This is a genomic window from Zunongwangia sp. HRR-M8 (genome assembly GCF_027594405.1).
Lineage (GTDB): Bacteria > Bacteroidota > Bacteroidia > Flavobacteriales > Flavobacteriaceae > Zunongwangia.
In genome coordinates this window covers 519,042-576,712 of record NZ_CP115161.1, presented here as the reverse complement: position 1 = coordinate 576,712, position 57,671 = coordinate 519,042, and the positions used below count along the sequence as shown (strand labels likewise).

Genomic DNA, 57,671 nt, shown 5'->3' with positions numbered 1-57,671 from the left:
AGCAACTTTCATTACGCAACGGTGTTCACCCCAGTATTTCATATCTGGACTGTAGCTAATGTAAATATCCCCAAATGGCGTATGGCCATTATCACTAGGGCGACTTAACATCGCATATTTACCGTTGATTTTGTTAGGGAATAAAACTCCGTTTCTGTTGAAGGGCAAAAAAGCATTTTCACACTGAAAAAATTCTTTGAAATCGAAAGTATACGCGATACCAATGGTAGGGCCATGGTAACCGTTACACCAGGTAACCCAATATCGATCTTCAATAAAAGTAACACGAGGATCATATTTATAATCTGAATCAATCATTTGAGTATTGCCCGCCTGCATTTCTATAGGCTCATGATTAATATCCCAATTGATACCATCTTTACTAAAACCGGCAAAAATATTCATTTGTACGGCTTTGTTGTCACATCTAAATACGCCGGCAAAACCATCTTCGAAAGGCACTACCGCGCTATTAAAAATACTGTTTGAGGTAGGAATAGCATAACGATCGATTATAGGGTTTTCGTTATGTCTCCAAAGTACATCGTTACAATTCTCTGGCTTATCCTGCCAAGGTATATTCTTCATCATCTTCTTTATTTTACTCGAATTTCGAGATTTCTATTATTTTTTAACCTGAAATATCATCAGGCTATTGTTTAATTCTGTATTAATTAAATATCGTCTTCGCTGGTTTCAAGATTTTTCACTTTATCTAACCATGTAAATTTCAAAATTAAGCTTGTTGCGATAAACACGGCAAAAGACATCCAAGTTTTAGGATAATCTCTTACTACCAAAAAGATTGGTAATAAAATCATACTGGATTGCCATATAATTCCGATTAGACAATTAAACATATCCAACCAAAATTCGTTGTTTTTCTCTATTTTTTCTTCGGAATAATGATCTCTAACCGGCTTCCACCAACCCCAGGGATGCACATTGGTGTAAAAAGATTTCAGCGTTGCCATATCTGTTGGTTTTGTGAGGAATGTCCCTAACAAAGAACCAAGCAATGAGAATCCTAAAATGATCGGGAACAAATAGATTACCGGAATTTCTGAAAGATCATGCAGCAAGGTACCAGCTTCTAAATTCGCTTTATTTTGATCTAAGAAAAACTGAAGTGTGGCAATAACTAAACCTGCTAACATTCCCCAGAAATATCCCCAACCATTAAATCGCCACCAAACCCATTTTAAAAAGTTTGCTGCCACATAACCGCCATAAAGTGCGCTGGTAATCCAAAGTGTAATAGCGTTTATAGAATCTGCAAAAAAGCCCATGATCACTCCAAGAATAACCACACCGAAAGATGCAATATGACTCGCTTTTACATAGTGTTTATCTGAAGCTACTGGTTTAAAATACTTTTTATAAATATCGTTTACAATATAAGCCGGCCCTGCATTTACAAAAGCTGAAAATGTGGACATAAAAGCAGCTAATAATCCGGCTAACAACAATCCTTTAATTCCTACCGGAACATGATTATTGATTACTTTTGGTAAAATTACTTCCAGATCGTTACCGGTAACAACTCCTGCTTCTGCCATTTGTGGCGCAATAAAAACAAGCCCGATTAAAACAATTCCACCAATTAAAAGATACCGTGGTATAAATAAAACCAGATTGGTAAAACCACTCATATATGCTGCATCTTTCACGTTTCGAGTTGAAAGAATTCGCTGCATATCGTAACCTGGCGTTGGCCCTGCAACACTCGAAAAGAAACCTTTAAAAAGCGTCATCCCGATAAAAGCACCAAACATTTTATACCCTTGCGTATCGATAAGTCGGTTAAATTCTTGATAATCCCCCGACCAAAATCCGGTGAGCTCATTGCCGAAAAATACATTTTTCCATTCTTCAGGAATTAACCGATTTACCTCAACATCACTAAAAGCGTAAAAAGTGTATCCAGCTACTAAAATCCCAGCAATTACCATGATTAAGTATTGCAAAACTTCAGTAGTTACCACAGAGAACATTCCGCCTTTGATGGTATAAATTGTCGTAAAAAAGATGATCAGCAATGCATAAGACTGTTCTGAAGTTAGCAAGGTCGTTTCAGCAATAGAAAGACTCATATCCCAAGGAAGAATTACCGTCATAAATTTCCCGGCACCTTCAAAAAAATACGCGATAAAACCTATAGAGGCAACTACCGCAAAAATGGCTACAATTAAATGAGAAGCTCGTCCTGCTTTATCATCACCAAATCGAGTTAAAATCCATTCTGAACCCGTCATCACTTTAGATCGCCTAATCCAAACAGCCAGGAACATCATTACGAAAACCTGATTCCAGATTGGCCACATCCACATGAACATAAAACTTTTTACTCCGTATAAAAACAGGATTCCCACCATCCAGGCCGTCCCGGATACATCGAACATTCCAGAACCATTACTTAATCCCAGGTAATACCACTTTATGGTTTTACCCCCAAGAAAGTAAGAATCTAAACCTTTACTGGCTTTTTTGGATACCCAAACACCAACGCCTAGGGTTAATAAAATATAAAGGACAATTATGATTACATCTACTATATGCATTAATTCTGCTTATTTTTTGGCTACGCCCCAATTTTTATTCGGTTCGCTTCCCATTACAAATTCTAAAGTTCCACCTGATTCAATTTGCTCGTGAGAAATAGTTGTTTGATTAAATTCTTTTCCATTCAATTTAGCCGATTGGATATAGAAATTTTCAGGAGAAAGATTTTTTGCTGTGATTACAAATTGATTTCCGCCTTTAAGATTGATCGTCGATTTATCGAAAACCGGTGTACCAATCTCGTAAGTTGCACTTGCAGGATTAAACGGATATAATCCCATAGCACTAAAAACATACCAAGCAGACATTTGCCCAGCATCTTCGTTACCACTTAAACCATCTGGATTTGTAGAATATTGAGTTTCTAGAATTTTGTGTACGTATTGCTGAGTTTTCCACGGCTTTCCGGCTTTATTAAATAAATAAGCAATATGATGACTTGGCTCATTCCCATGTGCATATTGCCCAATTAAACCTGAAATATCGTTGGAAATATGCTCTCCGGTGATCTCTGAGCTTTCATTAAAAAGTTGTTCTAATTTTTCAGTAAACGGTTCGGCACCACCATGAAGTTGAATTAAACCTTCAGCATTATGCAAAACAAACCAACTGTGTTGCCACGCATTCCCTTCTGTATAATCGGTATTTACGCGATGTTGCGAATGCTTAGGATCAAAAGGGGTATGCCATTTTCCTTCAGAAGATTTCCCTCTCATAAATCCGGTTTCAGGATCAAAGAGCTTTTTATAAGATTCGGCTCTTTTCGAGAAATACTCATAATCTTCCTGCTTATTTAAAGCTTTTGCCATTTGCGCTACACACCAGTCGTTATAAGCATATTCTAAAGTTTTAGTAACCGATTCGTTGCCCAAATTGTAAGGAACATAACCATATTTTTTAAGCTCTTTTAAACTACGCTGATCTTGCATCATGGTTGTTTTTACGGCTTCGTAAGCTCTTTCAGCATCAAATCCTTTAATTCCCTTTGTAAAAGCTTCAACAATAACAGGAACCGAGTGATAGCCTGTCATGGTATTCGTTTCGTTCCCATAAAGCGTCCAGACCGGCAACGCGCCACTTTCGTCATAGTACGCCAGCATCGAATTAATAATGTCGGAAACTTTATCGGGGTTTGTAATTGTTAACAAAGGATTTTCAGCTCTAAAAGTATCCCAAAGTGAAAGCGTAGAATAAGTTGTTCCTTCAGCAGAAGAAATACTATCATTCTGTAAGCGATATTCTCCATTTTTATCACTAAAAGTTACAGGAGATAAACTTGAATGATATAAGGCGGTATAAAAAATTTCTTTTAAAGAATCGGTTTTCGATTCTACTACAATATCAGAAAGTGCCGCATTCCAAACTTTATCGGATTCAGTTTTAATACCTTCAAAATTGAAATTCGCATCGCTGTCTAAATTTTCTTTTGCATTTTCTATACTTACCGAAGATAAAGCTACAGCTACTTGAAGATTTTTGTCTTCTTTATCAAAATAGAGTTGTGCTGAAGTTTTCTCACCTTCAACTTGTGTAGCTTTAGAAGGTTTAGCTTCAGCATACAATTCAGAATCGATAATCGGCTTAGAGAATTTAGCTACAAAAAATACTTTTTGATTTTTTGCCCAACCGGTGCTGTGACGATATCCGGTGATGGTATTTTCGTTTTCTATTTTTATTGAAGTCTCCGTTGGCTTATCCCAGTTAATAGCAAAGCCTAAATCGATAATTACAGACTGTTTTTCTCCTTCTCCAAAAGTATATTTTTGATAGCCGGTTCTTAATGTGGAGGTAAGTTCTACATTGATATCGAAATCTTCTAAAAACAGCTGATAATAACCTGGTTTTGCAGTTTCGTTTTCGTGAGAATATTTAGAAAGATAAGGAATATCATTTTGTTCTTTTACCTCTTTAGTTAAATCGATTTGTTGATTTACAGGCATAAATAAAAGATCTGCTAAATCTCCAATTCCGGTTCCCGACAAATGCAAATGGCTAAATCCTGCTACCAGCGAACCTGAATAATGATAGCCAGAACACCAATCCCAACCACTTTTACCATTATCTGGACTAACCTGCACCATCCCAAAAGGCCGACTTGCCCCCGGAAATGTATGCCCGTGCCCACCTGTACCAATAAACGGATTTACGAAACTGGACAAATCATTATTTTTTGGCGCTTCTTTAAGATCTTTACTGCCTTCTTTTTTGCAGGAAATTAACAGCAAAAATGATATGGCTACTGCACTAAATCGGCTTCTCATACACAAAGAATTTTCGGATTATTAGCTGAGTTAACTCAACTTGTAAGCTAAATATTTATATATTCATCAACTATTAAAAAGATATTAGACCAATGACATTTCTGAAAAGACAAACAACTAAATAGTTAAGAAAAATTTAAATAATTGAAACCCGAAAGATCCATAAAAAACTTATTCGAATTATCAAATTTCTCTGATTATAAGATCAAGCCCATACACCACGTGATGTTTTGGAGCATTTACTTCATTTTCAACATGTTGCGATGGGGAAGCTTTTATCAGGACTATATTTTATCTTTAAAAGGTAATCTTTTAGGATTTCCTATCCATATGTTTCTTTGCTACTTCAGCGTTTATTTTTTGATTCCGACCTTTATTTATAAAAAGCGCTACATACTTTTTACAAGCATACTTTTTCTGGCTATTTTCTGTATGGTGATTATTAAGTTTGAACTCACCTATTTCTTAATCAGTAAAAATGTTTGGCCGGAAGGCCCCGAAACAAATTCCTTAACAGCCAATTATATAATACAAATGATGTTAGGGGAATTTTATGTGATTTCTTTTTTCACTGCAATTAAGATTACCATCGATTATATTTCTACTAATCAAAAAGCGGCAAAATTAGAACAATCTAAATTAGAAACTGAATTACGATTTCTGCGCTCGCAAATCTCACCTCATTTCTTTTTTAACACCTTAAATAACATTTACGCGTTAACCCTAGAGAAATCACAAAAAGCTCCAGACGTTGTCCTTAAACTTTCTGAATTGATGCGTTACTTGCTTTACGAAACAAAAAATAAAAGACAAAGCCTGGAAAAAGAGATTTTATGCATTCAGAATTATTTGGATTTAGAACGCATTCGCTACGGAGAGAATCTTAATGTAGAGATGGAAATTTCTGGAGAAATTTTAGGAAAAGAATTATCTCCAATGCTCCTAATCCCTTTTGTTGAAAATGCATTTAAACACGGAATTAATGAAAATATCGGAAATGTTTTTATAAAAATAAAATTGAAAGTTGTGGATGATTTTCTTTTTTTTGAAGTAGCTAATTCTATTTCTCAAAAAAGAAAAAAAAAGCTTCCAAAAAAACTTAAACCTACCGGAGGAATAGGAATCAATAACGTTAAAAAACGCTTAGAACTTGGATATACGAAAGAGGAATATAAACTTGATATCGGTGAAAAAAACGGTCATTTTTCAATTAAATTAAAACTAAAACTAAAATGAATCTTTCCTGTATCATAATAGATGATGAGCCTTTAGCTATTAAGGTGATAAAAAACTATACAGAACAGATTAAGGAGCTTACCCTGCAGGCTACCTTTACCAACGCTGTAGAAAGCATGCATTATCTGCAGGAAAATGAAGTAGATTTATTATTCTTAGACGTAAACATGCCTTTATTAGACGGTTATAGTTTTTTAGAAAGTTTACCTAATAAGCCTAATGTAATAATTACCACAGCACATTCTGAATATGCCGTAAAAGGCTACGAGCTGGAAATTTTAGATTTTTTAATAAAACCTATTCCCTTTCCCAGATTTTTAAAAGCTGTAAATAAGGCAGTAAAAATCAAGAATGAAAACCAGAGTACCGCTAGAACAACCAAAGAAAATGATCATCTTTTCGTAAAAGTTGACAAAAAGCGAATGCGCAAAATTTATCTAAACGATATTTTGGTTATTGAAAGTCTTAAAGATTACATCAAAATTATTACCGCTACAGATAAATATATTGTACACCAAACCCTTAGTAGTTTTACTGAAAGTTTACCAAGAGAGCAATTTATTAGAATACATCGATCCTACACCATTTCTATCGCAAAGGTTGAAGCGATTGAAGGGAATAGTATTGAAATTGGAGGCAACCGATATACCATTGGGCGCAGCTATTTGAACGAAACCAAAGAAGCTATTTTAGATTTGGGAGATCAAATTTAAACCTGATTGTGACGCAAACTCGATTTCCTGAAGTATTTTGGACTAACCCCATATTTTTCTTTGAAAATCTTTGAAAAATAACTTCGGTTATTTAGTCCTATAGAAATTACAATTTCAGAAATATTTCTTTCAGAATTCATCAGCATTTCTTTTGCGGCTTCAAGCTTTCGATGCTGTATATATTTGTTCACCGTTAAATCATAAACATACTTAAATCCTTCCTGAAGTTTATTAACATTCGTACCCGCCTCTTTGGCTAACGCCTCAACAGTTAGATTGGTAGCCAGATCTCCTTCAATTCTTCGAGCTACGTAGTTTACTTTTTCAATATCCGATTTTCGAAGAATTTGAGGTAATTTATCTTCTGCCTCATCATCTTGATATTGATCTATTTGCACCACCAGCATTTCAAAAGCTTTACCTTCAAGATAAATAGATCGTAAAAATCCTGAAAAATCTTTAGTCTCAATTTGCTCCATCAAGTCTGCCGACTTTAAACTATAATTACCCTGATAAAAGAATTCTTTTTCAGACACCTGATCTTTAAAAATCGCTTTCAAATCAGGTTCCATACCTTCAAATTGATAATTATCCCGATGCGAAAAAACCGATCGTATAATTTCTAAACTCGACACATGTACCGCAACATCTTTTTTAAAGCTAAGCACGTGTCCCCTATATCCACTGCTTGAAACTATGATATTCTGAAAATTATCAATGATCACGCTTTCGTCTGAATTTTCGAAACAGTGCTCTACCTTACCTTCTGAGCAAAAAATAAATTTTAGGGGATGAATAGAATTTAATGTAAAATGTATATCAACATCTTCTAAGAATTTACAGTTATAGGTAATAATACCTATACCCGATTTAAAACTGGATCCTCTTATATATCCTTCGCCTATGTTTTTAGGAATTTCAATTTTCAACTCCCCTGCAGCATTTTCAACTGGCACTCCAAAGCAATTAGAAATATCTTTGATGATATCATTTACCGGCAAAGTTTTGACGTCTATTCTCATGAAATCTAATCTTTTAGCAAGCAATCTTTGTTGTTAGTAAAAATCATAGAATTTCCATAATCAGCGTCCACAAATCCAGTCCAATTTCAATAAAATCTAATTATAACTGTTTAGAAAGCATGGCAATTTAAACAGTAGATTTTAAAAGCATTGGTCAAATCTTAAATCCTATATTTTAACAAAAATAAAGAATAATTTTAAGAAATGCACATAGGATTAAATTTACATGAATTACTAAATAATTAACTAAGCTTTCTCTAAATTGTATATTTACAGAAAAAATTAACTATGTCTAAAAATTATTATGATCCAGCCGACTTAAGAAAGTTTGGTGAAATCACAGAATGGAGTGAGAAACTTGGGGAAAAATTTTTCGATTACTACGGAAAAGTTTTTGAAGAAGGAGCGCTTTCTGCACGAGAAAAATCATTAATCGCTTTAGCAGTTTCCCATGTGGTTAAATGTCCTTATTGTATCGATGCCTACACAAAAGATGGCTTACAAAGAGGAATAACTAAAGAAGAAATGATGGAAGCCGTACATGCAGGAGCAGCAATAGAGAGTGGCGCGACTCTTGTACATGGTGTACAGATGATGAATAAGTACAAAAAACTAAGCATGTAGTCTCTTTGCTGCTTGTTCTATTCATTTCAAATTAAAAACAAAAACCAATTTGTATGTCTTTAAAATCCCTAAAAGGAAGAAAAGATGATTTGTCCAGCCCGCAACGCCAACTGGAAATTTTGAGTGAAGGAATTTTTGAAGATGGAGAACTACCAACTTTTAAGGATAAAATTGCTAAAACCGGCCATTTTCCATTAAAACCCAAAAAACTCGAAATACTACAGCTTAATCTTGGCTATATGTGTAATCAAGTTTGTTCGCATTGCCATGTTGATGCCGGGCCAGATCGTAAAGAAATAATGACGAAAGAGACCATGCAGCAATGTTTGGAAGTCATTAAAAATACCGGCGCACACACCTTAGATCTTACCGGTGGAGCGCCTGAAATGAATCCTAATTTTAGATGGTTTGTAGAAGAAGCCTGCAAAGCAGGAATTAATGATATCATCGTAAGATCTAATCTTACAATTATTCTTGCAAATAAGAAATATCACGATTTACCAGAATTTTTCAGAAAACACAAAATACATGTCGTTTCTTCACTTCCATTTTATAAACGTGAGAAAACAGACAAACAGCGTGGAAATGGAGTTTTCGATAAATCCATAAAGGCGCTTCAACTTTTAAACGAAGTAGGATACGCGCAACCGGGCTGCGACCTCAAATTAGATCTGGTTTACAATCCCTCTGGAGCATTCTTACCTACCAACCAGGCGGCAATGGAAAACGACTTTAAAAAAGCATTAAAACAAGATTTTAATATCGATTTTAATAATCTGTTCGCAATCACCAACCTACCTATTAGTCGGTTTTTAGAATATTTAATCGCTTCAGAAAATTACGAAGATTACATGTATTCTCTGGTAGACGCATACAATCCTGCTGCGGTAGAAAATGTAATGTGTACCAATACAATTTCGATTAGCTGGGATGGATGGCTTTACGATTGTGATTTTAATCAAATGCTGGATCTTAAGGTAAATGCTAGCACAAAACACATTAGTGAATACAATGAAGATCTACTGAATGATCGAAATATTATTATTTCTCAACATTGTTATGGTTGTACCGCCGGCGCTGGGAGTAGCTGCCAGGGTTCTACCATTTAATTAAAGCAATAATCATATAAAATAAGCTTTTTTATGCAGTGTAAATTTTGAAAGCTTATTAAAAAAGAAGCTAATATTTGGCCATTTTTGGCATTTGTAAATTTCACAAAATATTAAAGGTCATTTTCATATAATCACAGTATATTGCTGAGAATGCGAAAACCTGAAGCCTTTATTTCAAAAGCTCTATAAATCGGCTTTATAGCAAAAAAATATGATTTTTTGAGAGAAAAAACTACTTCAAAAAACTTACTTATAATTTTTACGCGTAATCCAGAATTTGGCAAAGTAAAAACAAGACTTGCCAAAGATGTAGGCGATCAAACAGCATTAGAAATTTATCGATTTTTATTAGATCACACGGTAAAAGTTGCAGCACCAATTTCTGCGGAAAAAAGAGTATATTATTCTGAAGAAATACAAGAAGGTGACATCTGGAATCCTAACATTTTTCAGAAGAAAAAACAATATGGTAAAGATCTGGGAGAGCGAATGAAATATGCATTTGCTGAAGGATTCGAAGATGGATACGAGAAAATCGCCATTATCGGTTCAGATTTATTCGATATCAATAGCGAGGATTTAGAAAAGGCTTTTGAAGCTTTGGAAACCCAGGAGGTTATAATTGGCCCCGCACAAGATGGCGGTTATTATTTGCTTGGGATGAGACAGCTTAAGGAAGACCTTTTTGAGAATAAAACCTGGGGAACCGATACGGTGCTAAAAGAAACCATACAAAACTTAACAAACACAAATTATAAATTACTGGAAGAGCGGAATGATGTAGATTACTATTCAGATATCCAAGATCATCCCGCTTTTAGTCAATTTTTTAAAAAATGAAAATGACAGACGCAATTCAGGAATCCACAGATTATCTTAAATCTAAAGGATTTGAAGCTCCGGAAATCGGAATTATTTTAGGAACCGGACTTGGTAAATTAATCGAAGAAATTGAATATGAATATGAAGCCAGCTACAATCACATTCCTTATTTTCCAACTGCGACGGTAGAATTTCATAAAGGAAAACTGATCTACGGAAGCCTGGAAGGAAAAAAAGTAGTGGTAATGCAGGGGCGTTTTCATCTTTATGAAGGTTATACTTTACAGGATGTCACCTATCCTGTACGTGTAATGAAGCGTTTAGGAATTAGTAAACTTTTAGTTTCTAATGCAGCAGGCTCTATAAATTTAGATTATAAAAAAGGGGAATTAATGCTTATTGACGACCACCTTAATTTTCAGGGAGGATCTCCTTTAGCCTTTAAAGGTGTAGAACATTTAGGAGAACGCTTTGTAGATATGTCTCAACCTTACGACGCTAAGATGAACGCGACGATGGAGAATGTTGCAAAAGAGCATGGCATCAAATTGCACAAAGGCGTTTATGCTTCTGTTTTAGGACCTCAATTAGAAACTAGGGCAGAATATCGATTTTTAAAAATAGCAGGAGCAGATGCCGTTGGAATGAGTACTGTTCCAGAAATTATCGTAGCAAACCATCTAAATATTCCTGTTTCCGCGGTTTCTGTGATTACAGATGAAGGAGATCCTGACAATTTAGAGCCAGTAGAAATTTCAGAAATTATTGCTATGGCCGAGAAAGCCGAACCACAAATGATTACGCTTTTTAAAGAAGTGATAAAAACAATATAAGCTATGAGTAGCTATCTTGAAACCACAAAAAATGTTTATAAAGATGCAGCTCTTAAACCAGATGTTGGTCTATGCTGTACTACAAATCCTATTTGGGAATTGCCGGGTTTAAAAATCCCTAAGATCATGCAAGAGATGAACTATGGCTGTGGCAGTACCGTTCATGCTCGCGATCTTTCTAACAACCCAAAAATCCTCTACGTTGGCGTTGGCGGCGGAATGGAACTACTACAATTCGCATATTTTTCCAGACAAAAAAATGGAGTTGTGGGCATCGACGCGGTAGATGAGATGCTGGAAGCTTCAAGAAAAAACTTTAAGATTGCTGAAGGACAAAATTCGTGGTTTCAATCAGATTTTGTAGATCTTAAAAAAGGTGATGCTTTACATCTTTCGGTAGAAGATAATACTATAGATGTGGCAGCGCAAAACTGTTTATTCAATATCTTTAAAGCTGAAGATCTTAAAAAAGCTATTGAAGAAATGTATCGTGTTTTGAAACCCAACGGAAAGTTGGTAATGAGCGATCCTACTTGCGAGCAGCAAATGAACGATGAGCTTAGAAATGATGAAAGATTAAGAGCTTTATGCCTTAGCGGGAGTCTACCTATCAAGGAATACGTAAAAGCTTTAACCGATGTGGGTTTTGGTACTATAGAAATTAGAGCACGAAAACCATATCGTATTCTAGATCCTCGACACTATCCAACAGAAGAATTAATCTTTATTGAATCGATAGAAGTTGCTGCTATAAAAGATCCTATGCCAGAAGATGGCCCGTGTATTTTTACAGGCAAAGCAGCAATTTATTTTGGCGAAAAAGAGTATTTTGATGATCAAAAAGGACATGTCCTTCTTCATAATCAACCTTTAGCAGTTTGCGATAAAACAGCAAAGGCTTTAAAAGATTTAGGAAGAAATGATATCTATATTAGCGAATCTACCTTTCATTATGATGGCGGAGGATGCTGTTAACAATTACAACTTAAATATGCGCAGCATGAGAAATCTTATTATGCTTAAACGAATAACGATCACGGCCATTTTCTCTATTGGTTTAAGCGGCTGCGCTTTATTTTCAGCTGCTGGATTCTCCAGTAAGGGATTACCGCATAACAATGTAAAAGGTGAGTTAATTTCAACATCTTCTAATTCTTCAGTTAATATTGACCATTCTGGCTGGCATAATTTGCTACAGAAACATGTGAATGAAAAAGGATTAGTAGATTATGAGGGATTCAAAAAAGATCGAAAAGCATTAGATAAATATATTAAAATGCTTGCCGATAATAAACCAGATAACAGTTGGTCTATTCAGGAACAATTAGCGTATTACATCAATACTTATAACGCAAACACTGTTCGGTTAATTTTAGATAATTACCCGGTAAAAAGCATTAAGAAAATCGATGGTGCATGGACTAAAGAATTTGTTAGCATGGGCAATAAGCAAATTTCTTTGGGAGCTATAGAAAACAGTATTTTAAGACGAATGAAAGAACCAAGAATTCACTTCGCCATTAACTGTGCGTCTATTTCTTGCCCCAGACTTTTAAATGAAGCGTATACCGCAAGCGCAATCAACGAGCAATTAGAATACGCAACAAGAACTTTTATAAATTCAGATAAAAATATTATAAAAAAAGAATCTGCTCAACTTTCCAGAATCTTTGATTGGTATAGCGGTGACTTTACTGTAAAAGGTAATACTCTTGGGGAATATATTAACCAATACAGTAATGTGAAAATGAAAAATTGGAACAATATTTCTTTCAAAGAATATAACTGGAATCTGAATAAGCAGTAAAATGAAAATCAGCATCATTATTCCTGTTTTTAATGAAGAGCAGAATATTGGGCGGCTGTTAGAATATTTACTGAAACACAACAAAGGATTTATTGCTGAAATAATTGTCGTAGATGGTGGTAGTCTAGATCAAACGCTTGCTATTACCCGCCAATTCTCTTCTGTAAAAATTATTTTTTCTGAAAAAAGTCGAGCTAAGCAAATGAATGCTGGTGCACGAATAGCTAAGGCTGAAATATTATATTTTCTGCATGCCGATAGCTATCCTCCTTTCCATTTTGATAACTATATCATTAAGGCTTTAAAAAACGACAAAAAAGCGGGATGCTTTATAATGAAATTCGATAAAAATCACTGGTGGTTAAAACTTATGGCGCAATTCACAAGAATTAATCATCGTTCCTGTCGCGGTGGCGATCAATCCCTTTTTATTAAAAAAGAATTATTCTTTAAATTAGGAGGTTACAATGAAAACTATATAGTTTACGAAGACAATGAGCTGATTGGAAAACTATACGATTTAGGTGAATTTACAATTATTAACAAATGGCTTACTACCTCAGCTCGCTTATATGAAAAGTTAGGAGTTTGGCAAACACAATGGCTTTTTTGCCAGATTTGCTGGAAGAAATTTAAGGGCGCTTCACCAGAACAGCTATACAGTTGCTATCAGTCTAAAGTTAATTCTTCAACTTAAACTTTTTATAATTCATCTTTACTATATTTTCAGCCAGCTTATTTTGTGGTGTAAAGCGATCGTTCTGCTTTCCACCGGCACGATCATGATCATGATGCCACTTCCAAAGAAAACCACCGGCAAACCAATTTTCAGTCCAAAATTCATCATAAATCACTTGTAAAGCTTTTGCTTGTAGTTCTTCATTTAGGTTTTTTGGAACTTCATCATTACGCCTAACTGTTGAAGCTTTCCAAGGTTCCTTCGCTGCGAAATCGACATTACGATAGCCATATTCAGTAAATATTACCTGCTTTTTATATTCCGAAGATAATTTCTGAAGCATTTTTTTATGTGATTTCCACCCATCGATCAACTCGGCTTTTGTAGGATTTTCTTCTTCACTAACAGGAAAATAAGCATCTACGCCAATAAAATCGAGTTGATCCCAAAGCTCAAACTGGTCAACTTTATCCCAGTTTTCAGCATAAGTGATCTTTCCAGAATACACTTTGCGTACTTCAGCAATCATCTTTTGCCAAAATTCGGGTCTTTTTTCAGTAAAATTATAAAGCTCGGTTCCTATGCAGAATAGTTCAATTTGTTCCTTTTCGGCCAGTTCCGCATATAATAAAATATATTCCAAATATCTATTTTCAAACTTTATCCAATTTTCTTCCGAAGACATATTAAGATCTCCGGTAAATTCTCCGTGCCAGATCCAAATTTGAGGTTTTAGCATAATCTTTATTTCATTTTCCTGAAGTACTCGAATGTTTTGCTGAAGCCCTTCTACCCGTTCTCCCCACCATTGTCGATCGTCATTAAAATGTAGCTCTGGATTTTTTAAATCCTGAAGAAAAGCAAAAGGCATCAAGGCTACAGTATTCGCATTAACATTTTTTAGCGGAAGAATATGCGCTGTTTTTAACGAATCTCGTGAAGCAACTAAACTTAATCCGTTATATTTTTGTTCTGGATAATTAGGCTGGCAGCTTAGGCAAACCATGCAGAAAAAAAAGAAACAGTACAGAAAATTAATTTTCATAGAATATCCGGTTTGTCTATCTTATCATAATTGGAGTAGCATGAGTTTTATATAGTAAAGCTTGCATTCTTAAAATTAAGATTTTTCTTTTTTTAACTGCTTTTCTTTCTTTCGAAGTTAAGTTAATTCTTTACTTGCGACTAAATTTTAGTAGTATACAAATTTTAGAAACTTTCACTAACACCACAGCTGTAAAAACCATGGAGCATATCGTTATTATTGGTAACGGAATTTCTGGAATTACTACCGCAAGGCATATTCGCAAAAGATCGGAAAAAAAGATTACGGTAATTTCTGCGGAAAGCGATTACTTTTTTTCTCGTACTGCGTTAATGTATGTGTATATGGGCCACATGAAGTGGGACCATCTTAAACCATACGAAGACTGGTTTTGGAAGAAAAACCGAATCGATCTAAAAAACGGATGGGTAGAGCAAGTCGATTTTGATAAAAAAACGCTTCATTTTAAAAATGGCGATACACTTTCTTACGACAAACTAGTTTTAGCAACCGGTTCGATCCCTAACAAATTTGGCTGGGAAGGCGAAGATCTAGATGGTGCGCAGGGATTGGTTTCAAAACAAGATTTAGAACTACTCGAGAAAAACACCAAAAACTGTAAAAAAGCAGTCATTATCGGTGGCGGATTAATTGGCGTAGAACTCGCTGAAATGCTGCGTACCCGCAATATCGAAGTGACCATGCTAGTTCGAGAAAAAGCCTTTTGGCATTCCGTCTTACCTTTTGAGGACGCGAATATGATTTCTGAGCATATTAAATCTCATGGTGTCGAACTGCGAACAGCAACCGAACTCGATAAAATTATTCCGGACGAAAACGGGAAAGTCAGTTCTATAATTACCAAAACCGGTGAACAAATCGATTGCCAGTTCGTCGGACTTTGTGCCGGCGTACGCCCAAATATCGATTTTTTAAAAAATTCAGATTTGGCGATGAATAAAGGAATTTTGGTGAATTCCTATTTAGAAACCAATATTCCAGATGTTTACGCCATTGGCGATTGTGCCGAGCAACAGGAAGCCATTGGACAGCGAAAACCGGTTGAAGCCGTTTGGTATACCGGCCGAATGATGGGGGAAACTTTAGCGGTAACGCTTACAGGAGAAAGAACTCAATACAATCCGGGAAATTGGTTTAATTCGGCTAAATTCTTTGATATTGAATATCAAACTTATGGTTGGGTTTGGCCAAAACCAAAGGAAAATGAGCAACATTTTCACTGGCAGCATGAAGATGGAACCAAAGCCATCACCATAAATTTCGATAAAAAAACGAATCAATTTTTAGGCATAAATACCTTCGGAATTAGAATGAGACACGAAGTTTTAGACCGTTGGCTTACCGAAAATCGAGAGATAACTTACGTACTTGCTAATCTAAAACAAGCTAATTTTGATCCTGAATTTTATACTCGGCATGAGGCAGCAATATTTGAAGGCTTTAAGAAATCTTCTGGTTAACAAACCTCAAAGGTTTCATAAACCTGTGAGGTTTAAAATCGATTACAATGAAATATGAACCATTACAAAACAATAAATTCTACCATATTTACAATAGAGGAAATAATGGTGAAAACTTATTTATTGAAGATCGAAATTATCCATTCTTTCTATCATTGGTTCAAAAACACATTATACCAATTGCCGAAATCCATGCCTATTGTTTATTAAAAAATCATTTTCATTTATTAATTAAAACTCTAAATGCTGATAGTATAGTCCTTTCAAAATCCTTTTCAAATTTATTCAATGCATACGCAAAAGCTATAAACAAGGCTTACAACCGGAATGGTAGCCTTTTTCAAGATAGGTTTTCTAGAATTCAAATAAAAAAATACTGAGTATCTAAAACAGGTCATTTTGTACATTCATCTAAATCCATATCATCATGGATTTACATCGAGTTTTGAAAAATACAAACATTCTTCGTTTTATGCTATGATATCTAATGGAAAAACACTTCTAATGAGAGATGATGTTCTGGAGCTATTTGATGATAAATCAAATTTTAGATTTATGCATTACAAAAGGCAAAATGAAATTTGTGAGAAAAAAAGTGAACTGTATTTAGAATAAAAAATCAAGACCTCACAGGTTTTAAAAACCTGTGAGGTCTAAATAATATAATATGAGCAACATCGAACATAATATGTCTATCACCGGGGATGCACCAAAAAGTATTTCCACCACTCAAAAAATAGCAAGTGCTATTGGCCTTACCGGTTTATTGATTTTGGTGCTTGCCATCGCTAATTTCAATTTTCCGAATAAAAGTTTATTTCTAAGTTTATCGCTAGGACTGATTACACTCGGAACGGTAATTTTTTCTATCGATGCCTATTGGGGAAAACATGCCGGAATCAAAAACGACGGCGTTTGGTTTAAATCCTTAAGTGGTAAAGGTTTTTGGGCCTGGATACTTGGGATAGGTCTGACCCTATTTTACGTGGTTTTATACTGGTTCCCGCAGTATTTGGGATTAAATAGCGAAGGCGCAAATAGCGGAATTATCGCTTTGTTCGATCCGCTAAGTAAATTTATAAACGGCGGTCCGGCCAGCCAATGGTTTGTTTACGGTACTTTGTATACGGTTGCGATCTGGATTTTCGGATTTAAATTTATCCTGAAATATCGCCATAATCGCTACGAAATCATTCGAACTTGCTCGGTCATGTTTTTTCAGTTGGGTTTTGCATTTTTAATTCCTGAAATTCTTGCCCGACTAAACAAACCTTATTTTGCTCCCACAACGATTTGGCCACTGAATTACGATCTTTTTGCCGGATACCGATTAGAATCTTTTTTATCTGCCGGAAATTTAGGTATTGCCATGCTTATTTTTGGTATCATTTCGATCTTTGTAATCACTCCTATTCTTACCTACAAATACGGAAAACGCTGGTATTGTAGCTGGGTTTGTGGTTGCGGGGGCCTGGCAGAAACTGCCGGAGATCCCTTTAGGCAACTTTCGGATAAATCTCAAAAAGCCTGGAAAATTGAACGCTGGGTAATTCACAGTGTATTGGTTTTTGTTACCGTTATGACCATCGCCGTCGTCTATTCGTATCTTGGAGAAAATTCCGATCGATTTTGGTTAACTAAAGATGTTTTTCTTTGGGGAAGTGCCGGATTTCTTACATTATTTTTCGCTTTGATCATGATCTTTAAACGAGATCAATTACAAAAAGATGCGAAATACGGAGCCATTGGATATTTAGTGGTCATATTATCGATTATCGCAATTAATTATTTTAGCGGAAACTGGAATATCTTTTTCTTCCCGGCCTATAAGCTCCGCGAATGGTATGGTTTCTTGATTGGAGCTGCATTCTCTGGAGTAATCGGCGTTGGTTTTTATCCAATTTTTGGTAGTCGCGTGTGGTGCCGTTATGGTTGCCCGATGGCGGCAATTCTTGGGATGCAACAAAAACTATTTTCAAAATTTAGAATTACAACCAATGGCGGCCAATGTATTAGCTGCGGAAATTGTTCTACCTATTGCGAAATGGGAATCGACGTTAGAGCTTACGCACAAAAAGGACAAAATATTGTACGATCTAGTTGTGTTGGTTGCGGCATTTGTTCAGCGGTTTGCCCTCGCGGTGTTTTAAAATTAGAAAACGGAAAAACGGAAGGCAGAATCAACGAAGATGAAGTATTATTAGGGAACGATGTAGATCTATTGGATCTTCTGAATCAAAAATCTCAATAAAATACGCGGTAAACCTCACAGGTTTTTGAAACCTGTGAGGTTTCGAAATTGATCAAAAAGCCTAAAAAATTTGAAAAAAACCCCAATTATAAAAGTTATTATCCCTGCGTATAACGAAGCTGATTCGATTGCAAAAGTGATTGCTGAAATCCCCAATATCGTCGATGAAGTTATTGTGGTAAGCAATAATTCGACCGATGATACTGAGAAAAACGCTTCAGCTGCCGGAGCAACAGTACTTCAAGAGAACCGAAAAGGTTATGGCTATGCTTGTTTAAAAGGTATGGAATATATCGCCAATCAAAATTCAACCCCAGATATCATAGTTTTTCTGGATGGTGACTATAGCGATTACCCTTCAGAATTAACTAATATCGTTGCGCCTATTCAGCAGAACAATATTGATATGGTTATTGGTGCTCGGGTTAAAAAATGGCGAGAAGATGGCTCAATGACGCTTCCGCAGATTTTCGGGAATTGGCTCGCCACCACTTTAATGCGCTTATTTTTTGGCGCAAAATTTACCGATCTTGGACCTTTTAGAGCCATAAAATACGAGAAATTGCTAAAGTTAAATATGCAAGATAAGACCTACGGCTGGACGGTAGAAATGCAACTTAAAGCCATAAAACAAGATTTTTCGTATGTAGAAGTGCCGGTGCATTACAAAAACAGGATTGGTGTCTCTAAAGTTTCTGGAACGCTAAAAGGCGCTATCTTTGCAGGCGTTAAGATTTTGGGTTGGATTTTTAAATATAGCTTTAAATAGGTAAAAAAATAGATTGGATTTAGCGATTATCATATTATACACATTGGCCTTGCTGGTGATTTTCTTTTACAGTATTTCAGAATTGCAATTATTGCTGAATTACCTAAAGGCGAAGAAAAGTGTGGATACTGCTGAAAAATTCGATCTAAAAAATCCTACTGAAATCCCCAACGTGACCATCCAGTTGCCGCTTTACAACGAAATGTATGTGGTAGAACGTTTACTAAGGAATATCGGAAAAATCGATTATCCAAAGGACAAACTTGAAATCCAGGTGCTGGACGATTCTACAGACGAATCTGTTCTAAAAACCACTGAAATTATTGCTGAAATTCGGAAAAGTGGAATTGAGATTCAACATATCCAACGTGAAAACCGAAGCGGATTTAAAGCCGGTGCTTTAAAGGAAGGGTTAAAAATCGCCAAAGGAGAGTTTATTGCTATTTTTGATTCCGATTTTATGCCGAATCCAGATTGGTTACAACAAACGGTTCCTTATTTTAAGAATCCTGAAATTGGTGTGGTGCAAACGCGATGGGCGCATTTAAATCGGGATTATTCGTTGCTCACCAAAATCCAGGCTTTCGCTTTAGATTTTCATTTTATTCTGGAACAAACCGGTAGAAATTTTGGTCGGCATTTTATCAATTTTAATGGTACCGCAGGTATTTGGCGCAAAGAATGTATTTTGGATGCCGGGAATTGGAGTGGCGAAACGCTTACCGAAGATTTGGATTTAAGTTATCGCGCGCAGCTTAAAAAATGGAAATTCAAATACCTGGAAGATGTCGAAACTCCGGCTGAACTTCCGGTTGCCATTAGTGCAGCACGTTCACAGCAATTTCGTTGGAATAAAGGTGCTGCTGAAAATTTCAGAAAAAATTATCTAAGATTGGTTAAAGACCCCAGTGTTTCTTTCGGCACAAAATTTCACGGATTTTTTCATTTGCTAAATTCCAGTATGTTTTTGATCGTTCTGCTATTGGGGATTTTAAGTGTTCCGGTTTTATACATCAAAAACAACAATCCTGCGTTTAGCTGGTATTTTAATGTGCTGGCAGGATTTGGCATTAGCACGATTATTTTCTTTTGCTGCTACTATGTTCCCTACACCAAAATTTACGGAAAAGGAATCAAATCTTTCTTCTGTTTTATCGGGATGTTTATCACATTTTTTGCGGTGGCAATGGGATTTTCTGTGCATAATTCCTTAGCCGTTTTAGAAGGTCATTTTGGGAAACGGTCGGAGTTTATCCGTACGCCAAAATTTAATGTGAATACGCTGAAAGATTCGTGGAAAGGCAATAAATATTTATCGAATAAATTTTCCGTAAACATTCTTATCGAAGCGCTACTTTGCCTCTATTTCGCTTTTGCAGTGTACAGCGCTTTTGCGCTAAATGACTTCGGATTAATTGTTTTCCATCTAATGCTTTTCGGTGGCTTTGGTTTTGTGGCTTTTAAGAGCATTTTTTCGAAGGGATAATTTTAGTAATTAGAATTGAGATCGCTTCGCTGTTAGAATTCAGATCATATTTATAGTTGTTTTAAATCCTTACTCCAATTTTTAAACCGCCCCAATCTTCAGGATCACCATATTCAAATTCACGCGTCATTGAGGTTTGATAATACTCTAAATAGAAAAAACCAGATTTAATAACTAAACCGTAATAATATTGCCCAGTAAAACGCTCTATTTTGTTAGAAGGAATAGTATAAGGGCTTCTACGATTAAAAACTCCTCCTTGTAATAGAGCATTGTATCCAACAAAATTAGTTATTCCTCTAGCAAATAGATAAACCTGGAATTTACTTCTTCTATTGGATGTTCTTAAAGGTGAGTTAACGAGTCCTAAAGTTGCACTTGCACCTAGATTGAAATCTGTGAACATCGTCCCCAATCGTACCTTCGATTCACCATATAATGAAAAATAATTACTGAAATTTAAAAGCAACGTTTCGAAGCCTAGATTATAATTCAGCATTACGTCATCGACGATTTGATTATCCCATCCTCTAGGCTTCCAATTCCCGGTAGCCTCATGAATCCAAGTTTGCCCGGCTCCGCCCAAAGATGATGGCCCAATAATACCTAGCCAGAAAGAAGATTTCATCCTGGACCCCTTATCAAGATGATCACTAACGCTCATCATTTTTAAAGTTAATGCTGAAGCGTAAGGCCGATCAGTATATCTGATATCAATGTCGCTTATGACATCTGGTGTAAATGCGGAATGCTCTATAGCAAGTCCATATTTATAATTGCCACCTTTACTTTTAAAAAAAAGAAAGTTTATTGGGTTTTTTCTGAAAACTGGATGAACTAATTCGAAATTCAAACCCTGAGTGTAATCATCATCCGAGTACATAAAGAAATCATTATCATAATTGAGTCTGAAATAACGATATCCTTCAAAATCGTGAACTATGTTAGTTGAGTTAATTTCTTGTCCATAAGTAAATATTGAGAAGCTCGTAAAAAATAAATTTACTAAAGTAACAAAGCTGAAATTATAAGATTTTTTTTTCAAGATTTTGAGAAAGAGTTATACTTCGGAAAAGATAAAAATAAAATTATTTTTCTTTTATTCTCTAGAATATCATAAATAGGTTTAACATAAATCTTGATTTCTGTTCACTTGGCAGATGATTTGTCTAATATTTATGTTTACTTTCGAAAAGTATATGATTAAATGGCATCAAGCTTGTTCCAATCCCTGAAACTCTATAAAATTCCTTGGTTATTATTTTTAACGGCTGCTGCTTTTTACTGGAGTTTTGCTTACGATCTTGATCGAGCAGATTTCCCAAAATTAATCACCCTTTACGCGGGTTTATTTTTTCTGAGTTTTAAAATTATTCAGCTTTTAAAAACACGATTTTGGTTACTAGCTGGTGCAGCATTAATTTTTAGACTAATTTTTATTTTCGCTTTACCTAATCTTTCACAAGATTTTTACCGGTTTATTTGGGATGGGCGATTACTCGCTAACGGAATTAATCCGTATTTATCGACGCCTGATTATTTGATAGAATCGGCACATTTTGGTAGCATTTCCCAAGCTCAGCAACTGGTGAATGGCATGGGCACACTAAGTGCTTCCAATTACACTAATTATCCGCCTATTAATCAATTGATTTTTGCTGTTTCAGGATGGTTTTCAGATAAAAATATTCTTTTTTCAGTAGTAATTTTTAGGCTGTTTATTTTGTTGGCTGAAATCGGAATTTTGTTCTACGGAAGAAAACTTTTACAAAAACTTGATTTACCAGAATACTACATTTTCTGGTTTATACTGAATCCATTTGTGATTATTGAATGCTTCGGAAATCTACATTTTGAAAGTGTGATGGGATTTTTTATTCTACTGAGTTTTTACTTTTTATGGAAACGAAAATGGATCATTTCAGCTATAATTTTAGGGTTATCGATTTCCGTAAAATTGCTTCCGCTGATGTTCCTACCGCTCTTTCTGAAGTTTTTCAGCAGTAAAAAAAGTGATGCAGAATTTATCGAAAATCGAAATCTAGCAACTCAGTTTTCAGAAAAAATTACTGAACTAAAATCGATAAAATGGACTAAACTTCTTGGATTTTATGCTATCGTGTTGCTAACGGTCATTTTAAGCTTTCTTCCATTCTATAATTCGGTTTTTCTGAATAATTTTTTGGAAAGTGTTGGGCTTTGGTTTCAGAAATTCGAATTCAACGCCAGTATTTACTACATCGTTCGTTGGATTGGTTTTCAAATAAAAGGATATAACATTATCGCTGATGCGGGTAGGATTCTTCCTGTAATCACTTTTATAATAATCCTAGCCATTAGTCTTTTTAGAAAAAATACTAGCTTAAAATCGCTAATTTCAGGTTGTGTTTTTGCGCTTGCCATTTATTTTTTGCTCTCGACCACTGTTCATCCTTGGTATATTGTGACTCCGCTTTTGCTTTCAGTATTTACCAAATATCGATTTCCTATCGTTTGGTCTTTTATGGCAATTTTAAGCTATAGCGCTTATGGAAATACCGAATTTCAAGAGAATTTATGGCTGGTGGCCTTAGAATATTTAGTGGTGATTGGCTTTGCGATCACTGAAGTTTTCTTTCCGAAGAAATTAAGCTTTAGCCTTCTTTCTTGATTTATGCATCAAAAATAAATTTCTAATATATACTACTGCTCCAAAAAAGTGTGCTGATAATAAGACAGGGTCAGTTCTAAAACAGGCGTATGTAAAAATAATGGCAGAACCCGTTAAACTCATTACCCAGAATCCCCAAGGCAAACTACTTTTGTCGTGCCTTTCAGAATAGATCCACTGATAAACGAATCTTCCTGTATAAACCATTTGCCCTACTGTTCCCAAAATTACTAGCCAAATAGCAATATTATCGCCGGTAAACAGCCTTGACCAATCTAAATCACTAAAAAACACAAGATAAACCGTAATAAGTATTGGTGAGAGAACCACAGCGATTTTAAAGAAAATATTGGAAAGTTTCCACTGGTCTTGTAATTGTAAATTGCGGAAATAGATATAATAAATAAGCGCCTGGCCAATCATGATCGATAAATCCTTACGTAAATAGCCGTAAACGAAGAATAGAATCGCACCTAAAAGGCTAAGCTGCCAAAATAATGTTGGGGTTTGTACTTTATTTTTTTTCTCTGATAACAACCATTGATTTACTAATCTGGCTGAAAAACATAATTGAGCCAAAAAACCGATCCCATACACTATCCACATGTTCATACACCAGAGAATTAAAAAAGCTGCCCAAAATACGCCAAAATTGACTAGAGGACAGCTTCAATTTAATATAATTATTTGTTAATACTCCACCTGAAGCATTAATCGGCACATTACATATCCAATAGATAAGCAAATATAAGTGGCGCTACAATTGTTGCATCGCTTTCAATAATATGTTTAGGCGTATCAATATCTAATTTACCCCAAGTAATCTTCTCATTTGGAACAGCACCAGAGTATGACCCATAGCTAGTTGTTGAATCTGAAATCTGGCAGAAATAACTCCAAAATGGGGTATCGGTTCGCTCTAAATCTTGATACAACATTGGTACTACACAAATTGGGAAATCTCCTGCAATACCACCTCCAATTTGAAAGAAACCTATTCCGGTATTCGCATTTTCTGTATACCAATCGGCTAAGAAAGTCATATACTCGATCCCAGATTTCATAGTACTAGCTTTCAATTCTCCTTTAATTACGTAAGAAGCGAAAATATTACCCAATGTGCTATCTTCCCACCCCGGTACGATTATCGGTAAATTTTTCTCAGCAGCAGCATACATCCAAGAATCCTTCAAATCAATTTCATAATATTCTTCTAGAACTCCAGAAAGTAATAGTTTATATAAATATTCATGAGGAAGGTAACGCTCTCCTTTATCATCTGCTTCTTTCCAGATTTTATAAATATGTTCCTGAATTCTTCTAAAAGCTTCTTCTTCAGGGATACAAGTATCGGTTACCCGGTTTAAGCCACCTTCTAACAATTCCCATTCTTCTTTTGGAGTAAGATCACGATAATTAGGCACGCGCTTGTAATGTGAATGTGCTACAAGATTCATTACATCTTCTTCAAGATTCGCACCAGTACAGGAAATGATCTGTACCTTATCTTGTCGAATCATTTCAGCAAAAATCTTTCCTAATTCGGCTGTACTCATTGCACCAGCAAGAGAGACCAGCATTTTATTGCCTTTCTCTAATTGCTTTTCGTAATCTTTAGCGGCATCGACAAGCGCTGCTGCATTAAAGTGTAAATAATATTTTTCTATAAATTGCGAAATCGCTCCTTTATTCATCTTCGTCGTCTTCGTTAGAATCTTGATATTTAAATTTGTAGCTAAGCATTTTATAATAAAGTTTAGCTGCTAGAAAGTCTGAAGATTTTTCATCTTTATTTGGGCAAAGCTCAACGATATCAAAACCTACTACGTTTTTCTTTTTAAACATTAATTTTAAAAACTCTAAGGTTTCGTACCAAAATAAGCCTCCTGGTTCAGGTGTACCTGTAGATGGTAAAATTGAAGGATCGAAAGCATCTAAATCTATCGTAATAAAAACGTTTGGCGTCATTTGTCCAATAGCATCATCCATCCAATCTTCATATAAATCATGTCCAAAATAAACTTGATTCTCGTCCATATGATCGGTTTCTGAAATATCCATCGAACGAATACCAACCTGTACCAGGTTTGTATTTTTACTAGCTTCATGCATTGCGCAGGCATGATTGCATTTAGAACCTTCATATTCTGCTCTCAAATCGGCATGAGCATCAAGTTGCACTACTGTTAAATCTGCAAAGCTTTCATTAAATGCTTTAATACTGCCAATAGAAATACTATGCTCTCCTCCAAAAAGGGTCACAAATTTGTCCTGAGCGATATAGTTTTTAGTAGTTTTATAAACCGCTTCTACCATCTTTTCAGGTGATGCATCTTCAGTTACTGGTGGCGCTAAATAGATACCTTTTTTGTAAACTTCAGATCTTGTTTCAATATCATAAAGTTCCATGTTTTCTGAAGCTTCTAAAAAAGCATCTGGTCCTTTATCTGCGCCTTTTTGCCAGGTACTTGTTCCATCATAAGGAACAGGAATTAATACCACTTTTGCCTCGTCTATACGAGCGTATTTATCTGGTATTCCGGCATAATTCTTTTTACTCATTTTAATCTAATTGGTTTAATAAGAAATAGTTGAAATCATTAAAGATAAATATTTTAATGATTATAATTACTGGTATCCTAAAATATCCAGCATATCTTCTGCTTTTTGCTGTTCTTTAAAAATCTTGGTAGTGATTTTACCATTTTCATCCTTGTCTATAAGCAAATGCTTTGGTTGCGGAATTAAACAATGTTGTAACCCTCCAAATCCACCAATGGTTTGTTGATAAGCACCGGTATTAAAAAAACCAATATATAATGGCTTTTCCTTTTTAAACTTGGGAAGATAAATAGCATTGGTATGTTGCTCACTATTGTAATAATCATCACTATCACATGTTAATCCCCCCAATAATACTCGCTCGTACTCGTCGTTCCAGCGATTAATGGCTAGCATCACAAACTTTTTACTAATTGCCCAAGTATCTGGTAGAGTTGTAATGAAAGACGAATTGATCATATTCCACTTTTCACGATCGTTTTGTTGCTTTTGGTATAAAATCTCATAAATAGCGCCACCACTTTCACCTACTGTAAAACTTCCAAATTCGGTAAAAATATTTGGAACCTCAACACCGGCTTCTTCGCAAGACTGTTTGATTTGGTTGATAATCTCTTCAACCATATATTGATAGTCATATTCAAAATGAAGTGAATTTTTTATAGGAAAACCTCCACCAATATTTAAACTATCTAAAGTTGGACACACACGTTTAAGGTTAATATACACCTTAAGACATTTATTGAGCTCGTTCCAATAGTAAGCGGTATCACGAATACCGGTATTGATAAAAAAGTGAAGCATTTTTAGATTCACTTTATCATTATCCTTTATGGATTGATTGTAGAATGGCACAATATTCTTGTAACCTATCCCTAATCTTGAAGTGTAAAATTCAAATTTTGGTTCTTCTTCTGATGCAATTCTAATCCCAACTTCAAAATCATCATTAATCCTATCTTCCAGCAAACTTAGTTCTTCGTAATTATCAATAATCGGGATACAGTTTTTGTGCCCATTATTAATTAGCCTACCTATATTATTGACATATTGGTCGCGTTTAAAGCCATTACAAATTACATAAGCATCATCTTTAAGTTTTCCAGAAGCCTTCAATTTTTCAATAATATTAATATCGAAAGCAGAAGATGTCTCGATATGAATATCATTCTTTAGCGCCTCATTCATCACATATTCAAAATGCGAACTTTTGGTACAATAGCAATAATTGTAAGAGCCTTTGTAATCAAGATTCTGCATTGCGGTATTAAACCAGCCTTTTGCTCGATTAATATTTTCTGAAATTTTTGGCAGATAAGTAAATTTTAATGGTGCTCCGTACTGTTTTACCAGCTCCATTAAATCTATATCATGAAATTGAAGTTCACTACCTTCTAATTTAAATTCTTCTTGAGGAAAATAGTAAGTTTGATCGATTAAATCCCTGTATTTGGTATTCAATTTATATAAGTAAATGGTTAAAAAATAAAAATTAGGTATTATTTCATCAGTCTGAAAATTCAGATTGATAAAATATTGTTAAGAATATTATCAATATAAAAATTACGACGTCTAGAGATTATTCTAAACTCAAGTGCCACCTGAACTGGCGGGAATCTGAAAAGAAAAATGTTTTTCAATTTAAAAACACTAAAAGAATATTTCTAATAATTAATGATCTAATTATAATTGCGATTGCTAAGGATAGCAATTTATCCCAGTTATAATTTCTGGGATAAATGTAAATAAAAAAATGATTGAATATTTAAAAAATGATTTACAAATTACCAAGATTAATAACCTCTTGCTTGGTAAGTGTTCTAAAGCGACCTCTTGGCAAATCTTTCTTGGTTAAACCACCAAAAACAACACGATCTAAATTAACAATCTCGTATCCTAAACTTTTAAATATTTTCTGAACGATATGGGATCTTGTGCTTGTTAGCTCTAAACCTACTTCAGATTTCGGTCGATCTTTCACATAACTCACATCGGTTACATTTACTTTTTTCCCTTCAATAAAAACGCCTTCTCTAATTTTCTCTAAATCTTCTTGTGATAGCGCCCTATTAATTTTTATGTGATAAATCTGGCGTATCCCATTTTTAGGATTAGCTAGTTTCTTAGCTAAAGCACCATCGTTTGTAAATACCAACAAACCGGTAGTTTGGGTATCTAATTTACCAACTGGATCGAGTTTAGATTTAGAAGCTTTTGCCATTATATCCATTACCGTTAATCCTCCTTTATGGATACTTCCGGTAACGAAAACTCCCTTAGATTTATTTAGCACAAAGTATTCAGGCTTATCTGGAGATATGCTACGGCCATCGAATTTAACTTCATCAGTAAGCTGCACTTTGTAACCCATTTCGGTTACTATTTCTCCATTTACAGAAACATTTCCTGAAGATATGTAAATATCGGCATCTCTTCTAGAGCAAATACCTGCGTTAGCGATATACTTATTTAAACGCATTCCATCTTCCCTTTTTTCTAAAGCAGTTACTTTTTTAGATTTTATAGGCGCGTTACCGCGAGCATAAGATTTGTTGCGACTACCGCCACCTTGTCTTCCACTATGCTTTTTTCCTGAAGAATTATCATTCCTGCTCATATCGCTAATTTTTTGCAAAGATACTGGTTACCTTCGATGTTAAAAAATGATTATTGAAAGATTTTGAATTTTCTTTAATCCAACTACTTCAAATAAAGAAAGTTGAAAGCCTTTTTTACATATTTCAGTATAAAAAAGCTTCGGCTTCCTTAAAAAACTCGGTTTAAAAGGGTATCTGGATCGATAAGTAAAATACTGAAAACCCCCAAAACAATTATAAACTTGAGAATATTATGAAGCAATAAATACTGCCACCTCGCTTTACTGAAATATAGAATAAGCATAAACAGGATAAGCAATAAAAAGCTTACCCAAAAATAAATATCCATATACCCCAAATCAAACTTTTGCGTAAGTAATAATGTTGGGATGATAGAAAATAAGAATAAAATCCCTAAAAATAATTTGCTCCACTTCTCCCCGTATACTACAGGTATCGTATTATAATTTAGGGCCAGATCCCCCTTAATATTTTCTAAATCTTTAACCAGTTCTCGCATAGCGATCATTAAAAATAGGAATGCGGCATGGATAAAAATTACAGCTTCGGTATTACCGTAATACACAAACACAGCAAAGAAAGGTATAATAGCCATTACAGATGCTACAAGATTCCCAACAAATAAAATCTTTTTGAGACGGTGTGAATAAAACCAAATTGCGAAAATATACAGCGAAAAAAAGACCACCGTTTTAAACGAAACATAGCTGGCGAAAAATACAGAAAACATATTCAGAATAAAATATACTGAAAGCTTTGTTCGTTGTCCCACAATCCTATCGAGCATCGTTTTTTTGGGACGATTTATTAAATCTTTCTCGCTATCGTAAAAATTATTTATAATATATCCTGAAGCAATTACCGTGGCGGTACTTAGAATAATGAAAAATAAGTTATCGTCGAAAAAAACATCTCTTAAAGGAAGTTCTGGAGCTAGAATAAATGCTGAAGCTAAATACTGCGCTATAACGATCATAAGAATATTATAACCGCGAACCACAGAAAAAAGGCTAAGCATTTTAAGCAAAAAGCGCTTATTCATCAGCGAAGCCATACGCTATTGATTTTAGTAAGTTTAGAAGTTATATACAACTTCCAGATTGTAATCTTTAAGTGCTTTTTTGGCTTTTTCCAAATCTTCTGTAAATCCTAAGATATAGCCACCACCACCAGAGCCGCAAAGCTTAAGGTAATAATCGTTGGTTTCTATACCATGTTTCCACAGCTTATGAAATTGCGCAGGAATCATAGGTTTAAAGTTATCTAAAACCACATGAGAAAGATGTTTTACATTTTTAAATAGCGATTTTACATCTCCCTTTAAAAAATCATCAACACAAGCATCTGTATGTTTTACAAACTGATTTTTAAGCATTTTCCTGAAAGGTTCTTGCTTCATATTCTCCATAAATATGCTTACCATCGGGGCTGTTTCTCCCGTAGAACCGCTATCCAAAAGAAATACAGCACCTGTACCGTTTTCGGTTTGCGAAGGAATTCCGGCAGGTTCGATATTGTCTTTAGAATTAATTAGAATCGGAATGCTTAAGTAGCTATTTAAAGGATCTAATCCTGAAGATTCACCATGAAAAAAAGATTCCATTTTACCGAAAATCTTTTTCAGTTTAAGTAATTTATCGCGAGTTAGATTTTCTAAAACGGTAATTTTATCTGTAGCATACTTGTCGTAAATCGCCGCTACTAATGCACCGCTACTACCAACGCCATAGCCTTGTGGGATGCTCGAATCAAAATACATTCCTTTCTCAATATCAGCTTCTAAAGCATTAATATCAAAATGTACAAGCTCTGGATTTTCGATTTGCAGCGTATTTAGATATTTTGCAAAACGAGCTAAGTGTTCATTAGATTCTTTAGATTTTGCTGTAGGCTCTTCAGAAACCTTTAAAGCGCCATTATAAAAATTGTAAGGAATAGATAAGCCCTTAGAATCTTTGATGATTCCATACTCTCCAAACAATAAAATTTTAGAATAAAATAAAGGTCCCTTCATATAATTAGCCTTTTAGCTACTACAACCAGATTATGATTTACAGCAACTTATATAAAATTACAACATTTTTGCTCCTTCTCCAACCTCATCGCAAATATAGTGTCCATTTTCACAATAGACAACTAACTCGTTCTTAACAAATTCCAAAATTTCTTCTTTATTTGCTGAAGGATATAACATATGTACGTTTGCACCGGCATCTAAAGTAAAACAAACCGGGATTCCGCTTTGTTCTCGCTTCTCCCAAATTTTATGAATAAGTGCCAAAGTATTTGGTTTCATCAATAAAAAATAAGGATCGCTACTCATCATCATGCTATGAAGGCTAAGCGCTTCGCTTTCTACAATTTTTATAAAAGTTTCGAGATCTGCATCTGCAAAAGCAGGGATTAGTTCTGATAAATGATCGTTTGCCTGCTTAAATCTTGCCTCTGCAAAGGGATGCCCATGCATCAAATCGTGGCCTACCGTACTGCTCACCTGTTTAATTCCTTTGTCTACCAATAAGATAGTATCTTGATAATCCTTAAAAACGGCATTAGTTTTAAGAGGATATTCGATCCCGTAATAGTCACTACTCAGTAAAACATCTTTGTGCTCGCCCCAAACGACCATATTGCCTTTTATACTTCTACCAGCACTACCACTACCCAATCTTGCTAAAAACGAAGCCTTTTTATTAAAGAAATCATCGCTCATTTCAGGAAAAAGTGATTTTTCCAAACTCATCACACAAAGTGCTAAAGCACTCATTCCACTTGCTGAAGATGCTATACCGCTACTATGCGGAAATGAATTCTCTGAAATAATTTCAAATCTAAAATGCTTCAAATAAGCACAATAAGGCAAAATTCGTTTAAAAAAAGAAGCAATTTTAGGCTTAAAGCTTTCTTTCTTAACGCCTTCAAAAATCACTTCAAAAGTAATTTCTTCAGAATTTTGATGCGCTTCAGTAACTTTAACATAGTTTAATTTAGTTGTAGTTTTACAGTTTTTGAGCGTAAAACTTAAAGAAGGATTCGCCGGAATTTGATTTTCCTTTTTACCCCAATATTTAACTAAAGCTATATTACTTGGTGCTTCCCAGCTCACCGAACCATTTTCTATGGTTGGATTAACATCTGCTGCGATAAATTCCTTATCAGGCATTTTTAGAGATTTTCGACAAATATATACTTTTAAATTTTTCTTACTGATTCACCCATAATTCATTTTTTTTGTTATTTTTAAAAGACAAAACCTAATCATAACTAATGAATGCTAAGCTGCTTATACGCAGTGTTACAGCAACTGCCGTTTGTCTAGTATTTGGCTTTTTAGGCATTATTGCACTACAAGACGGATTAGACAGCTGGTATGCTGCGCTGCAGAAACCATGGTTTACAGCACCGGAATCTTTCTTTGGCCCGGTGTGGACAATCATGTATATACTTATTGGCGTTTCGGCAGGTTTAGTATGGAGTAAAGGTTTCTATCACAAATGGGTAAAAACAGCACTTTATCATTTTGGCTTTATCCTACTACTCAACACTTTTTGGTTTTTATTTTTCTTTGGATTGCACGAACCATTAATGGCTCTACTTGCGATTATCTCCGTATTTATAGTTGTTCTTATTACTATAAAATGGTTTAAAATTGTAAACGCATGGTCTGCCTACTTATTAATCCCTTATGCTGTTTGGGTACTTTATTTGCTGGCTTTTACTTTTGAATTTTGGCGTATTAACTAACTTTCAGCAATAGATTTTGCAGCGATATATCCACCCGTCCAGGCATTCTGAAAATTGAAGCCACCCGTAATAGCATCGATATTTAGTACTTCTCCTGCAAAATATAAGTCTTGATATTTTTTACTTCGGAAGGTTTTAAAATCGATTTCTTTTAAATCTACACCCCCAGCAGTTACAAACTCTTCTTTAAAAGTACTTTTACCGTTTACCTGAAATTCAGCATTCGTTAATTGTATCGCTAATGCTTCTAATTGCTTTTTTGAAACATTGGCCCAAACCTCTTCTTCTACAATTTCTGAAGCCTTGCATATTTTTATCCAAAGTCGCTTTGGAAGTTCAAATTGTGGATATTTAGAAACTTTTTGTTTTCCGGAGTTATTCTTGATTTTCATCAAATCTTCCATTATAGAATCTGAATTAAAACCCGGCACCCAGTTTACCACTATAGGAAATTTATAATCATATTTGTTTAATTCTCGCGCTCCCCAGGCAGAAAGTTTTAAAATCCCGGGGCCACTTAATCCCCAATGAGTTATTAAAAGCGGACCTTCACTTTCCAGTCCCGAATTCGGAATTTTCACTTCAGCAAAATTAGCGATACCGGCAAGACCTTCTATTCTAGGATCTTTGATATTAAACGTAAATAAAGACGGTACCGCATTTATTAAATGATGCCCTAAACGTTGAAGGATATTCCACATTTTAGGATTACTCCCTGTTGCTATGACTAACTTCTCGCAAGTAAAATTCGTCTTAGTGGTTTTCACATTCCAGGCATTATCTACTTTATCAATAGCATTTACCGAATATCCTGTAAGAATATCTATATTTAAACGCTTGGTTTCGCTAAGAAAGCAGTCTATAATAGTTTCAGAAGTATTACTCACAGGGAACATTCTGCCATCTTCTTCAGTTTTCAATTCTACGTTGCGATCGGCAAACCAGCCAATGGTATCACCCGTCATAAAACTATGAAAAGGGCCAAGTAATTCTTTTTGTCCTCTGGGATAGTTTTGTGACAATTCTTTCGGCATAAATTCAGCATGCGTCACATTACATCTTCCACCACCTGAAATTTTAACTTTAGATAAGACCGTTTTTCCTCGCTCTAGAATGGCAATTTTTAATTCGGGATTAAACTCTGCAATATTAATTGCTGTAAAAAAACCGGCAGCTCCACCACCTACTATCAAAACATCGTAATGCGTCATCTAATTTTGTTAGAAATAATTATGGCAAATCTTATCATTATATTCGATCTGGAAAGTCGGAAATAATCCCATCTACTCCAAGATCTTTCATCTTCTTGATTTTTTCGGTTTTATTTACCGTCCAAACATTCACTTTAATTTTGTTACGGTGGCAATCCCCTATAAAATCTCTGGTTACTAATTTATAATAAGGATGAATGGCAGCTGCTTTTAAGTGTCGTGCCTGTAAAAATGCAATACTCATATCGTCTTCTGTTAACACAGCTAAAGGGATTGTAGTATTTTGACTACGAAGACTCATCAATTCATTAAAATTAAAGCTTGAAATCAAAATTCTTGATTCTGGCCGCTTTTCCAGCAAGTCTAATACCGGTAATGCTGTTCCTTCTCCTTTCAATTCTATATTCAAAATTACTTTATCCTGAATAACATCGAGCACTTCTTTTAATGTAGGAATTTGATAACCTTCTGAAGTTCTACAAGATTTAAGCTCCTTAAGTGATTTTTCACCAACAAATCCTGTACAAGTAGTTGTACTATCTAGTTCTTCATCATGAATTACAACAAGCTCTCCCGTTTTACATAGATGCACATCGATTTCGATCATGTCTACCTTTAGGCTAATAGCTTTTTTTATACTCTCTAATGTGTTTTCGGCCACGTGACCTTTGGCACCTCTATGCCCAATTTTTAAAGGAGTTGTCATTTATAAGTGTGTTAGTTAGTGTATTTCAAATTTTTTATAGTCCAAAAAATTATATTCATTAGTCCTTTAGAAAGGCTTAGGACAACTTAACATTTTTTTTCTGCCTGGCATGCTTAAATTTACTTGATTTCGAATTACTAAAATGCAAATTTTATGGATCAACCAAAAACCTTTCCACAACAAGATCAAAAACAACCTGGAGATGAGTATCAAATGCACCCCCAGCCAATGATCATTAGAGCGTCTTATAAAGGTAGTGAAAAGCTGAAGGGAAAAAATGCTTTAATTACCGGTGGAGACAGTGGTATAGGTCGAAGTGTAGCCTTACATTTTGCTAAAGAAGGCGCTAATGTTGCCATTATATATCTAAGCGAAGATGAAGATGCTTTAGAGACTAAAAAATTAATAGAGGGCGAAGGACAGCGATGCGTTTTAATTGAAGGAGATATTAAAGATTCTGAATTTTGTAAAAAATCGATAAAACTTACGATTGATGAATTAGGAAGTCTAGACATCCTAATTAATAATGCCGCTGTACAGTTTCCAAAAGACGATATACAAAATATAAGTATAGATCAGATTAAGGAAACTTTTGAAACCAATATTTATCCCTATTTTTATATTATCAAGGAAGCGCTAAACTATTTAAAAGAAAACGCCGCAATTGTTAATACAACCTCGGTTACATCTTATAGAGGAAGCTCCCATTTACTGGATTATGCCAGTAGCAAAGGCGCAATTACGAGCTTTACCAGAAGTTTATCTACAATGCTCGTATCAAAAGGGATACGTGTAAACGCCGTAGCACCAGGCCCAATTTGGACGCCTTTAATCCCTGCTACTTTTGACGATGTAAAAGAATTTGGACAAAAAGTACCCATGGGAAGAGCCGGGCAGCCGGGAGAGGTTGCACCCGCTTATGTATTTCTAGCAAGCGAAGACAGCAGTTATATTACAGGACAAACCATTCACGTGAATGGCGGAGAATTAATTGGAGGATAATAATTTAAAAATACAATATGGAGAAATGGTTTGAAGCATCAGCAACAAGTTTAATTGCTATCACATTAAGTGCAATAGGCATTTATATTTTAGTAATTATTTATACAAGAATTGCAGGAAAACGTAGTTTTTCTAAAATGTCGAGTTTCGATTTTGCCATGACGATCGCCAGTGGTAGTATTTTAGCTTCAACCATTTTACTAAAAAACGTAAGCTTAATTCAGGGTGCGGTAGGTCTTTTGGCGGTCTATATTTTACAAATTGGCACAGCATATTTAAGAAGATATCCGGCTTTTCAGAAAATTACCGATAATGATCCTATCATGTTAATGAAGGAAGGGGAGATTTACTATGATAATCTGAAGAAAGCCCGAGTAACCGAATCTGATTTGCGCGGAAAATTAAGAGAAGCTAATGTTATCCGACTTTCTGAAGTGAGAGCGGTAATCTTCGAAACGACAGGCGATGTTTCTGTTTTACATTGTGATCCTGAAACTAAATTGGAAGAATGGCTTATTAAGGATGTTAAGCAAAAAACTTAAATTTAGCTGCTAATATCCTTTTAATGTATCCACCGAAAAAATATCAAAAAGAGCATCCAGAATTTATTTTCGATTTTATTAAAAACAATCTTTTTGCGACAATGGTGAGCAATGCGCAAAACCTAATAGCAACTCATATTCCGGTTTTAACAGAAGGAACTGCAGAGGATTTTAGATTGTATGCCCATATCGCAAATCATAATGAGCAATTAAAGTCTCTGAAGAATGATACTGAAGTTTTATTTATTTTTCAAGGTGCAAATGCATACGTAAGCTCTTCATGGTACGCGGAAAAAGATATTAGCACATGGGATTATTCGGCTGTTCATATTAACGCTAAGATCAAAATACAAACTTCTGAAGAGTTAGAAAACTCATTAGAAAAGCTGGTCAATACTTTCGAAAATCGGCAAAAAACGCCCTTATTTTACAAAGATATTCCTAAACAAATGCTTCAGGATCATTTGCCATTAATCACAGGTTTTTGGGCAGCGCCTTTTAAAATTCAGGGAATCGCAAAGTTACATCAAAGCTATTCTGAAGAAGATATTATTTCTTCCGTAGAACATTTAGAAAAAGGAACGCTTAGCGATAAGCAACTTGCCAAAGATCTCAAAAAAGAGAACGGATTGTCATGATTGTATTTTAGAAAGGCAACAAAGCAGACGCTTACAATTCAGAATAATTTCAATTAATCGTTTTTCTTTCGATATCTCATATTCAGCATTTCTATAGACAAAGAAAAGAAGACCGAAAAATAGATATAACCTTTTGGAACATGATAATGAACTGCTTCAATAATAAGCATCACTCCAATCAAGATTAGAAAACTTAACGCTAAAATTTGTATTGTAGGGTGTTTATTTACAAAATCACTTACCGCTTTGGCAAAAATCATCATTACCAAAATAGAAATTATCACTGCAATTATCATAAGAATAATTTCAGTCGTCAAGCCGATGGCGGTTAAAATAGAGTCGAAAGAGAAAATGATATCTAACATCACAATTTGAGCTATAGCCAAACCAAAAGATTTAGCGCTAACATTTTTCTCTGCTTCTTGCTGTCCTTCTACTTTGTGGTGTATTTCTAAAGTACTTTTCACTAAAAGAAAAATCCCTCCTGCTAACAAGATAATATCTCTCCAACTAAGCTCAAAATTGCCAAAAGTAAGTACGGGTTTAGTTAAACCAATAATCCAGGTAATACCTAACAAAAGTAATACTCGTGTAATCATAGCCAACGCTAACCCTCCAATTCTGGCTTTCTTTTGCTGATGCTGCGGCAATTTACCCGCGACTAAAGAAATAAAAATAATATTATCGATCCCAAGAACAATCTCCATAAATGTTAAGGTAAGCAAAGCAACCCAGCTATCTGCCTGAAGAAAAATTTCCATAAAAACGCTATTAATTTGAGGGAGGAAAATTAGAGATTAAAAATCAAATTATAGATAATAAAAAATTAAAAAACAGGGGTTTATATCGCTAAATATTTATCTCTTAAATCCTTCAATAAAAAAGCCTGAAGTTGAAACTTCAGGCTTTAAATTTTGTTGTTATTAATGGTTGGGCATTAAGCCCTATTTTGATCATTAAACGATTAGCGATCTCCCGCGGTTGTTGCCAAGTAGCCAATACCCTGCAAAACATCTTCTTTTTCCTCTAGATCTTTAATCATTAAGGTTTTATTACTGATATCATATTTTTGATCGAAAATCAAAAAAGCTTTTTCTAATATCAATCCCACATAAAATTTAGAGGCTTTATTTAAAATACCAGAGTTTACACTTATTCCATTTTTATCGATGTAAATTAATCTTTTGGAAAACGGCATCCAATTGGAATTAACGTTAATATTAAGATCTGAATCTTTTAAACGATTTAAGAATTCTGAAACCACCTTTTCATTGTAATGAAGGTTTAAAAATTCTTTTAGATCTTTTTGAAAATATTGACTTTCTATTACCTGATTAGCACGCGATACTATATTGTATACCTTAAGGTGTGCACCGTTATAAATTAGTTTCATCGCAAGTTGAGTTAGTTTAGCGATTCAAAATTAAACAGTTAAGATGAATTGTATTGGTATTTAATATTAAAATTTCATCAAAAAATTGATAATTATAGATTTCCCACCTAAGTGTCTTATAATAAGAACAATCCAAAAAAAAGGCGATATTTTTTTTGCAAATATCAAAATCGAAATCACCTTTATATTTAGGATTTAGAATGAAAATCTGATCAATAAGACTAAAGCGTTTTCCAATTTTTCATCTAATTGAAATAGATTATTTAATAACAATCCATTTTAAGCTGACCTTTCTTTTGATAATAACTAAGTGGTTTTTTGTTGTGATTTTCGCAAATTTCAGTGAGGATTTTCACAACTTCCTTTTGCATTAAAATAGAACCGCAAATCATAATTACAGTGCCATCATCAAGACTTTTTGCTATTTTTTCAGCATCTCTAGCAATCAAATGCTGCACATAAATTTTATCTTTAGAGCTTCTTGAATAAGCTGGTAAAAATTCAGCTAAGCGTCCATCTTTCAAGAAAGAATCTATTCTATTCTTATATACATTTAAGCTTTCAGAATTACGAGCTCCCCAATACAAAGTTACCGCTTGCTTCTTAGCATTTTCCTGCATCATCCCTATAAAGGGTGCAATACCGGTTCCTGTGGCGATCATTATAGCGTTGCGCGAAGCCTTAAAATGAAAGTCTGGATTTTTAATTTTCACCGCATCAATAGTGCTTCCAACTTCAACATCATTTAAAAAATTAGAGCACAAGCCAAATTCATGTTTTTTGATACTTAAAAGAATATCTCTATTTTGATCTTTTCCTATAGAATACAATCTTTCGTGATCATTCTTAGTGGGATAAATTGCCAATAAATCACCCGATTTTATCTTTTGGTTTTTTACCGGAGCTAAGCCTACAACAAAAGTATCATCTGGACTTTCGCTAGCTTTGGTTTTATAAAGAACTTTATATTTTTTTGTTTTCTTTCGTTGCTTGGTAACATCATTATCTCTAGGGACACTTATCGATATTCCAACTTTATTACTCCATTGATCTACCCATTGATCAAAAGCCTCCCAAGATTTATTATTTATAGTATAGGGTTGCAGAAACTGAATGCTTCCTTCATCTTCAAACAATTGTTGATCGACATCAAAAGCGTATTTGCAATAACTAGGATAGGCAAGAGACCCAAAACCTACTACAGAGTAGGAAAAAGTATTTTTCTGTTGAATAGTATTGAATTTTCGAAGAAATTTTTTAGCATTCGCAGGCGGTTCTCCATCACCATAAGTAGAGGTGAAAATGACCAATTGCTCCATTTTTTTAAAGATGGCATATTGATCCATCTGGGCTATAAAAACTTTCTTTCCGTTCTTGATTAATTCCTGCTGAAAAAGCTTAGCGAAAGACATTGTACTTCCGGTTTCTGATCCTACAAGAATGATAATTTCGGCTTCATCTTTCTTAAATTTATTCTTTAGCAGCGACTTTCTTCTTTTAAGTGTGATTGCGAAACCAGAATAGATAAAAAAGAGTATACTGATGCAGGAAAGCGCTAAAATTATCGCCCAAATTACATTTCCTCGCCCGGTATGCAAATTATAACTATAGCCTGAAATTAGATTAACCAATGGATAAGATAGTTCACTAACAACCTCACCTGTATATTGATTAACTAATATTTCTTTATTTTGAAGACTAATTTTAAAAGGGTCTGAAGCATCTTCGCTAAACGGAAATTCAATAGATCTTATATCGTCTAAATAAATATGCTCTAAAGCAGGAAAATTAGATAAAGTACGCTGAGGATTTTCAACTAACTTTTCTTCATTTATAGTATGCGAAAGCCGAACTTCAGGAATAATATTAAAACGCAATAAAGAAAGGAAAACTCCGGTTACGGTAATGATAATAATAGGGATAAGCGACAACCTGCCTAAATAAATATGATAATAAGAGTAGAAATTTTCTCGTACAATTTTATCGAAAATCGCTTTAAAACCTTGCTGTCTTTTAATCACCAGTATTAAACCAGTGATACTGATTAAAAACAACAAGAATGAAGTAATCCCCACAAATATTCTACCTGCACTTTTAAGAAATAAACTACGATGCAGGCTAGTTGCAAATTTGAATAAAGAAGATTGGCCCTTAAGTTCACCGATTTTCTCTCCGGTTTTTGGATTGATATAAAAATCTCCACTATCGCCCTCCATACTAAACACAGAAGCGATAGCAAATCCCTGCTCATCGACCTCTAAACTCAGTACCTCATCATAATTAGATTGAAGCGTTCTTATCACTTCAGAAATTTGTAATTCTGAAGTGTCTACCGGTTGATAATCTAGCGCAGCATGATCGATCGGCTCGAATGCTAATATTATACCTGTTACCGAAGCAATTAGGATAAAAACAAAAGAAGATACAGCCAAACTTAAGTGGCTGTATCTCCAAATCGATAATATCATAGGACTACTATTTGCTTGCCATTATCCGCACATAACGAATATAGCCTTTGCCTTCAAATTTACCTTTTAGATTTTCTGAAGTTAGTGGAAGCTCTAGATCTTTCACATAATACTTTTGATCTTCTACGGCAGTTTCAAAACGTATTTTGTAACCGCTGTCTATTTTATCAGATTCGATTTGAAAAGCGCCCATTCCACGCCCACCGGCACCTACAGTTGCTCCAGAAATGGCGTCAATATTCTCATCCTTTTGTTTTTGATCTTCCCACCAGTCGGTTAAATCTGGATACCATTCTTCGTCGTCGCCTTGCACCAATAAGGTTTTCTCGTATTCTCCAGAAGGGTTAATTAATGAGACAACAACATAAGCTCCTTCTCCATTATAATTTGTTAACTGAATAAGGCATTTAAAAGATGTAGATTCTGAACTTACAAACGAGAACAAACCTAAGCATAAGACTAAAAGACCTAGTTTTAATGTATTAAATTTCATCGTACTGTTTTATGATTTTAAAAATTCTAAATCGGCATTTGATTCCTGAAGTATTTCATTTTCGCTAGCCAAATCGTATACGCTCTCACCAAAATCTGTGGTTACTTCCTTATTGGCTCCATGATTTAAAAGAAGCTTCATAATTTTAGTATTATCTGCTCTTAAAGCTGCAATTTGTAGTGGAGTATTTCCTTCAGCATCTGTAGTATTTACATCTATTTCTTCCTCCAATGCTTTTTCAATTAATGCCAGATCATTTTTCTTCACTGCCAGGGTAAGAAAATTTTCCTCGTTAGCCTGAGTTTTTGAAAAATCTACACCTTCTTTTTTCAGCAAAGTCATTTTTTCTTCAAAAGCCTTAGCATTACGTGGATGGTAGGCATCAACTAAATAATAAACCAAAGTGTTACCAGAATTATCCTTAAATTCAGTTTTAGCGCCTTCATCAATCAAATATTCAACAACTTCAGGAGAATTTCCAGAAACCGCCAGACTTAAAGCTGTTTCGCCTTTTTTATTTGCAGCGTTGATATCGTCTGTTTTTTCAGCAAAAAACTTAATTATTTCAAGATTATTTCTTCTCGCAGCGTTAAGAAGCGGCGTATTTGCTTCATCATCTTTCGCTGTTGGATTTACACCGTTTTCAACAAAAAAGTTGATCACTTTCATATCTTTGCTTCTTGCAGCTAAAACATGCAGTGGTGTAGAACCATCATCCTTAGTAACATTTGGTGCTACTCCTACTTCTTTTAAATATTCGAAAACAGATAAGTCGTTTGTAGATCTTCTAGATCCCATAGCTGCAAAGAACATTGCATTTCCGCCAACTTTATTTTCTTCTTTATAACTTACCCCTTTTTCGATAAGCTTATTCATCATTTCGATATTCCCAGATCTTGCTGCGTAGTTAAAAACGCCATTACCTTCGTCATCGGTATCTTTAATAGACAAGCCTTTAGATTCAAAATAATCTACCATCTCGTAATCGGTGAGACTTGGCATCATTAAAAGCAACGCATTGGCGCCAGAGTGTGTTTTTTCTACTTTAGGGTTTGATCCTTTTGAAATTAAGTAATCGTAAAGCTCTTTATCCTTAACACCTGCATTTGCCGCAAAATTAAGAACCGAGTACCCATGATCATCTACTAAATCCATTCTAGCACCTCTTTCTCCAAATAATTTTACGAGTGGTAAATTACCTGCAGAGGCTGCCCAAAAAATATAGGTTCTACCATCGTGGGTTAATTTGTTTACATCGTTACCTTCTTGATCTAGCAAATATTCTATAACTTCTTTTGATGGGTTACTGAAAATCGCCATAACGACAGGATCAAAATTACTACCGTTTCGTTCAGTTGGATCGTTCCCTTTTTGCACCTCACTTTTTACCTCGCTTACACTTGGATTATTAGTCCAATAATCTCTGGAAAGAAAAACATTATCTTCCTGAGCCGTTAATGGCAAAGCCAGTACTAAAGCTGTTCCTGCCAAAATGTGCTTAATTTTTATCATACTAGTTTTTTTCTGAATTTTCTAATTATTGATCTTTGCATTAGGCCGAAACCTGCTAAAGGAATCGAACCATTTTAGGACGCAATATACTATTTTTTGCGATTTTATTTAAACTTAGTCTAAATATCGATTGGGTTTTTTAAAGATTTTTAAGAGTGCCTAGGAATAGGTTTTATGCTGAATAAATGAAAGTGAAATTTGAATTGAAGAATATAACTAAACTCAATTTGCTAAAATTTGTTGAAAGAATACGAGTCGTAGTTTTTTTTAATGCTGAATTTAACTGAAATAATAGCCTAAGGATTCTAGAAAAGGAAACCGAAGTAAATGAAGATTATGAGAATTGTGTGCTATCTACACAAAAGCAATTCCATAAAAAAAGCCTCTCATTTCTGAGAGGCTTTTAACCTGTGCGGGCGGAGAGACTCGAACTCTCACACCTCGCGGCACTAGATCCTAAGTCTAGCGTGTCTACCAATTCCACCACGCCCGCAGGTTCAATAAAGTGCTCATCCTTTCGGTAAGCGGATGCAAATATAAACAAATCTTTTAATTCACAAACAAGCTTCCAAAAAAAAATTCTGAAATTCTTACCTTTGATAAAACTCAAAATCCAAACTCATGGACAACGTAAAATCTTATGTTGAACAGCATAAAGACAGATTTGTCTCCGAACTTATTGATTTACTTAAGATTCCGTCGATAAGTGCCGATTCAAAATATAAAAACGACATGATCACCACTGCAGAAGCAGTGAAAACCGAATTAGAAAAAGCAGGTTGCGATTTGGTCGAAATTTGTGAAACTCCAGGCCATCCTGTAGTGTATGGAGAAAAAATTATCGATAAAAACCTACCTACGGTACTGGTTTATGGGCATTATGATGTGCAGCCACCAGATCCTTTAGACCTTTGGAATTCCCCACCTTTCGAGCCTGTTATAAAAGAAACTGAACTTCATCCAGACGGCGCTATTTTTGCCCGTGGTGCCTGCGACGATAAAGGCCAGATGTATATGCATGTAAAAGCATTGGAATATATGACCAAAACCAATCAGCTTCCATGCAATGTAAAATTTATGATTGAAGGGGAAGAAGAAGTAGGCAGCGAACATTTAGGATGGTTTATCGAAAATAATCTGGAAAAGCTTAAAAATGATGTGATCTTAATTTCAGATACCGGTATGATTGCCAAAGATGTACCGAGTATCACCACGGGATTAAGAGGATTATCATATATGGAAGTAGAAGTTACCGGCCCTAATCGCGACCTTCATTCTGGATTGTACGGTGGCGCGGTTGGAAACCCAATCAATATTCTAACTAAAATGATTGCATCGTTAACCGATGAAAATAACCATATTAGCATCCCAGGATTTTATGATAAGGTTGAAGAACTTTCTGCGGAAGAAAGAGCAAAAATGGCTGAAGCACCTTACAACGAAGAAGAATATAAAAAGAAAATTGACGTAGGTGACGTGTATGGTGAAGCCGGGTATTCTACTATAGAACGAGGCTCTATTCGCCCTACTTTAGATGTAAACGGAATTTGGGGCGGTTACATTGGCGAAGGCGCGAAAACAGTTTTACCTTCAAAAGCATTCGCAAAGATCTCGATGCGACTTGTACCTAACCAAGATTGGAAAGAAATCTCCGCACTTTTCAAAAAACATTTTGAAAGCCTAGCTCCAAAAGCAGTTAAAGTAAAAGTAAATACACACCATGGAGGTTATGCTTATGTAACACCAATAGATAACGACGCTTATAAAGCGGCTAGCAAAGCTTACGAAACAAGCTTCGGGAAGACACCCATTCCTCAGCGCAGCGGTGGTAGTATCCCTATTGTTTCTTTGTTCGAAAAAGCATTAAAAAGCAAAATTATTCTGATGGGCTTTGGTTTGGATACAGATGCAATCCATTCACCAAACGAGCATTTTGGCATTTGGAATTATCTAAAAGGCATTGAAACCATTCCGCATTTCTATAAAAACTTTGCTGACTCGCAGAAGTAAATTTGCAGGAACAGTTTTATAGCATAGCGATCTGCTAGAAAGCTTTCAGCGCGCTAATATTTACAAACCTCGCAAGTTTTTAAAAACTTGCGAGGTTTGTTTTTTAAATAGAATTAAGTAAATAGATTTCTCTAATACGCTACTGCCTACCGACTAGGCAAACTCGAAATTACAACTACATAGATTTCATATCGTACCTGCCACGGCCTAAATCTCGTCCAAAATTCTGCATTCAAGATTCAAAATTAATTACTTATCTCTTTCTTAGAAAATCTTCTGTCTAAATCTGAAAGCGGAGCGATCTATAATTAGATCTTTTCGATCAAATCTCCGCGAACTGGTGAGTAATTTTCGATATATTTTCGTTTCACTTTTAAACGCTTAAAATGAGTTTTCAAGCCTTTTGCCTGATTGATTTTAAGTTCATCCTGAACATGCATATGCAAATGCGGCTCAGTAGAATTCCCCGAATTTCCGCATAAGCCTAAAAACTGTCCTTCTTCAACCCTATCACCTTCTTTTACTTTAATCGAATGCTTTTTTAAATGCGCCAACCATAAAAACTCCCCAGCTTTCAGCTTGATCACGATGGTATTTCCGGTCACAAAATCTGGATTCATCTTACCGGGAATATTATCGTAAATCCCATCGACAACCATAACTACTTCTCCGGCTGCCGGTGCTAAAATTTCTTTTCCAAAGGCATAATATTGTTCATTAAAGCTTCCGTCACCATCATGCGTTTTAAGATCATCATTAATCACTAAAAAATCAAAAGCGCCGGTTTGTGCAGGATGCTCCACATGATAGTTATCTTCTTTTGTATCACCACCCCAAACTACGTACCATTCGCCTTCAAAAGGGAGATCCAGCATCGTATCGGCTTCAGCGAGGTTTGTTTCTTTTCCGTAGGGCGTAAATTTCAACCCCGTAATCTCTTTATTTTCTGAAAGTGCCAGGCTAAACATAAAAGCTGCGCCCCCAAATTCCGTAGCATAAATAGTGTACGGCGGATTAAACGTTAAAAACTCTGAATCGATAATATTTCCTACGGAACTCTTTAAATTCTTAAAAAACGCTTCGGTTTTCTCTAAACTTAGTGCATTTTGCATTTCGGCGGAATAACTATCGAATATCGAATCATATTCTCCGGAATTATATGCTATAATTATCGATTCTTTTACCTCATCGTAATCATCTCTGGTTTGCCCGAAAAAAAACTGAAAATTCAGCATAAAAAGTACTATGAATACCGACTTATTCATTTTTTACGTTTTGTATATAGTTGTTTACCAAATCTTCCATCAGCGTTAAAGTCACCGTTCCCTGCGATAAAATTACGTTATGAAATTCACGAATATCGAAAGCTGTACCTAGCTCTTTTTCTGCCTTTTTACGTAATTCTTTAATTTTTATCTCTCCTATTTTATAAGAAAGTGCCTGTCCCGGCCAAGAAATATAACGATCGATTTCGGTATTGATCTCGTGTAAAGAAAGGGCTGTATTTTTGGTTAAAAATGCTACTGCTTTTTCACGACTCCAGCCTTTAGCATGCATCCCGGTATCCACAACCAATCTGCAAGCTCTCCACTGCTCGTAAGTTAGTTGACCAAATTTTTCATATGGTGTAGTATAAATCCCCATTTCTTCCCCTAAACTTTCAGCGTATAAACCCCAGCCTTCTCCATAAGCAGAAAGATAAAATCTGCGTCGAAAAGGTGGAATACTATCTCCTAACTCTGCATTTAAAGAAATTTGCAAGTGATGTCCCGGTACCGCTTCGTGAAGTGCTAAAGCCGGCAGTGCATATTTTGGCCTGCTTTCTAATTTATAAGTATTGATCCAAAAATATCCCGGCTCGGTTGGCGAAGAAGATCCTTTATATCTCCCGGCTGTATATTTTGGCGCGATAGCGCTTGGTACTGGAGCTACTCCATAAGGCTTTCTGGGTAAAACCTTAAAAAATCGCGGTAACTGTGCGTCGATTCTTTTAGCAATATCTCGACCTTCTCTTAATAACTCTTCTCCGGTTTTGGCGTAAAACTGATCGTCTGTACGTAGAAAATCAATAAATTCATCAAAGCTTCCATCAAACGCTACTTCTTCAATGATCGCTTTCATTTCAGCATTAATACGCGCAACTTCTTTTAAACCAATTTCATGAACTTATTCAGCTGTAATATCTAGCGTGGTATAATAATGAATTCGATTTTGATAATATTCCAGACCATTTGGGATTTCAGAAACACCTATACTTTTTCGGGTTTTGGGGAAATACTCGGTTTCAAAAAACTTTTTTATTCTTTTAAACTGCGGAATTACATTTTCTTCCACAGCTATTTTAGCCACTTTTAATACTGAATCTTTTTGTTTTTGTGTTAAGGTTATTGGCAAATCCTGAAACGGACTGTAATAAAAGCTTTCGCTATAATCGCTTACGATCTGATCGTTATACGTTGACTCGTAACCCTCGAAAATAACTAAAGGCTGCGTGATCCCTAATTTTAGTCCTTTTCTGAGTAGATTCAGGTTTTGATCAACATATTGCGGAATCGCATTGAGCTTATTCAAATACTGTTTTACTTGCTCGTAATTATTTAATCGAGCAACATGATAAGGCAAACTTACATGAAACCCGGCATCAGAAAGAAGCGGATTCAAATAAGCCTTATATTGATATTGATCTACACGTTCCTGTAGTTTAAATTCCAACAATTCGGCCGTAATCTTTTCGGTTTGGGAGAGGTTTGATCTATCGATTTTGGATAACTTATCGAGAAGATTTTGGGCAAAATCGGCTTCAGATTTATAAATTTCTTCAGTATGTAAACCCAAGGGATATTCTTGGTAATCGTAAGCTCGATGTTCACTTTCATTCTTAAGAATACTATCTAATTTAGCTGAGGAATTTTGAGCTAAAGAAATACTGGCTAAAAATATATAAAATGAGCAAAGAAGGAATTTTAATTTCATTAATCTCGGGCTTTTACAGAGCCTAAGATAATGAATATATGGAAATACGATTTTCGAAGTTAGAAGTTAGAAGTTAGAAGTTAGAATAAAAAAACGATAGCATCTAAAACCGGGAATCAGAACAAAATTTTGAAATTGAAAAAGATTTATACATTCCGCTTTGCTCTAATCGAAGTGACATTCAGAAATTGTTATGATTAATAACAAAACTTGATTCTTGCACCTTTAGTCATTTTCTATTCTATGACAGCCAAGTGATTTAACCAATTACTGCCAACTGAGACTGCATTCTGCAACCAAAAACTACGGACTAAAACCTAATTCCCTCTAACTCTATCAAAAAGGCTTTTCATCATTTTTGAGGCGTCACCATAATTTTTTTCAACTTCTGTAGCGGTAAGAATTCCGTTTTTCACTTCTAGTTTATAACTAAAGACAAATCGTGAATCATTTCCTGTAGGATCTATAGTTCCAAACCTAAGATCATTAAAGTATAAATCGCCTTCTTTTTCAGTAATCGTATACCAGCCTTTTGAAATTTTTACAAGCTTCTTAAAATTAGGATACTCTTTTATCTCGCCTAAAAGATGATAATTCTTTGGGTAGCGTCTAAACTCTATTGGCTGATCGTCCAAAATAGAATAATTTCCCACCAAATAGGATTTATCGGTCGCTATGTTAGCTGTCCACATAATCGTGTTAAACGGACTTGGTTTTGTTTCGATTTCAGCGTAAGAGATTTTTTGTTCTTTTAAGGCCTCTTTAAATTCGTAAAACGTATAGATTTTTAATGGGATGGTAATAAGGAATAGATATAAACAACTAAGCTGTAATCCCATGGAATTTAATTTTCTTCGGCTTATAGAACCTTTTGGTCGAAAAGCAGCAAGCACCGTAAAAAACAAAAAGGGAAGCGTATAAGCTGGATCGATTACAAAGATCGTTTTAAATGCCAGTCGATAATCTGCTGGCCAAAAAAGTTGTGTCCCCCAGGTAGTAAACATATCCAGCAGCGGATGTGTAAACAATCCCCAGAACATCAATTTAGACCAATCTTTCCAATCGGCATCAGCTTTTTTTTCAATTTTAGAAATAATCCAACCAAAAATTGGTGCAAAAACCAAAGCAAAAAATATCGAATGTGTAAATCCACGATGTAATTCGTTGGCGGTAATCGTATCGGTAAAACTACGGGCAATCACATCGAGATCTGGAATGGTACCTGCAATCGCTCCGTAAAGCATTGCTTTGTTTCCAACTTTTCTACCTAAAACCACTTCTCCTACAGAGGCGCCTAAAACTATTTGGGTTAAAGAATCCATTAAATTAATTTTTCACCAATAATGCCTATTAAAAACCCCAGGCTTGCTCCCAAAGAAGCGATGTAATTATTATCAAGTTTACTTTCTGGTATAATTTCCTGTATTAATAAGTATAGAATACCTCCGCTGGCAAAGGTCATTAAGTGTGCTGTTAAATTAGGGAAATCACTTAATACAAAATGGCCTAAAAGCGCACCTAAAATTCCGCAGAAACTCAAAAAGAAAAAGATTACCAAGCTTTTAGATATACTATAACCGCTTTGTACCATATCGCGAAATGCATTAAAAGCTTCAGGTAGATTTTGTAGTCCTATAAAAACCGCTAGTAATGTCGCCATACCAGGATTGATAGCAAATACGGCACCCAAAGCAATAGCTTCAGGAACAAAATCCATCATCATTGCTAAAAGCGTTGCTGTTTGCCCTCCCTTTTTAGCTAAATACCTATCGATAAATAAAAATGTTATCGTTCCAAGCACAAAAGAAAAAGCCATGCCGGCAAGACTTAAGCGTTCCATCCCGGTTGGGATTAATACCAAAGCAATAGCCGATAGGATGATCCCCGCACCAAAGGACATTAAAAAATGAACAATTTCATATTTTACCGGAGATTCTTTAACATGATGATTAAAGATATTTGCCAAGAGAGCCCCAATAAAAACGGTAATTCCTGAAAATCCTGAGTAAAGAATTAAGTTAGTTAACATTTTAAAAATCTGTTAATTATCTACAATTTCCATTTTTCGCAATAAAAATGATGCGTTCATATTTTGGCAAATCCCATCTTTAAAGCGATAATCAAAATGAAGCTCATCATTAGTAATTTCAGCATCAAAATAATGGTTTTTCACCTGCGATAATTCTTCAGTAATTTCACAAAGACTTAAATCGTGCGTTGCGATAATTCCGGTAGAATGAGAATTTACCAATTTTCGAACAAACTTTTTAGAACCGCTCGCTTTATCGATACTGTTTGTCCCCTTTAAAATTTCATCCAAAATTATAAAATATCGATCATCTTTAATTCGATTTACGATATATTTAAGTCGTTTTAATTCAGAAAAAAAGTACGATTCGTCATCACTCAAAGAATCGCTGGTGCGCATACTGGTAATTAATTTGATAGGCGTATAAGAGCAATCTTCAGCACATACCGGCAAACCAATATTGCTCATCACAATTTGCAGGGAAACCGTTCTTAAAAACGTACTTTTCCCGGCCATATTTGCTCCAGTAACAATAAAAAATTCTTTACTGTCGATATAAAAATCATTGGCTACGCGCTTTTCAGGATGCAATAGCGGATGCGCTAATTGAGTTGCTTCGATTCCTTTTTCTACGGAATTGATCTTCGGAAATGTATAATCTGGATGATTAAAACTGAAGTTTCCTAACGAATTATAAGCATCGGTCACTTCAATTACATCAAACCAATTTTCAACCTGAAGTCCATAGTTTTCGATCCAGTTTTCCAACTTTAAAGACTGGCGCAAATCCCAAAGTAAAAATCCGTTACCAATAACGCCAAATATCATATTATTACGTTGATCCAGGGCATCGATGGCTTTAGAAAATTCCTTAAAAATTTCAGAAGCTTTTTTATTTTCGGTTCTAATCGCTTTCTTTTTGGCTGTCATTATTGCTGAAGAAAACTCCTCGTTTTCTAACATCCCCAACAATTGGTGATATTGGTGAAAAGTATCCTGAATTTTAGAAACGCTCCCCGAAAGCAAATTGATCCGTTTTAAGAAAACGCCAGTGATCAAGATCCCAACAATAAGCCATATTAACAGCTGAAATTCAGTAACAAAACCAAGAATATATCCTGCGATTATAGCTACAGATAACAATGAGAATAGCGGAGAAAGCCATTTTATAAACTTTGGTACAAAGCGTTTGTAGTTTCTAAACCAATTAACTATCGTGGTTGACGATTCGGTTGTTTTTACAAGACTTGCGGTAGCACTAAATTCTTGTCGCCATTTGGCTTTTGCAGCTAATTCTTTAACTGTTTCTTGTTTCTTGGTAATACCTTCAATATCATTAGCCAGCAAAATATCCACCAACTTTTTAGTGCCTTGGTACAGTGCCGTTCTGTTTAAATACTGAAAGAAGGAACCCCTTCCGAAGAGATCGATATCCTGGGCGTAATCGTGATTTTGAACTTCAAATTCGCTACCATCTGGCAACTCCTGAAATCGCCTAGACTGCATGACATCAATTTCAGTTTGATTTAACTTAATTAATGATTTCTGTTTATCACTTTTATATTTAAGATTGCTATGCCGTGAAACTAAAAATAAGAATATGGCGATACCTCCAATAATTGCAGCTATCATAATTTTGGTTTCTCCCCAGTAAAAATAAATAAGAAAACCAATAATTATAAAAACGGCCAATCTTAATAAACTAGAAGCCAGTAATTGCTTTGAAAGCTTATCAGCTATTTTTTGATGAATTTCAATCTGTTTTTTATAAAAATCGATGTGTTTTGCCATTATAATTCGTCGAATTCTTGTTTTTGATTTTTATTTAGTCCATCAACGATAAGTTGATAAGAATGGTCTGTAAGTTCAAAAATTAATTTTGCAGGAATTTGCCCATCGAGAATCATCGTATTCCAATGTTGTTTATTCATGTGATATCCCGGAATAATTTTGCCATCAAACTCTTCCCGAAGCTCTAAGCTTTTATCTGGATTACATTTTAAATTTATGCGAAGCGGCACTGCATCTAGGGAAACCAATGCAAACATCTTTCCCATCACTTTAAAAACCAAAGTTTCTGGTCCAAATGGCATATGCTCGGTCACTGCTTTTTTGTTTAAGCAATAATCTCTAAAAGTATCGATATCCATAAAATTGTTTTTAGGATTCTTTATTTTCAATTTTCTTAATCTCGGCTTCATCCATTACTAATGCAGAATAATCTAAGGTCCAGCCAATTGTTTGTACGATATTTTCCATTAACAGGATGGTATCCAAAGCTTCTTTTTTAGCTTGTTCCAACAATCCACTCTCTGGAATTTTATCTACAATATGCTTTTTTGCATCGCGATTAATATCGGTAAGATCTGAAGTTGTAAAAGGATTTGCCCAGCCTTCGCGCTTGTCGTAATATTTAAAATCGGTTTCTACGGTTAGCAGTTCTGGCTGCGGAAAATTGGTAAGCACAATTTTTTTTGATTCATTATCACTTTCCATTTTTATTTTGCTAAGATCAAAACCAACGTGCGCTTTTGCACTTATTAAAACAATAGCTTTCTTTTTACCAAAAATCAAGCTTATGTATTTCTCTTTTAGATTTTCGTAATGATAGATTTCAGAAAAATCACCTTCGACCGTTATAAACTTACAAACGCTCCTAATTTTTTCCATTAAAACAACCGACTGCTCCTTGGTTTTAATTTTAGAACGATCTTTATTAAATGTTCTAAAAATAAAATACGCTACAATGGCTCCAGCTGCCAGCCCGATAAAAAGTAACTCCATATTATTTACCGATTTCTCCTAAATGGGTGAATTTAAAACCTTGCTCATATTTGAGTCCGTACCCCAAAATACGATCAAAAGCCGAATGAGAAAACAAAATTACACCTATTAATTGTAAAACCTCTAACTGTAAATGAAACCCTACTAGCCAAAACAAAATTGCCAGCCCTTTATGATGAAATAAATTGTATAAAAAAGCTCCTGTTTTATTATTAAAAGCATATCCAATCATACCTATATCTGGCATAAAAAATAAGCCTACAAACCACCACCAAGAAAAATGTAAGAAATAAAAAGCAAAAATACCTAAAGCCATCATGGCCAATTCCTCAAGCTTTAAAATAGCATTCATAAAATTTTATATTAACCTAAAAATTAACGATTTAGATATTGATTTTTAATTTAATTTTCGGCAAAATCTAACAATTAAAATCATGAAAAAAATCATCATTCTTACCTTGTTCATTACTTCATTAAACTTATCTCATGCACAAAAAATTGAATACGAAAAAGTTTTTGGAGGTTATAAATTTACTCAAAACGAAAATACGTTAAGTTTAAGAGATCTTACTGCAATTACTGAAGATATTCCAGAAGCTCAGGATTTAATAAAAAAGGCTAAAACAACAACGGTTTTCACCTCTATCCTTTCCTTTGCGGGCGGTGGACTAATTGGCTGGCCATTGGGAGAAGCCATTGGTGGTGGCGATCCTAATTGGGCTTTGGCGGGTATTGGTGCAGGGCTGGTTGCAGTATCTATTCCATTATCTTCTAGTGCCAGTAAAAAAGCAAAACAAGCGGTAGATCTGTACAACAACTCTTTAGAAAGGCAAACAAATAATTTTACACCAGAATTAAATATTTTAGCTTCTGGCAGTGGCCTGGGGCTATCTTTGCGATTCTAATTTTACTGAATTTTATACAATACCGGTTTAGAAGGCGAAGCATCATTCTCGAAAGATGCAATTTGCAGATTCAGAAAATATGCTCCGTCTTCAATCTGGTTTGGAATATAAACAAGCTCCGTGATAGTCGCATCAAATCGCGTATTTTTGGGATAATCCCAAAAAGCTTTATGCGCTAATAGTTTGCCTTCATCCTTTTCTTTATCTACTGATGGTAAATCTATAAGCAAGTGCTTTACATTTAATTTACGGATGTATAGCATCGCAGCTTCAGATAAATAAGGCCAATTAGTATGCGAATATTTTTTTGTTCGCTTTTCGGCATAATTAGGTATCGTTCTAATCACAAGAGCTGCCGGGCAGGAATCGCCCAATTGCTTTTTTAAAATTTCTTCGGAAATTACCTGATCTTCTCCCTTATTTTCCGGAGTCACAGAAATCAATTTTGCTTTGAAGAAGAAGTTTTTTAGCGTTTGATTTATACTGAAAAAATCTTTGCTGATATGTCCAACACATTCGGTATGCGTGCCATGCCCATGCGGATTAAACTGAATATTATTAAAATTCACTGAAGCGCCTTCTGAGACTTTCCCTACAAAATCACCATCTCTAAATGGTGTGATCTTAGGAGCATCTAAATACCAGGCTATTGGGTTTTTATCATCGCCACGCAAACTCAGCGAAATATCGATTGGTTTCGAAAAATCGATGGTAAAACTTTCTCCCTCATTCTGAATTTGTGCAAGCATAATGTGTGATCTAACCTAAGAATTTTGTTTATGAGAATTTGTGCATTCTCACGTAAAATTAGCGATTAATTTTCGAAGTATGTAGGAGTAAGTTCACCGCAGAAGTTATTTCATTTTCAATGTTCCCTTTCAGCCTTAAACTAAAAGATGATCATCGTAAATTTAAAATTCAGCATTCAAAATATAGCATATAACTAATGCTTCTGTCTAAATTCTAATATCTAAAAGCGAAGTGGTTTAACATCGAACTACTAATCAATATAAAACAAATCTGCTGCGATTCCATCACTTAAAAAAGTTCCTTTTTCTGTTATTCGCATCACGTAATCTTCGGTTCTTAGAAGTTCTTTCTGAAATAAAATAGCCGACTGTTCCTTTAAATATTCCAGATATTTTTTACCGAATTTTGATTCAATTTCTTTAAGATCTACACCAAAATGAGTTCGTAAACGCGTCATAATATATTCATTATAACGATCTGTGGTACTTAACTCTTCAATTTCGCGAGGTAATTCAGATTTTTCGATCGCTTTGATATAAAGCGTGTTGTTCGCAACATTCCATTTTCTACAACTCCCGTCATACGAATGCGCTGAAGGCCCAATTCCTAAATAGGGTTTTCCTAACCAATATGCGGTGTTGTTTTGCGAAAAATAACCGGGTTTCCCATAATTTGAAAACTCGTAATGCTCAAATCCGGCATTTTTGAGGGTCGTTCTTAGAATCTCAAAATGCTGAGCAGCAGCGGCATCATCTACGGGTTTTACTTTTCCTTTTTCGATGAATTTTTGCAACGCCGTATTTGGCTCGACCGTTAAAGCATAACTTGAAATATGGGGAATTCCTAAATCCAGTAGAATATGAATGTTTTCTTTCCACCGTTCATCGCTCATTCCCGGTACTCCGTAAATTAAATCAACCGAAATATTATCGAATTTCGATCTGGCTAGTTTTATAGATTTTAAAGCTTCTTCAGCATTATGCGCACGATTCATTAGTTTTAAATCTCCTTCAAAAAAAGATTGCACGCCAATACTTAGTCGGTTAATTTTTGAAGCCGCCAGTTCCCCTATTTTCTCTTCTGAAAGGTCGTCGGGATTCGCTTCCAGTGTTATTTCAGGGTTTTTAGCAATATTGAATTCAGTATAAATTGTATCAAAAATCGCATTCAGCTCCTCTAGATTCAGCAAACTGGGTGTCCCACCACCAAAATAAATGGTTTGAATCGGTTCATCTGGCAATTCATTTTTCCGAAGCATTAATTCCTTTTGCAATGCGCTCACCAATTCATCTTTCTTTTTTAGCGAAGTAGAAAAATGAAAATCGCAGTAATGACACGCCTGCTTACAAAATGGGATATGAATGTAGATTCCGCTCATTTAATTCAATTAACAATTAGCAATGATCAATAAACAATGGCTTATTTATTTAGCCTCGTTTTCTTCAAAATTGAATACAGTATTCGAGATATTTCGTCGCAATCTTTATGAAGACTTTCAAAACTCTCTAACTGCAGATAATCTGAATCTTTTAGAAGTGACAACCAATACTTTGTTTCTAAGCTTTCTTTATAAGCGATCGATATTTTTGCTGAAAAATCAGCATTAGAGATTGCCCCATTGGCTTCCGCTACATTAGCGCCGATCGAAGTACCAGATTTTAGTAATTGTTTAGAAAGTATAAATTCTCTTTTTTCAGTCATCAACTTTTTAGAAACCTGAACAATTTGAAGTGCGAAGTCATAAGATTTTTTCTTTAATGGATTATCTTTAAAGTCATTCATATCTTCTGTTAATTGTGAACTGATTATTGCTTACTGATCACTTAACTTTCCCCGGATTTTGCTTTACAAAAGCATCCCAACCGGTGTAACTTTTACCAATCTCGGTGCGACCAGAATTATAGAAATGGCAAACCGCTGCCGCCAAACCATCGGTAGAATCCAGGTTTTTGGGCAATGTTTTTAAGTTTAGTATACTTTGCAGCATTTTTGCTACCTGCTCTTTACTCGCGCTACCGTTACCGGTAATCGCCATTTTGATCTTTTTTGGGAGATATTCTGTAATTGGGATTTCACGCGAAAGTCCGGCTGCCATTGCTACTCCCTGCGCTCTACCTAGCTTCAGCATCGATTGTACGTTTTTCCCGAAGAAAGGCGCTTCAATCGCAATTTCATCTGGATGAAAGGTTTCAATAAGCTCGATGGTACGCTCAAAAATCAATTTCAGTTTCACGTAGTGATCATCATATTTTTTCAGCTGCAATTCATTCAACTGTAAAAACTCCATCTTCTTATTCTTCACTTTTATCAATCCAAACCCCATAATTGTGGTTCCCGGGTCGATTCCTAAAATGATCTTTTCGCTCAAATTCTTCAGTTTTTGTGGAGAAATCTTATAATTCCCCTTCTGCAAAGCTACGGAAATCTATCTTTGCACTAAACTTGCCCAGATGCTGATATTTGTAATTCTAATCGCCATTTTATATGCAGCTTTAATGCTGGCGTTTTTAAAAGGTTGGAATTCGTTAAAGTCTTCTACTGATAATTACGAGCCACCTAAAACCCGTTTTTCGATTATAATTCCGTTTAGAAATGAAGCTGAAAATCTACCCGATTTACTTGAAAGCCTAGCTATACTGAATTACCCTTTTGAGCTTTTTGAAATTCTTTTGATCAATGATGAATCTGAAGACGATTCAGAAAAAATTATTGCTGAATTTATCGAAACTCAACCTCAGCTGAACCTGAAAGTTTTACAGAACCATCGCAATTCGAATTCCCCGAAGAAAGATGCCATAAAAACTGCAATTGAAATTGCACAATTTGAATATATTCTCACCACCGATGCCGATTGTAAAGTACCGCAAAACTGGCTACAAAGTTTTAATACTGAAATTTTAGAAAATAAATCGGTAATGATTGCTGCACCGGTAATGATTGAGATTACCGACAACAAATTCATAACTTCTTTTGAAGCGCTAGATTTTTTAAGCCTACAGATTACAGGAGCTGGAGCATTTGGAATCAACAAAGCTTTTATGGCAAACGGGGCTAATCTTTGTTATAAAAAAGAATCTTTTGTTAAGCAAAATGGGTTTGAAGGAAACTCTGAAATTGCCAGCGGAGATGATGTGTTTTTACTGCAAAAATTTATTCAGCAGCAATTAAAAGTGACTTTCTTAAAAGACCAAAATGCGATTGTAAAAACCAAACCACAATCGAGTTTTAAGCGACTGGTACAGCAACGCATTCGTTGGGCTTCAAAAACCTCAGCGTACACCAGCAATTTCGCCAAATTAACGGGACTAATCGTTTTTAGTATGAACATTGCTTTCAGTTTGAGTCTACTTTTCGGTATTTTTAAATTGTTTCCCTTTCCTTATTTTATGATCTTATTTTTAGTGAAATTCAACCTGGATTTTGTGTTGCTTTATCGCGGAACGATTTTCTTTAAAAATGAATCACTAATGAGAAAATATCTAATTAGCAGTGTGCTATATCCATTCTTCTCGGTTTATGTTGCCATTCTTTCGCTATTTGGAGGTTACAACTGGAAAGGAAGAAGGTTTAAGAGATGAATTCAATTGACAAAATTCATTAAACAATTAGCAATTAGCAGACAGCCTTAAGCTTTCAGCAATAAGAAAATTCTCTACTTTTGGTCAACTTTATAAAAAATGTCATTTGGAGCAAAACATTATGAAGCCGAGAAAACTTTTTCACGTAGAAAGTGGGCAGTTTACAAAATTCAATAAATAATAAACAATTTGCACTAGAGATCATTTAGACTGAAGCACAGCGGGATGGAGAAATTTTCAATATAAACCTCTTATCTATTGTCTATTGTCTCTTGTCTCTTGTCTCTTGTCTCTTGTCTCTTGTCTCTTGTCTCTTGTCTCTTGTCTCTTGTCTCTTGTCTCTTAATCTAATTTCTATTCCTTATATTTAAAAAAACAAACTATGAATTATTATATCCTA

At 35.0% G+C, this 57,671-nt stretch carries 56 protein-coding genes, 1 tRNA gene and 1 pseudogene (2 of these 58 cut by a window edge); 24 read left to right on the top strand and 34 right to left on the bottom strand.

The genetic code is table 11. The features are described from left to right. The 3 genes from PBT89_RS02605 to PBT89_RS02595 all read right to left on the bottom strand — a co-directional run. Positions 1–588, bottom strand: partial view of a glycoside hydrolase family 130 protein gene (locus PBT89_RS02605; RefSeq protein WP_270064294.1) — the 5' portion only. Its footprint begins 378 nt before the window's first position; 588 of the gene's 966 nt are visible here — the first part of the coding sequence; the start codon lies at positions 586–588; the stop codon falls past the left edge of the window. 86 nt (positions 589–674) lie between these two features. Further along, complete coding sequence (locus PBT89_RS02600) at positions 675–2,561, bottom strand: sodium:solute symporter family protein (RefSeq protein ID WP_270063270.1); 1,887 nt, start codon at positions 2,559–2,561, stop codon at positions 675–677. 9 nt (positions 2,562–2,570) lie between these two features. Next, entirely contained in the window at positions 2,571–4,823 is a 2,253-nt protein-coding gene (locus PBT89_RS02595) for a GH92 family glycosyl hydrolase (RefSeq protein WP_270063269.1), read from the bottom strand. A gap of 144 nt (positions 4,824–4,967) precedes the next feature. Between PBT89_RS02595 and PBT89_RS02590 the strand changes: the two genes are divergently transcribed. Then, positions 4,968–6,059 carry a sensor histidine kinase gene (locus PBT89_RS02590; RefSeq protein ID WP_270063268.1) on the top strand — a complete coding sequence of 364 codons (1,092 nt, stop codon included), beginning with the start codon at positions 4,968–4,970 and terminating at the stop codon, positions 6,057–6,059. After that, positions 6,056–6,772, top strand: coding sequence for a LytR/AlgR family response regulator transcription factor (locus PBT89_RS02585; RefSeq protein ID WP_270063267.1), 717 nt, complete (start codon positions 6,056–6,058; stop codon positions 6,770–6,772). Before PBT89_RS02590 ends, PBT89_RS02585 begins: the two co-directional genes overlap by 4 nt. Here the strand turns inward: PBT89_RS02585 and PBT89_RS02580 are convergent. After that, on the bottom strand, positions 6,769–7,794 hold the full coding sequence (locus PBT89_RS02580) for a helix-turn-helix domain-containing protein (protein ID WP_270063266.1): 1,026 nt from the start codon (positions 7,792–7,794) through the stop codon (positions 6,769–6,771). The genes PBT89_RS02585 and PBT89_RS02580 overlap by 4 nt on opposite strands. Positions 7,795–8,082: 288 nt before the next feature. Here PBT89_RS02580 and PBT89_RS02575 point away from each other — a divergent pair, with 288 nt between their 5' ends. The 7 genes from PBT89_RS02575 (at position 8,083) to PBT89_RS02545 (ending at position 13,689) form a co-directional block, all read left to right on the top strand. Continuing rightward, positions 8,083–8,418, top strand: coding sequence for an arsenosugar biosynthesis-associated peroxidase-like protein (locus tag PBT89_RS02575; protein ID WP_270063265.1), 336 nt, complete (start codon positions 8,083–8,085; stop codon positions 8,416–8,418). A gap of 53 nt (positions 8,419–8,471) precedes the next feature. Then, positions 8,472–9,527, top strand: a complete 1,056-nt coding sequence (gene arsS / locus PBT89_RS02570) for an arsenosugar biosynthesis radical SAM (seleno)protein ArsS (protein ID WP_270063264.1) — start codon at positions 8,472–8,474, stop codon at positions 9,525–9,527. A gap of 222 nt (positions 9,528–9,749) precedes the next feature. Further along, positions 9,750–10,370 carry a TIGR04282 family arsenosugar biosynthesis glycosyltransferase gene (locus PBT89_RS02565; protein WP_270063263.1) on the top strand — a complete coding sequence of 207 codons (621 nt, stop codon included), beginning with the start codon at positions 9,750–9,752 and terminating at the stop codon, positions 10,368–10,370. 2 nt (positions 10,371–10,372) lie between these two features. Further along, positions 10,373–11,185: a purine-nucleoside phosphorylase gene (locus PBT89_RS02560; RefSeq protein ID WP_270063262.1), complete on the top strand. Its 813-nt coding sequence runs from the start codon at positions 10,373–10,375 to the stop codon at positions 11,183–11,185. A gap of 3 nt (positions 11,186–11,188) precedes the next feature. Beyond that, positions 11,189–12,160 carry an arsenosugar biosynthesis arsenite methyltransferase ArsM gene (arsM, locus tag PBT89_RS02555; protein ID WP_270063261.1) on the top strand — a complete coding sequence of 324 codons (972 nt, stop codon included), beginning with the start codon at positions 11,189–11,191 and terminating at the stop codon, positions 12,158–12,160. A gap of 25 nt (positions 12,161–12,185) precedes the next feature. Further along, the gene (locus PBT89_RS02550) at positions 12,186–12,992 is read left to right on the top strand and encodes a DUF547 domain-containing protein (RefSeq protein WP_270059314.1); all 807 of its coding nucleotides are present in this window, start codon (positions 12,186–12,188) and stop codon (positions 12,990–12,992) included. A gap of 1 nt (position 12,993) precedes the next feature. Then, positions 12,994–13,689 (top strand): TIGR04283 family arsenosugar biosynthesis glycosyltransferase, encoded by a 696-nt coding sequence (locus PBT89_RS02545; RefSeq protein ID WP_270063260.1) that lies wholly within the window; start codon positions 12,994–12,996, stop codon positions 13,687–13,689. On the opposite strand, the gene PBT89_RS02540 is transcribed toward PBT89_RS02545, so the two are convergent. Next, on the bottom strand, positions 13,673–14,716 hold the full coding sequence (locus PBT89_RS02540) for a glycoside hydrolase family 113 (protein WP_270063259.1): 1,044 nt from the start codon (positions 14,714–14,716) through the stop codon (positions 13,673–13,675). The two genes, PBT89_RS02545 and PBT89_RS02540, sit on opposite strands and share 17 nt — an antisense overlap. Before the next feature lie 200 nt (positions 14,717–14,916). Here PBT89_RS02540 and PBT89_RS02535 point away from each other — a divergent pair, with 200 nt between their 5' ends. The 6 genes from PBT89_RS02535 (at position 14,917) to PBT89_RS02510 (ending at position 20,703) form a co-directional block, all read left to right on the top strand. Continuing rightward, positions 14,917–16,197 carry an NAD(P)/FAD-dependent oxidoreductase gene (locus tag PBT89_RS02535; RefSeq protein ID WP_270064293.1) on the top strand — a complete coding sequence of 427 codons (1,281 nt, stop codon included), beginning with the start codon at positions 14,917–14,919 and terminating at the stop codon, positions 16,195–16,197. A gap of 47 nt (positions 16,198–16,244) precedes the next feature. Next, a complete protein-coding gene (locus tag PBT89_RS02530) occupies positions 16,245–16,577 on the top strand; it encodes a transposase (protein WP_270063258.1) in 333 nt (110 codons plus the stop codon). Positions 16,578–16,596: 19 nt separating this feature from the next. Then, positions 16,597–16,812, top strand: a complete 216-nt coding sequence (locus PBT89_RS02525; protein ID WP_270063257.1) for a hypothetical protein — start codon at positions 16,597–16,599, stop codon at positions 16,810–16,812. 52 nt (positions 16,813–16,864) lie between these two features. Continuing rightward, a complete protein-coding gene (locus tag PBT89_RS02520; protein WP_270063256.1) occupies positions 16,865–18,448 on the top strand; it encodes a 4Fe-4S binding protein in 1,584 nt (527 codons plus the stop codon). A gap of 70 nt (positions 18,449–18,518) precedes the next feature. Further along, positions 18,519–19,217: a glycosyltransferase family 2 protein gene (locus tag PBT89_RS02515; protein ID WP_270063255.1), complete on the top strand. Its 699-nt coding sequence runs from the start codon at positions 18,519–18,521 to the stop codon at positions 19,215–19,217. 13 nt (positions 19,218–19,230) lie between these two features. Then, entirely contained in the window at positions 19,231–20,703 is a 1,473-nt protein-coding gene (locus tag PBT89_RS02510) for a cellulose synthase family protein (RefSeq protein WP_270063254.1), read from the top strand. Positions 20,704–20,764: 61 nt separating this feature from the next. Here PBT89_RS02510 and PBT89_RS02505 read toward each other — a convergent pair whose 3' ends face one another. Beyond that, entirely contained in the window at positions 20,765–21,748 is a 984-nt protein-coding gene (locus PBT89_RS02505) for a lipid A deacylase LpxR family protein (RefSeq protein WP_270063253.1), read from the bottom strand. A gap of 162 nt (positions 21,749–21,910) precedes the next feature. On the opposite strand from PBT89_RS02505, the gene PBT89_RS02500 reads away from it, so the two are divergent. After that, positions 21,911–23,353, top strand: coding sequence for a glycosyltransferase 87 family protein (locus PBT89_RS02500; protein ID WP_270063252.1), 1,443 nt, complete (start codon positions 21,911–21,913; stop codon positions 23,351–23,353). On the opposite strand, the gene PBT89_RS02495 is transcribed toward PBT89_RS02500, so the two are convergent. From PBT89_RS02495 to PBT89_RS02460, 8 genes are all read right to left on the bottom strand, one after another. Continuing rightward, positions 23,330–23,965: a lipid-A-disaccharide synthase N-terminal domain-containing protein gene (locus PBT89_RS02495; RefSeq protein ID WP_270063251.1), complete on the bottom strand. Its 636-nt coding sequence runs from the start codon at positions 23,963–23,965 to the stop codon at positions 23,330–23,332. The two genes, PBT89_RS02500 and PBT89_RS02495, sit on opposite strands and share 24 nt — an antisense overlap. 110 nt (positions 23,966–24,075) lie before the next feature. Then, complete coding sequence (locus PBT89_RS02490; RefSeq protein WP_270063250.1) at positions 24,076–25,047, bottom strand: deoxyhypusine synthase family protein; 972 nt, start codon at positions 25,045–25,047, stop codon at positions 24,076–24,078. Further along, complete coding sequence (gene speB, locus PBT89_RS02485) at positions 25,040–25,915, bottom strand: agmatinase (RefSeq protein WP_270059325.1); 876 nt, start codon at positions 25,913–25,915, stop codon at positions 25,040–25,042. Before speB ends, PBT89_RS02490 begins: the two co-directional genes overlap by 8 nt. 66 nt (positions 25,916–25,981) lie before the next feature. After that, entirely contained in the window at positions 25,982–27,376 is a 1,395-nt protein-coding gene (locus PBT89_RS02480) for an arginine decarboxylase (RefSeq protein ID WP_270063249.1), read from the bottom strand. A 316-nt stretch (positions 27,377–27,692) separates the two neighbouring features. After that, positions 27,693–28,532 (bottom strand): pseudouridine synthase, encoded by an 840-nt coding sequence (locus tag PBT89_RS02475; RefSeq protein ID WP_270059327.1) that lies wholly within the window; start codon positions 28,530–28,532, stop codon positions 27,693–27,695. Between the two features lie 149 nt (positions 28,533–28,681). Continuing rightward, on the bottom strand, positions 28,682–29,587 hold the full coding sequence (locus tag PBT89_RS02470; RefSeq protein ID WP_270063248.1) for a geranylgeranylglycerol-phosphate geranylgeranyltransferase: 906 nt from the start codon (positions 29,585–29,587) through the stop codon (positions 28,682–28,684). Positions 29,588–29,608: 21 nt separating this feature from the next. Next, positions 29,609–30,547, bottom strand: coding sequence for a mevalonate kinase family protein (locus PBT89_RS02465; RefSeq protein ID WP_270063247.1), 939 nt, complete (start codon positions 30,545–30,547; stop codon positions 29,609–29,611). Between the two features lie 57 nt (positions 30,548–30,604). After that, complete coding sequence (locus tag PBT89_RS02460) at positions 30,605–31,696, bottom strand: diphosphomevalonate/mevalonate 3,5-bisphosphate decarboxylase family protein (protein WP_270063246.1); 1,092 nt, start codon at positions 31,694–31,696, stop codon at positions 30,605–30,607. A gap of 104 nt (positions 31,697–31,800) precedes the next feature. Here PBT89_RS02460 and PBT89_RS02455 point away from each other — a divergent pair, with 104 nt between their 5' ends. After that, on the top strand, positions 31,801–32,277 hold the full coding sequence (locus tag PBT89_RS02455; RefSeq protein WP_270059331.1) for a TspO/MBR family protein: 477 nt from the start codon (positions 31,801–31,803) through the stop codon (positions 32,275–32,277). Here the strand turns inward: PBT89_RS02455 and PBT89_RS02450 are convergent. Together PBT89_RS02450 and PBT89_RS02445 are read right to left on the bottom strand one after the other, a co-directional pair. Next, the gene (locus PBT89_RS02450) at positions 32,274–33,488 is read right to left on the bottom strand and encodes an NAD(P)/FAD-dependent oxidoreductase (protein WP_270063245.1); all 1,215 of its coding nucleotides are present in this window, start codon (positions 33,486–33,488) and stop codon (positions 32,274–32,276) included. The two genes, PBT89_RS02455 and PBT89_RS02450, sit on opposite strands and share 4 nt — an antisense overlap. Before the next feature lie 37 nt (positions 33,489–33,525). Continuing rightward, a complete protein-coding gene (locus PBT89_RS02445) occupies positions 33,526–34,194 on the bottom strand; it encodes a glycerophosphodiester phosphodiesterase (RefSeq protein WP_270063244.1) in 669 nt (222 codons plus the stop codon). Between the two features lie 153 nt (positions 34,195–34,347). Here PBT89_RS02445 and PBT89_RS02440 point away from each other — a divergent pair, with 153 nt between their 5' ends. The 3 genes from PBT89_RS02440 to PBT89_RS02430 are packed head-to-tail and all read left to right on the top strand — an operon-like array spanning position 34,348 to position 36,376. Then, a complete protein-coding gene (locus tag PBT89_RS02440; RefSeq protein WP_270063243.1) occupies positions 34,348–35,196 on the top strand; it encodes an SDR family oxidoreductase in 849 nt (282 codons plus the stop codon). A 17-nt stretch (positions 35,197–35,213) separates the two neighbouring features. Continuing rightward, positions 35,214–35,738: a DUF421 domain-containing protein gene (locus tag PBT89_RS02435; protein WP_270063242.1), complete on the top strand. Its 525-nt coding sequence runs from the start codon at positions 35,214–35,216 to the stop codon at positions 35,736–35,738. A 23-nt stretch (positions 35,739–35,761) separates the two neighbouring features. Continuing rightward, positions 35,762–36,376 carry an FMN-binding negative transcriptional regulator gene (locus PBT89_RS02430; protein WP_270063241.1) on the top strand — a complete coding sequence of 205 codons (615 nt, stop codon included), beginning with the start codon at positions 35,762–35,764 and terminating at the stop codon, positions 36,374–36,376. 53 nt (positions 36,377–36,429) lie between these two features. Here PBT89_RS02430 and PBT89_RS02425 read toward each other — a convergent pair whose 3' ends face one another. From PBT89_RS02425 to PBT89_RS02400, 6 genes are all read right to left on the bottom strand, one after another. After that, the gene (locus tag PBT89_RS02425) at positions 36,430–37,137 is read right to left on the bottom strand and encodes a TerC family protein (protein ID WP_270059337.1); all 708 of its coding nucleotides are present in this window, start codon (positions 37,135–37,137) and stop codon (positions 36,430–36,432) included. A gap of 203 nt (positions 37,138–37,340) precedes the next feature. Continuing rightward, a complete protein-coding gene (locus tag PBT89_RS02420; protein WP_270063240.1) occupies positions 37,341–37,769 on the bottom strand; it encodes a hypothetical protein in 429 nt (142 codons plus the stop codon). A 263-nt stretch (positions 37,770–38,032) separates the two neighbouring features. After that, on the bottom strand, positions 38,033–40,237 hold the full coding sequence (locus PBT89_RS02415; protein WP_270063239.1) for a PepSY domain-containing protein: 2,205 nt from the start codon (positions 40,235–40,237) through the stop codon (positions 38,033–38,035). A gap of 7 nt (positions 40,238–40,244) precedes the next feature. Next, on the bottom strand, positions 40,245–40,730 hold the full coding sequence (locus PBT89_RS02410; RefSeq protein WP_270063238.1) for a DUF2271 domain-containing protein: 486 nt from the start codon (positions 40,728–40,730) through the stop codon (positions 40,245–40,247). Positions 40,731–40,739: 9 nt separating this feature from the next. Continuing rightward, complete coding sequence (locus PBT89_RS02405) at positions 40,740–42,242, bottom strand: ankyrin repeat domain-containing protein (protein ID WP_270063237.1); 1,503 nt, start codon at positions 42,240–42,242, stop codon at positions 40,740–40,742. A gap of 411 nt (positions 42,243–42,653) precedes the next feature. Then, positions 42,654–42,735, bottom strand: a tRNA-Leu gene (locus PBT89_RS02400). A 128-nt stretch (positions 42,736–42,863) separates the two neighbouring features. On the opposite strand from PBT89_RS02400, the gene PBT89_RS02395 reads away from it, so the two are divergent. Continuing rightward, positions 42,864–44,252: a dipeptidase gene (locus tag PBT89_RS02395; protein ID WP_270063236.1), complete on the top strand. Its 1,389-nt coding sequence runs from the start codon at positions 42,864–42,866 to the stop codon at positions 44,250–44,252. A 308-nt stretch (positions 44,253–44,560) separates the two neighbouring features. Here PBT89_RS02395 and PBT89_RS02390 read toward each other — a convergent pair whose 3' ends face one another. The 8 genes and pseudogenes from PBT89_RS02390 to PBT89_RS02355 all read right to left on the bottom strand — a co-directional run bounded on the left by PBT89_RS02390 (position 44,561) and on the right by PBT89_RS02355 (position 52,390). Continuing rightward, complete coding sequence (locus PBT89_RS02390) at positions 44,561–45,517, bottom strand: M23 family metallopeptidase (RefSeq protein ID WP_270063235.1); 957 nt, start codon at positions 45,515–45,517, stop codon at positions 44,561–44,563. Further along, positions 45,510–47,225 (bottom strand): annotated as a pseudogene (locus PBT89_RS02385) (DUF885 domain-containing protein). Before PBT89_RS02385 ends, PBT89_RS02390 begins: the two are co-directional and overlap by 8 nt. Before the next feature lie 317 nt (positions 47,226–47,542). Continuing rightward, complete coding sequence (locus PBT89_RS02380; RefSeq protein ID WP_270063234.1) at positions 47,543–48,547, bottom strand: metal-dependent hydrolase; 1,005 nt, start codon at positions 48,545–48,547, stop codon at positions 47,543–47,545. Further along, a complete protein-coding gene (locus PBT89_RS02375; protein ID WP_270063233.1) occupies positions 48,547–49,254 on the bottom strand; it encodes a ZIP family metal transporter in 708 nt (235 codons plus the stop codon). Before PBT89_RS02375 ends, PBT89_RS02380 begins: the two co-directional genes overlap by 1 nt. Before the next feature lie 12 nt (positions 49,255–49,266). Continuing rightward, positions 49,267–51,045, bottom strand: a complete 1,779-nt coding sequence (locus PBT89_RS02370) for a MutS-related protein (protein ID WP_270063232.1) — start codon at positions 51,043–51,045, stop codon at positions 49,267–49,269. Continuing rightward, positions 51,045–51,404 carry an MmcQ/YjbR family DNA-binding protein gene (locus tag PBT89_RS02365; RefSeq protein ID WP_270063231.1) on the bottom strand — a complete coding sequence of 120 codons (360 nt, stop codon included), beginning with the start codon at positions 51,402–51,404 and terminating at the stop codon, positions 51,045–51,047. Before PBT89_RS02365 ends, PBT89_RS02370 begins: the two co-directional genes overlap by 1 nt. A gap of 10 nt (positions 51,405–51,414) precedes the next feature. Beyond that, entirely contained in the window at positions 51,415–52,038 is a 624-nt protein-coding gene (locus tag PBT89_RS02360; RefSeq protein ID WP_270063230.1) for a DUF4230 domain-containing protein, read from the bottom strand. A gap of 1 nt (position 52,039) precedes the next feature. Beyond that, on the bottom strand, positions 52,040–52,390 hold the full coding sequence (locus tag PBT89_RS02355) for a DUF4260 domain-containing protein (RefSeq protein ID WP_270063229.1): 351 nt from the start codon (positions 52,388–52,390) through the stop codon (positions 52,040–52,042). 82 nt (positions 52,391–52,472) lie between these two features. On the opposite strand from PBT89_RS02355, the gene PBT89_RS02350 reads away from it, so the two are divergent. Beyond that, positions 52,473–52,943: a hypothetical protein gene (locus PBT89_RS02350; protein ID WP_270063228.1), complete on the top strand. Its 471-nt coding sequence runs from the start codon at positions 52,473–52,475 to the stop codon at positions 52,941–52,943. A gap of 2 nt (positions 52,944–52,945) precedes the next feature. On the opposite strand, the gene PBT89_RS02345 is transcribed toward PBT89_RS02350, so the two are convergent. From PBT89_RS02345 to ruvC, 4 genes are all read right to left on the bottom strand, one after another. Beyond that, positions 52,946–53,692 carry a cyclase family protein gene (locus PBT89_RS02345; RefSeq protein WP_270063227.1) on the bottom strand — a complete coding sequence of 249 codons (747 nt, stop codon included), beginning with the start codon at positions 53,690–53,692 and terminating at the stop codon, positions 52,946–52,948. Positions 53,693–53,943: 251 nt separating this feature from the next. Beyond that, positions 53,944–55,071, bottom strand: coding sequence for a radical SAM family heme chaperone HemW (hemW, locus tag PBT89_RS02340; RefSeq protein WP_270063226.1), 1,128 nt, complete (start codon positions 55,069–55,071; stop codon positions 53,944–53,946). Between the two features lie 41 nt (positions 55,072–55,112). Further along, positions 55,113–55,475 (bottom strand): four helix bundle protein, encoded by a 363-nt coding sequence (locus PBT89_RS02335; protein ID WP_270059354.1) that lies wholly within the window; start codon positions 55,473–55,475, stop codon positions 55,113–55,115. 37 nt (positions 55,476–55,512) lie between these two features. Continuing rightward, positions 55,513–56,016, bottom strand: coding sequence for a crossover junction endodeoxyribonuclease RuvC (gene ruvC / locus PBT89_RS02330; RefSeq protein WP_270064292.1), 504 nt, complete (start codon positions 56,014–56,016; stop codon positions 55,513–55,515). A gap of 127 nt (positions 56,017–56,143) precedes the next feature. Here ruvC and PBT89_RS02325 point away from each other — a divergent pair, with 127 nt between their 5' ends. Then, the gene (locus PBT89_RS02325) at positions 56,144–57,271 is read left to right on the top strand and encodes a glycosyltransferase family 2 protein (protein WP_270063225.1); all 1,128 of its coding nucleotides are present in this window, start codon (positions 56,144–56,146) and stop codon (positions 57,269–57,271) included. A 382-nt stretch (positions 57,272–57,653) separates the two neighbouring features. After that, positions 57,654–57,671, top strand: partial view of a YciI-like protein gene (locus PBT89_RS02320; protein WP_270063224.1) — the 5' portion only. Its footprint extends 261 nt past the window's final position; only the first 18 of its 279 coding nucleotides appear in the window; it begins with the start codon at positions 57,654–57,656; its stop codon lies beyond the right edge, outside the window.

Bases quoted from the DNA above. Each gene is read 5' to 3' on its own strand.
- PBT89_RS02530 (WP_270063258.1), top strand. From the start codon at position 16,245: ATGAAATATGAACCATTACAAAACAATAAATTCTACCATATTTACAAT.
- PBT89_RS02535 (WP_270064293.1), top strand. From the start codon at position 14,917: ATGGAGCATATCGTTATTATTGGTAACGGAATTTCTGGAATTACTACC.
- PBT89_RS02375 (WP_270063233.1), bottom strand. From the start codon at position 49,254: ATGTTAACTAACTTAATTCTTTACTCAGGATTTTCAGGAATTACCGTT.
- arsS (WP_270063264.1), top strand. From the start codon at position 8,472: ATGTCTTTAAAATCCCTAAAAGGAAGAAAAGATGATTTGTCCAGCCCG.
- PBT89_RS02495 (WP_270063251.1), bottom strand. From the start codon at position 23,965: ATGAACATGTGGATAGTGTATGGGATCGGTTTTTTGGCTCAATTATGT.
- PBT89_RS02585 (WP_270063267.1), top strand. From the start codon at position 6,056: ATGAATCTTTCCTGTATCATAATAGATGATGAGCCTTTAGCTATTAAG.
- ruvC (WP_270064292.1), bottom strand. From the start codon at position 56,016: ATGGGGTTTGGATTGATAAAAGTGAAGAATAAGAAGATGGAGTTTTTA.
- PBT89_RS02575 (WP_270063265.1), top strand. From the start codon at position 8,083: ATGTCTAAAAATTATTATGATCCAGCCGACTTAAGAAAGTTTGGTGAA.
- PBT89_RS02360 (WP_270063230.1), bottom strand. From the start codon at position 52,038: ATGGAGTTACTTTTTATCGGGCTGGCAGCTGGAGCCATTGTAGCGTAT.
- PBT89_RS02540 (WP_270063259.1), bottom strand. From the start codon at position 14,716: ATGAAAATTAATTTTCTGTACTGTTTCTTTTTTTTCTGCATGGTTTGC.
- PBT89_RS02470 (WP_270063248.1), bottom strand. From the start codon at position 29,587: ATGGCTTCGCTGATGAATAAGCGCTTTTTGCTTAAAATGCTTAGCCTT.
- PBT89_RS02460 (WP_270063246.1), bottom strand. From the start codon at position 31,696: ATGCCTGATAAGGAATTTATCGCAGCAGATGTTAATCCAACCATAGAA.
- PBT89_RS02325 (WP_270063225.1), top strand. From the start codon at position 56,144: ATGCTGATATTTGTAATTCTAATCGCCATTTTATATGCAGCTTTAATG.
- PBT89_RS02455 (WP_270059331.1), top strand. From the start codon at position 31,801: ATGAATGCTAAGCTGCTTATACGCAGTGTTACAGCAACTGCCGTTTGT.
- PBT89_RS02550 (WP_270059314.1), top strand. From the start codon at position 12,186: ATGAGAAATCTTATTATGCTTAAACGAATAACGATCACGGCCATTTTC.
- PBT89_RS02345 (WP_270063227.1), bottom strand. From the start codon at position 53,692: ATGCTTGCACAAATTCAGAATGAGGGAGAAAGTTTTACCATCGATTTT.
- PBT89_RS02335 (WP_270059354.1), bottom strand. From the start codon at position 55,475: ATGAATGACTTTAAAGATAATCCATTAAAGAAAAAATCTTATGACTTC.
- arsM (WP_270063261.1), top strand. From the start codon at position 11,189: ATGAGTAGCTATCTTGAAACCACAAAAAATGTTTATAAAGATGCAGCT.
- PBT89_RS02370 (WP_270063232.1), bottom strand. From the start codon at position 51,045: ATGGCAAAACACATCGATTTTTATAAAAAACAGATTGAAATTCATCAA.
- PBT89_RS02415 (WP_270063239.1), bottom strand. From the start codon at position 40,237: ATGATATTATCGATTTGGAGATACAGCCACTTAAGTTTGGCTGTATCT.
- PBT89_RS02445 (WP_270063244.1), bottom strand. From the start codon at position 34,194: ATGACAACTCCTTTAAAAATTGGGCATAGAGGTGCCAAAGGTCACGTG.
- PBT89_RS02450 (WP_270063245.1), bottom strand. From the start codon at position 33,488: ATGACGCATTACGATGTTTTGATAGTAGGTGGTGGAGCTGCCGGTTTT.
- PBT89_RS02500 (WP_270063252.1), top strand. From the start codon at position 21,911: ATGGCATCAAGCTTGTTCCAATCCCTGAAACTCTATAAAATTCCTTGG.
- PBT89_RS02490 (WP_270063250.1), bottom strand. From the start codon at position 25,047: ATGAATAAAGGAGCGATTTCGCAATTTATAGAAAAATATTATTTACAC.
- PBT89_RS02465 (WP_270063247.1), bottom strand. From the start codon at position 30,547: ATGAAGGGACCTTTATTTTATTCTAAAATTTTATTGTTTGGAGAGTAT.
- PBT89_RS02405 (WP_270063237.1), bottom strand. From the start codon at position 42,242: ATGATAAAAATTAAGCACATTTTGGCAGGAACAGCTTTAGTACTGGCT.
- PBT89_RS02420 (WP_270063240.1), bottom strand. From the start codon at position 37,769: ATGAAACTAATTTATAACGGTGCACACCTTAAGGTATACAATATAGTA.
- PBT89_RS02390 (WP_270063235.1), bottom strand. From the start codon at position 45,517: ATGAATAAGTCGGTATTCATAGTACTTTTTATGCTGAATTTTCAGTTT.
- PBT89_RS02600 (WP_270063270.1), bottom strand. From the start codon at position 2,561: ATGCATATAGTAGATGTAATCATAATTGTCCTTTATATTTTATTAACC.
- PBT89_RS02440 (WP_270063243.1), top strand. From the start codon at position 34,348: ATGGATCAACCAAAAACCTTTCCACAACAAGATCAAAAACAACCTGGA.
- PBT89_RS02430 (WP_270063241.1), top strand. From the start codon at position 35,762: ATGTATCCACCGAAAAAATATCAAAAAGAGCATCCAGAATTTATTTTC.
- hemW (WP_270063226.1), bottom strand. From the start codon at position 55,071: ATGAGCGGAATCTACATTCATATCCCATTTTGTAAGCAGGCGTGTCAT.
- PBT89_RS02545 (WP_270063260.1), top strand. From the start codon at position 12,994: ATGAAAATCAGCATCATTATTCCTGTTTTTAATGAAGAGCAGAATATT.
- PBT89_RS02595 (WP_270063269.1), bottom strand. From the start codon at position 4,823: ATGAGAAGCCGATTTAGTGCAGTAGCCATATCATTTTTGCTGTTAATT.
- PBT89_RS02435 (WP_270063242.1), top strand. From the start codon at position 35,214: ATGGAGAAATGGTTTGAAGCATCAGCAACAAGTTTAATTGCTATCACA.
- PBT89_RS02475 (WP_270059327.1), bottom strand. From the start codon at position 28,532: ATGAGCAGGAATGATAATTCTTCAGGAAAAAAGCATAGTGGAAGACAA.
- PBT89_RS02410 (WP_270063238.1), bottom strand. From the start codon at position 40,730: ATGAAATTTAATACATTAAAACTAGGTCTTTTAGTCTTATGCTTAGGT.
- PBT89_RS02425 (WP_270059337.1), bottom strand. From the start codon at position 37,137: ATGGAAATTTTTCTTCAGGCAGATAGCTGGGTTGCTTTGCTTACCTTA.
- PBT89_RS02395 (WP_270063236.1), top strand. From the start codon at position 42,864: ATGGACAACGTAAAATCTTATGTTGAACAGCATAAAGACAGATTTGTC.
- PBT89_RS02350 (WP_270063228.1), top strand. From the start codon at position 52,473: ATGAAAAAAATCATCATTCTTACCTTGTTCATTACTTCATTAAACTTA.
- PBT89_RS02365 (WP_270063231.1), bottom strand. From the start codon at position 51,404: ATGGATATCGATACTTTTAGAGATTATTGCTTAAACAAAAAAGCAGTG.
- PBT89_RS02380 (WP_270063234.1), bottom strand. From the start codon at position 48,547: ATGGATTCTTTAACCCAAATAGTTTTAGGCGCCTCTGTAGGAGAAGTG.
- PBT89_RS02560 (WP_270063262.1), top strand. From the start codon at position 10,373: ATGACAGACGCAATTCAGGAATCCACAGATTATCTTAAATCTAAAGGA.
- speB (WP_270059325.1), bottom strand. From the start codon at position 25,915: ATGAGTAAAAAGAATTATGCCGGAATACCAGATAAATACGCTCGTATA.
- PBT89_RS02355 (WP_270063229.1), bottom strand. From the start codon at position 52,390: ATGAATGCTATTTTAAAGCTTGAGGAATTGGCCATGATGGCTTTAGGT.
- PBT89_RS02520 (WP_270063256.1), top strand. From the start codon at position 16,865: ATGAGCAACATCGAACATAATATGTCTATCACCGGGGATGCACCAAAA.
- PBT89_RS02580 (WP_270063266.1), bottom strand. From the start codon at position 7,794: ATGAGAATAGACGTCAAAACTTTGCCGGTAAATGATATCATCAAAGAT.